General features: G+C 48.3%; 52 protein-coding genes (1 of these 52 running past the window's edge). 28 read left to right on the top strand and 24 right to left on the bottom strand.

The features are described from left to right. The 4 genes from BLR50_RS02550 to BLR50_RS02535 all read left to right on the top strand — a co-directional run. On the top strand, nucleotides 1-329 hold the 3' end of the coding sequence (locus BLR50_RS02550) for a LacI family DNA-binding transcriptional regulator (protein ID WP_092638213.1). 673 nt of this gene lie to the left of the window's left edge; 329 of the gene's 1002 nt are visible here — the last part of the coding sequence; its start codon lies beyond the left edge, outside the window; the stop codon is at nucleotides 327-329. A gap of 68 nt (nucleotides 330-397) precedes the next feature. Continuing rightward, nucleotides 398-1831: an ABC transporter substrate-binding protein gene (locus BLR50_RS02545; RefSeq protein WP_092638211.1), complete on the top strand. Its 1434-nt coding sequence runs from the start codon at nucleotides 398-400 to the stop codon at nucleotides 1829-1831. A gap of 160 nt (nucleotides 1832-1991) precedes the next feature. Further along, entirely contained in the window at nucleotides 1992-2837 is an 846-nt protein-coding gene (locus BLR50_RS02540) for a carbohydrate ABC transporter permease (protein WP_092638209.1), read from the top strand. Continuing rightward, a complete protein-coding gene (locus tag BLR50_RS02535) occupies nucleotides 2837-3673 on the top strand; it encodes a carbohydrate ABC transporter permease (RefSeq protein ID WP_092638207.1) in 837 nt (278 codons plus the stop codon). Before BLR50_RS02540 ends, BLR50_RS02535 begins: the two co-directional genes overlap by 1 nt. A gap of 99 nt (nucleotides 3674-3772) precedes the next feature. Here BLR50_RS02535 and BLR50_RS02530 read toward each other — a convergent pair whose 3' ends face one another. The 6 genes from BLR50_RS02530 to BLR50_RS02500 all read right to left on the bottom strand — a co-directional run bounded on the left by BLR50_RS02530 (nucleotide 3773) and on the right by BLR50_RS02500 (nucleotide 10671). Next, complete coding sequence (locus tag BLR50_RS02530; protein WP_143008023.1) at nucleotides 3773-4036, bottom strand: putative signal transducing protein; 264 nt, start codon at nucleotides 4034-4036, stop codon at nucleotides 3773-3775. 116 nt (nucleotides 4037-4152) lie between these two features. After that, entirely contained in the window at nucleotides 4153-5085 is a 933-nt protein-coding gene (gene cysK / locus BLR50_RS02525) for a cysteine synthase A (protein WP_092638203.1), read from the bottom strand. Between the two features lie 197 nt (nucleotides 5086-5282). Further along, the gene (locus BLR50_RS02520; RefSeq protein WP_092638201.1) at nucleotides 5283-6566 is read right to left on the bottom strand and encodes an O-acetylhomoserine aminocarboxypropyltransferase/cysteine synthase family protein; all 1284 of its coding nucleotides are present in this window, start codon (nucleotides 6564-6566) and stop codon (nucleotides 5283-5285) included. Between the two features lie 336 nt (nucleotides 6567-6902). Next, nucleotides 6903-8063: a hypothetical protein gene (locus tag BLR50_RS02510; RefSeq protein ID WP_092638197.1), complete on the bottom strand. Its 1161-nt coding sequence runs from the start codon at nucleotides 8061-8063 to the stop codon at nucleotides 6903-6905. 403 nt (nucleotides 8064-8466) lie between these two features. Then, nucleotides 8467-9402 carry a hypothetical protein gene (locus tag BLR50_RS02505; RefSeq protein ID WP_092638195.1) on the bottom strand — a complete coding sequence of 312 codons (936 nt, stop codon included), beginning with the start codon at nucleotides 9400-9402 and terminating at the stop codon, nucleotides 8467-8469. A 75-nt stretch (nucleotides 9403-9477) separates the two neighbouring features. Further along, the gene (locus BLR50_RS02500; RefSeq protein WP_162840294.1) at nucleotides 9478-10671 is read right to left on the bottom strand and encodes a tRNA(Met) cytidine acetate ligase; all 1194 of its coding nucleotides are present in this window, start codon (nucleotides 10669-10671) and stop codon (nucleotides 9478-9480) included. A gap of 327 nt (nucleotides 10672-10998) precedes the next feature. On the opposite strand from BLR50_RS02500, the gene BLR50_RS02495 reads away from it, so the two are divergent. Continuing rightward, a complete protein-coding gene (locus BLR50_RS02495; protein WP_092638191.1) occupies nucleotides 10999-12207 on the top strand; it encodes an acetate/propionate family kinase in 1209 nt (402 codons plus the stop codon). Nucleotides 12208-12306: 99 nt separating this feature from the next. Here the strand turns inward: BLR50_RS02495 and BLR50_RS02490 are convergent, their stop codons facing one another. Continuing rightward, a complete protein-coding gene (locus tag BLR50_RS02490) occupies nucleotides 12307-13530 on the bottom strand; it encodes a glycosyltransferase family 2 protein (RefSeq protein ID WP_092638189.1) in 1224 nt (407 codons plus the stop codon). 257 nt (nucleotides 13531-13787) lie between these two features. On the opposite strand from BLR50_RS02490, the gene BLR50_RS02485 reads away from it, so the two are divergent. The 7 genes from BLR50_RS02485 (at nucleotide 13788) to BLR50_RS02455 (ending at nucleotide 22076) form a co-directional block, all read left to right on the top strand. After that, the gene (locus BLR50_RS02485; protein ID WP_092638187.1) at nucleotides 13788-14492 is read left to right on the top strand and encodes a response regulator transcription factor; all 705 of its coding nucleotides are present in this window, start codon (nucleotides 13788-13790) and stop codon (nucleotides 14490-14492) included. 122 nt (nucleotides 14493-14614) lie between these two features. Further along, nucleotides 14615-15619 carry a sensor histidine kinase gene (locus tag BLR50_RS02480; protein ID WP_092638185.1) on the top strand — a complete coding sequence of 335 codons (1005 nt, stop codon included), beginning with the start codon at nucleotides 14615-14617 and terminating at the stop codon, nucleotides 15617-15619. A gap of 281 nt (nucleotides 15620-15900) precedes the next feature. Continuing rightward, entirely contained in the window at nucleotides 15901-16668 is a 768-nt protein-coding gene (locus BLR50_RS02475; RefSeq protein ID WP_092638183.1) for an ABC transporter ATP-binding protein, read from the top strand. Further along, nucleotides 16661-18637: an ABC transporter permease gene (locus BLR50_RS02470; RefSeq protein WP_092638181.1), complete on the top strand. Its 1977-nt coding sequence runs from the start codon at nucleotides 16661-16663 to the stop codon at nucleotides 18635-18637. The genes BLR50_RS02475 and BLR50_RS02470 overlap by 8 nt, the downstream gene beginning before the upstream one ends. A gap of 266 nt (nucleotides 18638-18903) precedes the next feature. Continuing rightward, complete coding sequence (locus tag BLR50_RS02465) at nucleotides 18904-19164, top strand: GlsB/YeaQ/YmgE family stress response membrane protein (RefSeq protein ID WP_092638179.1); 261 nt, start codon at nucleotides 18904-18906, stop codon at nucleotides 19162-19164. Between the two features lie 190 nt (nucleotides 19165-19354). Beyond that, nucleotides 19355-19798, top strand: coding sequence for a MarR family winged helix-turn-helix transcriptional regulator (locus tag BLR50_RS02460; RefSeq protein WP_162840293.1), 444 nt, complete (start codon nucleotides 19355-19357; stop codon nucleotides 19796-19798). Further along, the gene (locus BLR50_RS02455; RefSeq protein WP_092638175.1) at nucleotides 19782-22076 is read left to right on the top strand and encodes an MFS transporter; all 2295 of its coding nucleotides are present in this window, start codon (nucleotides 19782-19784) and stop codon (nucleotides 22074-22076) included. Before BLR50_RS02460 ends, BLR50_RS02455 begins: the two co-directional genes overlap by 17 nt. A gap of 64 nt (nucleotides 22077-22140) precedes the next feature. On the opposite strand, the gene BLR50_RS02450 is transcribed toward BLR50_RS02455, so the two are convergent. Beyond that, entirely contained in the window at nucleotides 22141-22359 is a 219-nt protein-coding gene (locus tag BLR50_RS02450; protein WP_092638173.1) for a hypothetical protein, read from the bottom strand. Nucleotides 22360-22583: 224 nt separating this feature from the next. Between BLR50_RS02450 and BLR50_RS02445 the strand changes: the two genes are divergently transcribed. Next, entirely contained in the window at nucleotides 22584-24059 is a 1476-nt protein-coding gene (locus BLR50_RS02445; RefSeq protein ID WP_092638171.1) for an MBL fold metallo-hydrolase, read from the top strand. Nucleotides 24060-24081: 22 nt separating this feature from the next. On the opposite strand, the gene BLR50_RS02440 is transcribed toward BLR50_RS02445, so the two are convergent. Beyond that, nucleotides 24082-24639 (bottom strand): DUF2238 domain-containing protein, encoded by a 558-nt coding sequence (locus BLR50_RS02440; protein WP_092638169.1) that lies wholly within the window; start codon nucleotides 24637-24639, stop codon nucleotides 24082-24084. A gap of 285 nt (nucleotides 24640-24924) precedes the next feature. Here BLR50_RS02440 and nudC point away from each other — a divergent pair, with 285 nt between their 5' ends. Continuing rightward, nucleotides 24925-25785 carry an NAD(+) diphosphatase gene (nudC, locus tag BLR50_RS02435; RefSeq protein ID WP_092638167.1) on the top strand — a complete coding sequence of 287 codons (861 nt, stop codon included), beginning with the start codon at nucleotides 24925-24927 and terminating at the stop codon, nucleotides 25783-25785. 64 nt (nucleotides 25786-25849) lie between these two features. On the opposite strand, the gene BLR50_RS02430 is transcribed toward nudC, so the two are convergent. The 5 genes from BLR50_RS02430 to BLR50_RS02410 form a co-directional block, all read right to left on the bottom strand. Next, nucleotides 25850-26287 (bottom strand): hypothetical protein, encoded by a 438-nt coding sequence (locus BLR50_RS02430; RefSeq protein ID WP_092638165.1) that lies wholly within the window; start codon nucleotides 26285-26287, stop codon nucleotides 25850-25852. Nucleotides 26288-26316: 29 nt separating this feature from the next. Continuing rightward, a complete protein-coding gene (locus tag BLR50_RS02425; RefSeq protein ID WP_092638163.1) occupies nucleotides 26317-28203 on the bottom strand; it encodes a sensor histidine kinase in 1887 nt (628 codons plus the stop codon). A gap of 31 nt (nucleotides 28204-28234) precedes the next feature. Further along, entirely contained in the window at nucleotides 28235-28930 is a 696-nt protein-coding gene (locus BLR50_RS02420) for a response regulator transcription factor (RefSeq protein WP_092638161.1), read from the bottom strand. 224 nt (nucleotides 28931-29154) lie between these two features. Continuing rightward, nucleotides 29155-29793, bottom strand: a complete 639-nt coding sequence (locus BLR50_RS02415; protein WP_092638159.1) for a hypothetical protein — start codon at nucleotides 29791-29793, stop codon at nucleotides 29155-29157. 107 nt (nucleotides 29794-29900) lie between these two features. Next, nucleotides 29901-31604, bottom strand: a complete 1704-nt coding sequence (locus BLR50_RS02410) for a B12-binding domain-containing radical SAM protein (RefSeq protein WP_092638157.1) — start codon at nucleotides 31602-31604, stop codon at nucleotides 29901-29903. Nucleotides 31605-31859: 255 nt separating this feature from the next. Between BLR50_RS02410 and BLR50_RS02405 the strand changes: the two genes are divergently transcribed. From BLR50_RS02405 to BLR50_RS02395, 3 genes are read left to right on the top strand one after another with little or no spacing between them, the layout of a single operon-like run. Beyond that, nucleotides 31860-33128, top strand: coding sequence for a hypothetical protein (locus BLR50_RS02405; protein WP_092638155.1), 1269 nt, complete (start codon nucleotides 31860-31862; stop codon nucleotides 33126-33128). A gap of 19 nt (nucleotides 33129-33147) precedes the next feature. Continuing rightward, the gene (locus tag BLR50_RS02400; RefSeq protein WP_092638153.1) at nucleotides 33148-33924 is read left to right on the top strand and encodes an SDR family oxidoreductase; all 777 of its coding nucleotides are present in this window, start codon (nucleotides 33148-33150) and stop codon (nucleotides 33922-33924) included. A 33-nt stretch (nucleotides 33925-33957) separates the two neighbouring features. Further along, on the top strand, nucleotides 33958-34875 hold the full coding sequence (locus tag BLR50_RS02395) for an aldo/keto reductase (RefSeq protein ID WP_092638151.1): 918 nt from the start codon (nucleotides 33958-33960) through the stop codon (nucleotides 34873-34875). Nucleotides 34876-34941: 66 nt separating this feature from the next. On the opposite strand, the gene BLR50_RS02390 is transcribed toward BLR50_RS02395, so the two are convergent. Further along, the gene (locus tag BLR50_RS02390; protein ID WP_092638149.1) at nucleotides 34942-35958 is read right to left on the bottom strand and encodes a LacI family DNA-binding transcriptional regulator; all 1017 of its coding nucleotides are present in this window, start codon (nucleotides 35956-35958) and stop codon (nucleotides 34942-34944) included. Nucleotides 35959-36206: 248 nt separating this feature from the next. Here BLR50_RS02390 and BLR50_RS02385 point away from each other — a divergent pair, with 248 nt between their 5' ends. The 4 genes from BLR50_RS02385 (at nucleotide 36207) to BLR50_RS02370 (ending at nucleotide 41061) form a co-directional block, all read left to right on the top strand. Then, nucleotides 36207-37481, top strand: coding sequence for an extracellular solute-binding protein (locus BLR50_RS02385; RefSeq protein ID WP_092638147.1), 1275 nt, complete (start codon nucleotides 36207-36209; stop codon nucleotides 37479-37481). A 95-nt stretch (nucleotides 37482-37576) separates the two neighbouring features. Further along, complete coding sequence (locus tag BLR50_RS02380; RefSeq protein ID WP_092638145.1) at nucleotides 37577-38461, top strand: carbohydrate ABC transporter permease; 885 nt, start codon at nucleotides 37577-37579, stop codon at nucleotides 38459-38461. Beyond that, on the top strand, nucleotides 38458-39303 hold the full coding sequence (locus BLR50_RS02375; RefSeq protein ID WP_092638143.1) for a sugar ABC transporter permease: 846 nt from the start codon (nucleotides 38458-38460) through the stop codon (nucleotides 39301-39303). The genes BLR50_RS02380 and BLR50_RS02375 overlap by 4 nt, the downstream gene beginning before the upstream one ends. Before the next feature lie 33 nt (nucleotides 39304-39336). Further along, entirely contained in the window at nucleotides 39337-41061 is a 1725-nt protein-coding gene (locus BLR50_RS02370; RefSeq protein ID WP_092638141.1) for a glycoside hydrolase family 13 protein, read from the top strand. 81 nt (nucleotides 41062-41142) lie between these two features. Here BLR50_RS02370 and BLR50_RS02365 read toward each other — a convergent pair whose 3' ends face one another. Both BLR50_RS02365 and BLR50_RS02360 read right to left on the bottom strand, forming a co-directional pair. Continuing rightward, nucleotides 41143-41589 (bottom strand): RrF2 family transcriptional regulator, encoded by a 447-nt coding sequence (locus tag BLR50_RS02365; RefSeq protein WP_092638139.1) that lies wholly within the window; start codon nucleotides 41587-41589, stop codon nucleotides 41143-41145. Nucleotides 41590-41762: 173 nt separating this feature from the next. After that, entirely contained in the window at nucleotides 41763-43046 is a 1284-nt protein-coding gene (locus BLR50_RS02360) for an HD-GYP domain-containing protein (RefSeq protein WP_092638137.1), read from the bottom strand. A gap of 147 nt (nucleotides 43047-43193) precedes the next feature. Between BLR50_RS02360 and BLR50_RS02355 the strand changes: the two genes are divergently transcribed. After that, entirely contained in the window at nucleotides 43194-43385 is a 192-nt protein-coding gene (locus BLR50_RS02355) for a ferredoxin (RefSeq protein ID WP_092638135.1), read from the top strand. A gap of 109 nt (nucleotides 43386-43494) precedes the next feature. Here the strand turns inward: BLR50_RS02355 and BLR50_RS02350 are convergent, their stop codons facing one another. Continuing rightward, nucleotides 43495-44319 (bottom strand): biotin--[acetyl-CoA-carboxylase] ligase, encoded by an 825-nt coding sequence (locus BLR50_RS02350; RefSeq protein WP_162840292.1) that lies wholly within the window; start codon nucleotides 44317-44319, stop codon nucleotides 43495-43497. Between the two features lie 55 nt (nucleotides 44320-44374). Beyond that, on the bottom strand, nucleotides 44375-44851 hold the full coding sequence (locus BLR50_RS02345) for a metallophosphoesterase (protein WP_092638129.1): 477 nt from the start codon (nucleotides 44849-44851) through the stop codon (nucleotides 44375-44377). Nucleotides 44852-45018: 167 nt separating this feature from the next. Between BLR50_RS02345 and BLR50_RS02340 the strand changes: the two genes are divergently transcribed. Genes BLR50_RS02340 through BLR50_RS02330 form a run of 3 tightly spaced genes read left to right on the top strand, consistent with a single transcriptional unit; the run spans nucleotide 45019 to nucleotide 46535 of the window. Next, the gene (locus BLR50_RS02340; RefSeq protein ID WP_092638126.1) at nucleotides 45019-45321 is read left to right on the top strand and encodes a hypothetical protein; all 303 of its coding nucleotides are present in this window, start codon (nucleotides 45019-45021) and stop codon (nucleotides 45319-45321) included. 33 nt (nucleotides 45322-45354) lie between these two features. Next, nucleotides 45355-45828, top strand: a complete 474-nt coding sequence (locus BLR50_RS02335) for a hypothetical protein (protein WP_092638123.1) — start codon at nucleotides 45355-45357, stop codon at nucleotides 45826-45828. A 5-nt stretch (nucleotides 45829-45833) separates the two neighbouring features. After that, entirely contained in the window at nucleotides 45834-46535 is a 702-nt protein-coding gene (locus BLR50_RS02330) for a hypothetical protein (RefSeq protein WP_143008022.1), read from the top strand. 320 nt (nucleotides 46536-46855) lie between these two features. Here BLR50_RS02330 and BLR50_RS02325 read toward each other — a convergent pair whose 3' ends face one another. Both BLR50_RS02325 and BLR50_RS02320 read right to left on the bottom strand, forming a co-directional pair. Then, a complete protein-coding gene (locus BLR50_RS02325) occupies nucleotides 46856-48637 on the bottom strand; it encodes a protein kinase (protein ID WP_092638118.1) in 1782 nt (593 codons plus the stop codon). Nucleotides 48638-48762: 125 nt separating this feature from the next. Further along, nucleotides 48763-49584, bottom strand: a complete 822-nt coding sequence (locus BLR50_RS02320) for a hypothetical protein (protein ID WP_092638116.1) — start codon at nucleotides 49582-49584, stop codon at nucleotides 48763-48765. 516 nt (nucleotides 49585-50100) lie between these two features. Here BLR50_RS02320 and glmS point away from each other — a divergent pair. Next, a complete protein-coding gene (gene glmS / locus BLR50_RS02315) occupies nucleotides 50101-51927 on the top strand; it encodes a glutamine--fructose-6-phosphate transaminase (isomerizing) (RefSeq protein WP_092638114.1) in 1827 nt (608 codons plus the stop codon). 59 nt (nucleotides 51928-51986) lie between these two features. On the opposite strand, the gene BLR50_RS02310 is transcribed toward glmS, so the two are convergent. The 3 genes from BLR50_RS02310 to BLR50_RS02300 form a co-directional block, all read right to left on the bottom strand. After that, on the bottom strand, nucleotides 51987-52661 hold the full coding sequence (locus BLR50_RS02310; RefSeq protein ID WP_092638112.1) for a hypothetical protein: 675 nt from the start codon (nucleotides 52659-52661) through the stop codon (nucleotides 51987-51989). A 4-nt stretch (nucleotides 52662-52665) separates the two neighbouring features. Next, a complete protein-coding gene (locus tag BLR50_RS02305) occupies nucleotides 52666-53091 on the bottom strand; it encodes a hypothetical protein (protein WP_143008021.1) in 426 nt (141 codons plus the stop codon). A 254-nt stretch (nucleotides 53092-53345) separates the two neighbouring features. Further along, a complete protein-coding gene (locus BLR50_RS02300; RefSeq protein WP_205408654.1) occupies nucleotides 53346-54782 on the bottom strand; it encodes a helix-turn-helix transcriptional regulator in 1437 nt (478 codons plus the stop codon). Between the two features lie 534 nt (nucleotides 54783-55316). Between BLR50_RS02300 and BLR50_RS02295 the strand changes: the two genes are divergently transcribed. Continuing rightward, nucleotides 55317-56876 carry an Ig-like domain-containing protein gene (locus tag BLR50_RS02295; protein WP_341465403.1) on the top strand — a complete coding sequence of 520 codons (1560 nt, stop codon included), beginning with the start codon at nucleotides 55317-55319 and terminating at the stop codon, nucleotides 56874-56876. 303 nt (nucleotides 56877-57179) lie between these two features. Continuing rightward, nucleotides 57180-57452, top strand: a complete 273-nt coding sequence (locus tag BLR50_RS02290; RefSeq protein ID WP_092638106.1) for a hypothetical protein — start codon at nucleotides 57180-57182, stop codon at nucleotides 57450-57452. The last annotated feature ends 219 nt before the right edge of the window (nucleotides 57453-57671 follow it).

Raw genomic sequence — 57671 nt, 5'->3', positions numbered from 1 at the left:
CGGGTTACGAGGCAGCCAAGAAGCTGCTGCAGAAGAACCCACAGCTCACTGCAATCTTTGCGATGTCGGATATGCTGGCCTTCGGAACCATACGGGCCATCAGCGATCTGGGGCTTTCAGTACCGAATGATATTTCGGTAATCGGGTTTGACGGCATTGAGCTTGCAAACTACTACTGCCCCAAGCTTACTACTATCCGGCAGCCGTGTGAGAACATCGCAGTTTCCAGCGCAAAGATGCTGGTGGGTGCGATTCACGGCACCGAGCAGGCACAGCACCTGCTGCTGGATGCCGAAATCATCGAGGGCGATTCGGTGCGCAGCCTGTAGCATCATTACTATGTGGGGTTAGGCCCCAAAGCCTTTTAAATATAACATTATCATTTGGGAGGATTATCATGAACAAAGTGAGTAAAGTATTAGCATTTTCACTCGCTGCACTAATGTCTCTTTCTACTCTTGCCGCATGCTCAAGCGCTCCGGCAGCTCCGGCATCCTCGGCAGCCGCATCCAGTGAGGCAGCTTCGGCTGAGGTTTCGTCTCAGGCTGCTTCCGCAGAGGGCGCAAAAGAGATCTACTACTTAAACTTCAAACCCGAAATTGCATCTGTATATGATGAGATTGCCAAGGATTATGAAGCAGAAACAGGCGTGAAACTCAACGTAGTTACCGCAGCAAGCGGCACCTACGAGCAGACACTGACCTCCGAAATAGCTAAGGATGAGGCCCCCACCATCTTCCAGATTAACGGCCCGGTTGGCTACCAGAACTGGAAGGACTACTGCCTGGATTTAAAAGATACCGAGCTCTATAAGCACCTCACCGATAAGAGCCTTGCGGTTACCAGCGGCGACGGCGTATACGGTATCCCTTACGCCATCGAGGGCTACGGAATTATCTACAACAACGCAATCATGAGCAAGTATTTTGCGCTTCCCAATAAGAAAGCGAAGGTTTCTTCCGCTGCCGAAATCAACAACTTTGCTACCCTGAAAGAGGTTGTTGAGGATATGACCGCCAATGCCAAAGCTCTCGGCATCAAGGGCGTGTTCGCTTCCACCTCCCTTACCACCGGTGAAGACTGGAGATGGCAGACCCATCTGGCCAACATCCCCTTCTTCTATGAGTTCAAAGAGAACACCGCATTCCCCAGCACCGTTCTTGCAGGCCTCGACGCAAAAGAGATTGCCTTTAAGTACAGCGACAACTACAAGAACATCTTCGACCTGTACACCAACAACTCCTGCACAAAGAAGGGCCTGCTTGGCAGTAAGTCGGTTGACGACTCGATGGCTGAATTCGCACTCGGCAACGTTGCAATGGTTCAGAACGGCAACTGGGCATGGGGCCAGATCAGCAAGGTTGACGGCAACACAGTAAAAGAAGCAGACGTTAAGTTTATGCCTATCTATACCGGTGTTTCCGGCGAAGAAAAGCAGGGCCTGTGCGTAGGCACCGAGAACTTCTTTGCCATCAACAGCAAGGTTTCTGCAGATAAGCAGAAGGCTTCTATCGACTTCATCAACTGGCTGTTCACAAGCGATAAGGGTAAGTCCTACGTTTCCACCAAGCTCGGCTTCATTGCTCCGTTTGACACCTTTACCGATGCAGAAAAGCCCTCTGATCCTCTTGCTAAAGAAGTACTGGCATGGTCCAGCAAGAAGGACATCAACAACGTTGCATGGACCTTCGCGGCATTCCCCAGCCAGAAGTTTAAGGATGACTTCGGCGCAGCACTTCTTGAGTATGTTCAGGGCGGAAAAACCTGGGACGATGTGAAGAAGGTTGTAATCGACGGTTGGAAGACCGAAAGAGCAGCAGCTGCTAAATAATTAGCCGCACATTTTACACCGCACCGCGCCTTTGCGGCGCGGCGCGGTGTACCTTTAATAAATCAAGTCTGCAACCAAGCCATATATGATAATTTACGCTGAACTAAAATAAACTATGGGCAAGAACCTTCCTGCAGCGTGAAATGAGAGGAGAAAACTCATGCAAAAAGCATTAAAAAAATATTTTGCTTTTTTTGCCCTGCCCACACTGCTTGCTTTTTTAATATCTTTTGTTATCCCTTTCCTGATGGGCATTTACCTGTCATTCACGAAGTTTAAAACGGTAACCGACGCAAAATGGATTGGCTTTGATAACTACATTCAAGCCTTTACCGCGAACAAGGAGTTTATAAACTCGCTGTGGTTTACCTTCCGCTTTACCGTTGTTTCCGTTATCTTTATAAACCTGTTTGCGTTTCTGTTGGCGCTGCTGCTTACTAAAAGCCTGCGCGGTACCAACGTTTTCAGAACAATCTTTTTTATTCCGAATCTAATCGGAGGCATTGTGCTGGGCTATATCTGGCAGCTCATCATTAACGGGGTGCTGTATTTCTTTGATGTAACCATCACTACCGACCCGAACTACGGCTTTTGGGGGCTGGTTGTCCTCATGAACTGGCAGCTGATCGGTTACATGATGGTTATCTACATCGCGGGCATTCAGAACATCTCGGGTGACCTGATGGATGCCGCGGCGGTGGACGGCGCTTCAAAGGGCCAGATTCTTCGCCATATCACCATTCCCCTTGTAATGCCTTCCGTTACGATATGCACGTTTTTAACGCTTACGAATTCCTTTAAGCTGTTTGACCAGAACCTTGCACTCACCGCCGGTGCTCCCTCCAGACAAACCGAGATGCTGGCTTTAAATATCTATAACACCTTTTATGGCCGGGTAGGCTACGAAGGGGTTGGGCAGGCGAAGGCCGTGGTATTCTTTATTATGGTGGCAGCTATAGCTTTCATTCAGCTGTACCTTACCCGTAAAAGGGAGGTGGAGAACTAATGCAGGCCAAGAGCAAGATTCGCAATACGTTTTTAATTGCACTTCTGGTGCTTCTTTCGGTACTATTCTTAGCCCCCGCCTTCATCGTACTGATGAACTCGTTTAAAAACCGGTTCTCTATTGCGGATGAGCCGTTTGTTTTCCCGACGACCGACACCTTTGCGGGTATTAACAACTACATAAACGGAATAACCAAAACCGGGTTTTTAAGTGCCGCAGGGTACTCTGTATTTATTACCATCACATCGGTAGCGGTGATTGTGCTGTTTACCGCCATGACGGCTTGGTATATCACCCGCGTGAAAAGCAAGTTTACAAGCGGGTTGTATTATGCCTTTGTTTTCTCGATGATTGTACCGTTCCAGATGGTGATGTTCACCATGTCTAAGATGGCTAATCTCTTGGGATTGGATAATATCTTTGGGCTTATCTTTATCTACCTTGGCTTTGGCGCGGGGCTTTCGGTATTCATGTTCGCGGGCTTTGTAAAGAGCATCCCGCTTGAGATTGAAGAGGCCTCGATGATCGACAGCTGTAACCCCATTCAAACCTTTTTCCTTGTAGTATTCCCCATGCTTAAGCCCATCGCGATTACAGTCGCAATCTTAAACACCATGTGGATCTGGAATGACTACCTGCTGCCTTACCTTGTAATCGGTACGAAATACCGTACCATCCCTATAGCCGTACAATACCTGAGGGGCGGCTACGGCTCTAAGGATATGGGCGCCATGATGGCGGTGCTGGTGCTGGCGATGATACCGGTTATCATCTTCTACCTCAGCTGCCAGAAGCATATCATCAAGGGCGTTACCGCAGGTGCTGTAAAAGGATGATGCTCTGTAAGCCCCCATTTGCTAAGAATTAACCTCCTCTTGTCATAAACCGCAGGCATTCCAAGCTACACGGAATGCCTGCGGTTTTGCTTGATTCACCTATTTGTGCACTAGTCGTTTGGCTTTTTCATAATCCTTCGATTTTACAAGCAGCTCGTACTGCTTTTCATAGCCTTGGTTTAAGCCGGCACTGCCGAAGGTGCCGCGTTTGGTACCAATGGTGCCCCACTGGGCGGAGTGGCTGAGTACCTTGCAACGGTACTCAATCCCTTCCTGCGCAAGTAGGTTTTTGATTCTTTCAAGCTCTTCCATGGAATACCCGATATAAACACTTTCGCTGTTTAGCAAGAACATAGTACTCACTCCTTCCAGACACCAGTTATATTATAACAGTAATTAAACAATATGCAAAATGCAAGGAGCAGCCGCTGAAAACGGCTGCTCCTGCTTGGTAGAGCAAACATTTTTTATGGATGGAATTAGTCACTAAAGAGTGGGGTAGAGAGGTAACGCTCGCCCGTATCGGGCAGGATCACGACAATCATCTTGCCCGCATTCTCGGGGCGTTTTGCAAGGGCGGTGGCGGCCCAAAGTGCTGCGCCGGAGGAGATACCCACCAGCAGGCCCTCCGCCTTGGAAAGCTCCCGGCCGGTTTGGAACGCATCCTCGTTCTTTACCTTGATGATTTCATCGTAGATCTTGGTGTTGAGTACATCCGGCACAAAGCCGGCGCCGATGCCCTGAATCTTATGTGCTCCCGCTTTACCCTCAGAGAGCACGGGGGAATCAAACGGCTCTACGGCAACAACCTTGATATTTGGGTTTTTGCTCTTTAAAAACTCGCCGGTACCGGTAATGGTGCCGCCGGTGCCGATACCCGCTACAAGAATATCCACCTTGCCGTCGGTATCCTCCCAGATTTCGGGACCGGTAGTGGCTTTGTGAACAGCGGGGTTGGCAGGGTTATCGAACTGCCCGGGGATAAACCCGTTGGGTATCTCCTGCGAAAGCTCCTTTGCTTTCTCGATGGCGCCCTTCATGCCCTTGGCACCGTCGGTAAGTACCAGCTCGGCGCCGTAGGCCTTCAGCAGGTTGCGGCGCTCCACGCTCATCGTCTCAGGCATGGTGAGGATGATACGGTAGCCTCTTGCTGCCGCTACCGAGGCAAGACCGATACCGGTGTTGCCGCTGGTTGGCTCAATAATCACCGAGTCTGGCTTCAGTACACCGCGCTTTTCGGCATCGTCAATCATCGCTTTGGCAATACGGTCTTTTATGCTGCCAGCCGGGTTAAAGTATTCCAGCTTCGCCGCAACAGTAGCCTTTAACGAATGCTTCTTCTCATAGTTGGAAAGCTCAAGCAGCGGGGTTTTGCCGATTAAATCGGTTAAGCTTTTATAGATTTTTGGCATTAGAAATTACCTCCATTCATATAAACAATTCATATATGTTTAATATGTTATTATAATACGCTTCAATTACTATTTTGTCAATAGGTATTTAGCAATATTCCAAATGATTAATGCGGTAATCAATAAAAGTAATGGGATGGCAGAAATAATCCGCCATCCCGTTACTTTTGGGGTGCTGTATATTACATGGAAAGGTGTTAAGCAAATACCTTATTGAGTGCCTGCGTAATGTCTTCAATCAGGTCATCAGCATCTTCAACACCAATGGAAAGACGAACATCTGTCGGGTAGGTTCCGGTTAAGGCCTGTTCCTCCAATGAAAGCTGTTGGTGCGTGGTGGAGGAGGGGTGGATAGCAAGCGACTTGGCATCGGCAACGTTCGCAAGCTGAGAGAAGATTTCGAGGTTGTCAATAAAGCTCTTTGCATCGGATGCATCGCCGTCAATCGTAAAGGTAAAGATGGAGCCTGTGCCCTTGGGCAGGTACTTCTGGGCGAGGGAGTAATACTTGCTGGAGGGCAGGCCGGGGTAGTTTACCTTCTTCACCTTCGGGTGCTTCTCTAAGAACTCCACAATGCGCTGCGTGTTGGCAACATGCTTTTGTACGCGCAGGGAGAGTGACTCCAGCCCCTGAAGGAAAAGGAAGGCATTGATGGGCGTAAGGGTGGCGCCGGTATCGCGCAATAGCTGGGCACGAATCTTTACCGCGTAGCCCACATTACCCAGCTCGGCATATTTAATGCCGTGGTAGCTCTTATCAGGGGTAGTAAATTCGGGGAATTTACCGTTTGCCCAGTTGAAGTTACCCCCATCAACGATAATGCCGCCTATCGAGGTACCGTGTCCGCCAATAAACTTGGTAGCGGAATGTATCACCACGTTTGCACCGTGCTCCAGCGGGCGGAACAGGTAGGGGGTAGCAAAGGTGTTGTCAACAATCAGTGGAATGCCGTTTTCGGCGGCAATCTTACCCACAGCGTCAAAATCAATGACATTGATACCGGGGTTGCCGAGGGTTTCTATGTACAAAGCCTTTGTCTTTTCGGTTATTGCCTTGCGAAAGTTTTCGGGATCGTCAGGGTTTACAAAGGTGGTTTTGATGCCGAACTTGGGTAGGGTATCGGCGAACAGATGGTAGGTGCCACCGTAAAGGGTGCTGGCCGAAACAATCTCATCCCCCACGCCCGCGATATTCTGAATGGCGTAGGTCACCGCTGCAGCGCCGGAGGCAGTGGCTAAGCCGGCAGCGCCGCCTTCAAGCGCTGCTACCCGCTGCTCGAACACATCCACTGTGGGGTTGGTTAAGCGGGAGTAGATGTTGCCCGGCACGGTAAGGGCAAAACGCCCCTCCGCCTCGGCGGAATCTTTAAATACATACGAGGTGGTCTGGTAGATGGGTACCGCACGTGCTCCTGTTGCAGGGTCGGGGGTTTGGCCTGCATGCACCTGCAGGGTGTCGAAACGTAATTTTTTTTCACTCATGACAATCAACCTTTCAGTTCTTAAGTATAATATATTTCATAGGATTTCCTATAAAAGTCCTTAAAATATAAAAAACCGGCTAGCGCTACGCTAACCGGCTTAGAGACAATAATTAATGAACCGGGAACTCTCTATATCGGTTGGCAACAGTATTTGGTTATAGGCATAGCGAAGCGCATGTAACGGCGCATGAAGCCGTACATGTACATGACAGACATTTTATTATAGTTAATCTGTTTGCTGTCCTGAATCGCCATCTGCTGTTGCTCCTTTAAATTACTATTATTTCTATATGCATTATAGTATATTGTCTTGAATGAATTGTCAAGGGCTTTTTCAATTAACAATAAAATTCTCATACTCTTCTGCCATTAACGGGGTTGCACCATCAAGCAATACCATACTGTTCCCTTCGCTATCGATTCCAACAAGATTGCATTCAATGGGGAGCAGATGATTGAGTTTTGCAGTAGTACCATCCCAAAAAAATAATCCGTAAATACTCATCCAATCCGTGCCCTGTCCTATTGCCAAGAAGTACCCTTTATTATCTTTCCATTCTATTTCAAATGGTTCGAATTCGTTAAGGCCTGCCTTAACTGTAACGGGGAGCTCATGCTTAGCGGTTATAGTACCATTCTGGAAGCCGAGTAAAGTGGTGTTGGGGTATTGAGGCAATTGATATTCATACACTGGCAGCAGCTTATCGGTTAATCCGCAGCCATTATGGCTCTGATAGTTCAGTTCCTTAACCTCCCAACCGTTCGGGTTTATAAGCAGTAAGGTATTAGTCTTGTAGTTTTTTATTGAACTCACCACCAGCCATCCGTCGGGCAGCACAACCGGGCTATTTGGTATCAGCCACAATACGTTACCGGAATACGGAGCGGAATACTCCTTAGGAAGATAGCGGTTATCTATGGGAATACCGTTTTTATTAAAAACAGCTATCCCCATTCGGCTTTGCGAGAATATTTGTTGGTACTCCCCCTCCTTTAACCCATCCAGTGAAAGGTCTTTGGCATAGGTGACATAGTAGGTTTCGCTATGTGGATTATAGCCGATACCGGTAATACTGTTCTCATCATAGCTTTCGCCGGAATCATGCACTAGTCTTTTGCCGGAATCAAAGGCAAGGGCAATGTCGAGTGGACGGTACTGCATATCGTACAGCTTTATAGGCTTATTCTGTTCCGGCCCGTTGATTCGGGTGCCTTCTGCGTAACCAATGAGGTTATCGCTTAATATAATATGGTTCTGATATCCCGATTGCCGATCAGGAGATCGATATTGTTTACCTGTTTGCAGGTCAATTACGATATAATCACAGTTAAAGCTTTCACCTCCGCTCTCAATATCGGTTTGGCACAGCATATACCTTCCATTCGGTGATAACCGAGCATTTGAAAGGCATTGCCCGGGGTAGCTGACTGCTTTTACCACCTTCCCCTCTGGGCTGATGGTAAGCAGTTTGCTGCCCTTGAGTGATTCCTTCATATATTGAACAACCTGCTCAGGTAGTATATTTTCCACTTTCAAAAAAAGGTCTGATGAATTTTCCGCCGAAGATTCCAACGACAAACTTGAACTGCTTTCTAGGCTTGAACTTCTTGCAGAACTTGAATTGTCTGCTAAAGGCAATTCAGGTTCGCTTTCAGCCTGTGATGATGAGCTTACCTGTACAGCGGCGTCACTATAGGAACAGCTGGAACAAAGAACCGTAAATATCATGATGACAGCTATAATATAACTATACCAAGCTCTTCGTCTCATACCCAGAGCCCTCAAATCTTTATATAAATTCAAAATAATTACAATTAAGAGCATACTTCTACAAACCCATTATGTCAACATAAAACAAAAGCCGCGAAACCCGAAGGCTCCGCGGCTGAACTTTAATTTAACCGATATATTTCTTTACAAACGCCTCGATGGCGGCCCCATCCTGCTGGTTCGGCAGTTCGTTTACAGCCTTCAGCGACCAGTATTCGGTGTGGGTGAGGGTTTCGGCAGGGGCAACCTCTTTCAGCTCGCCCAGTGTCTCCATCTCCAAAAACTCGTTGTTTGTGTAGGTTTCATACGAGCAGCCGTTGTCGGGGTAGCTGCCGCCAATCACATGGTCATAACGCTTTACAAACAGTGTTTCATGGTTGATATAAGCCGCCCAGCCCGCTTCGTTATCAAAGCCAATCTTAAATGCACGAGAAATTTCGGGGTTCTGCCGCAGGGTAAAATAGTGGTCGTGGAACGCAACCCGCTTGCAGCCAAGGTTTGCGTAAGACCAAACCGAGATAATGCGGTTTGCCAGCAGGCCGGTATCCTTGGTGTTCATGGGTACAATCTCAAGCCCGCCCTTACCCATCATGGTGAGAGACCACGGCGCAAAGGTCATCTTGCCGTTGGAAACGTTGGTAATATGGTGTACCAGGGTTACCTTCGGCTCAGAAGCATCCATAGTTATCTCAAATCGATACTGCACGTTGTTGTGCACCTGGGGGGTGCAGGTAAGCTTTACGGTATTGCCGTCGATACTGTACTCTACCGGGTCGTTATCGGGGTAACAGGTATCGGGCGAAACCTCCGGGCTTCTCCACAGGCGGTGGCCGCCTCGCAGCATGCACTTAGCGCCCTTAAAAAAGGTTTTATCAAACAGAGGGCCTTCCCCGATTACCGCATCCTTCGGGGCATTGTACATCAGGTTTTTACCGCCCGCAAGCGAGCAGTGCATGATTCTGGGACCGTAATCCAGGGTTATCAGCAGCTCAGCCGCTCCGTTTGCCATCTTTAAGCAATTGCCATACTCACTGTGTGCAATCTTTGTTATCTCAACCGACATATTAATTCTCCCATTCCGCCGTCATTTTGCTGCTTCGGCTGTTGTAATAATATCCCCGCGTAACGCAGAGGGTACCTACTTTATTATGACAGGCTTTATGGTAAAGTCAAGCCCGCAAGGAAGGTTTTGGGGTGAGCAGAGCGCAAAAATATCAACAGCCGCAGCTTCGGCCATGGCCAGCTTTTTACATGGTTCGTTTACCCTTGCAAGGTCAGAAAGACTGGTGGAAACCGGCAAGGAGCAGGTCTGCTTTGCCTTGGCCAGAATCTCAGCCCCGCGGGCATTAAAGCCCAAAACGCGGATATAGGGGGGTGGCTGCAGTTGCATAGAGGCCTCTATCCCCAAAAATGTGCACAGCACCATGCGCCGTACCCGCGAAAGGGTATAACGCTTGGTTTTTATCAAACCGTATAACTCGTCAAGGCTTACGGCGGTGCGCGCCGCTTTATAGATACGCCCCTCCAGCCCCTCGGTTACATCGGGGAAGGCGGTAAACGCTTCGCTTGCAATGCTGCGCAGCTTTGCCAGTATAGCACGCTCCATGTATTCAAGGGTACAGGGCGCTTTCTTGTTTAAAATCTCGGCACGATAGATTTCCTCGGCCTGCGCGGGAGCAAAGCACCGCCAGTCTTCCTTCCCTGAAAGCATATGCCGCCTTATCAGCGAGGCCGAGGCATACGCTCCGCTTGCTTGAGGGCTTCCATGCGAAACGCCCTTCCGGGGAACGGTCACCGGCTGTATCCGGCTGTTCAGACGCTCAAGCCATTTGATGTATTCCACACCAAGGGTGTTGTTTGGGTGCGAGAGTACAAGCGCATCCTCGCCCAGCAATTCGGTAAGCGCCAGTTGCCGTGCCTTGGGAAAAACCAGCCCTTTATCCAGCTGCTTCTGTAATAGAGGTGCAAACTGCGAATTCTCCAGCGCCTCAACCACTCGTTTTAGCGCGGAAATATCCCCGCTTTCGCTGCCGAACGAGAGTATGTCCACACAGCCGAGGGCGTTTAAAACCGAAACCCCGCCGAAGGCAAACCGCTCGGCAGACGAAACGGCATAGGGCAGCGGCAGCTCCACTATAAGGTCTGCACCGCCAAGCAGTGCGGCCTTTACACGCGCATGTTTTTCAATAACGGCACACTCCCCGCGCTGGGTGAAGTCTCCGCTCATGCACACCGCCACATGGGTGGCGCCGAGCGCACGGGTTTTGGCTATCTGATACGCGTGGCCGTTGTGAAAGGGGTTATATTCGGCGATGATTCCGGCTATGGTCATTGTAAGACGCATATCCTCTCTTAATATGTTTTATGGCCATCATAAGGAAATTCATACATTTCATTACGACGATATGGATTTTTAAAGCATAAATTGTGAAAAAATCTGCGAAAGTTTAATTCTTACTTGAAATTTCACCTTTGATGTAATAATATATAGTTTGGTGGTTTCATGTCAAGCCTGCGGGCTTTTTTTCATGTTTACCGGTATTATGGAAGGATTATTTAATCTGACTTTCATGATAATTGATCATCCAAAGGAATGACATAATTCCTTATTAGAAGCACTAATACTACTCTGCAGGAAGATATGGGAGGAGCACATTCAATGAAGGTTCTGGTTATTAATGCAGGAAGCTCGTCTTTGAAGTATCAGTTGATTGATATGGAGACGGAAAAGGTTATTGCCAAAGGAAATTGCGAGAAGATCGGCATCGGCGGGTTTATCACACACAAGACATTCGACGGCCGTGTAATCGAGATGGCTGCTGATTTCCCCACCCACGCAGAAGCGTTTATGAAGCTGAAAGAGGTATTAACCTCCGGCGAGGGCAAGGTTATTGAAGACATGAATGAGGTTTCGGCGGTTGGCCACCGTATCGTACAGGGTGCTGACCGTTTTACCGAATCGGTGCTGGTAACCGATCAGGTTGTAGACACCATTGAAGAGATTGCGCCTCTTGCACCGCTGCACAACTATGCGCACGCGCTCGCCATCCGTGCCTGCCAGAAGGTTTTAAGCAAGGATGTTCCCCAGGTGGTGGTATTCGATACCGCATTCCATTCCACCATGCCCGAAAAGGCATTTATGTTTGCCATTCCCTATGAGTACTACGAGAACGACCACATCCGCCGCTATGGCTTCCACGGTACATCCCACCGCTATGTAAGCCAGCGCTTGGCAAAGCTTTTAAATAAGAAGCCTGAGGAGCTTAAGATTGTAACCTGCCACATCGGCAACGGCTCGTCCGTTACCGCGGTAGACGGTGGTCGCTCGGTAGATACCAGCATGGGCTTCACGCCTCTTGACGGTGTGCTGATGGGCACCCGTTCCGGCGGAATTGATCCGTCGGTGGTAGCCTTTATCTCCGAGAAGGAAGGCATTGCCGGCAAAGAGCTCAGCGAGTTCTTAAACAAGAAGTGCGGCTACCTCGGTATCTCCGGTATTACCAGTGATGACCGCGACCTGCGCAAGGCCGCAAACGAAGGCAACCGCCGCGCAAAGCTTGCCGGTACCATGCTTCGTTACCAGATTAAGAAGTTTATCGGCGCTTATACCGCCGCCATGGGTGGTTTGGATGCCGTGGTATTCACCGGCGGTATCGGGGAGAACTCTGTTGACCTGCGCCGCGAGGTTTGCGAGAACATGGAATTCTTCGGCATTAAGATTGACGAGAACAAGAACATCGAGTTCAACGGCAAGGAGCACGATATCAGTGCCGAGGGCGCAAAGGTTCGCACCTGGATTGTGCCCACCAACGAGGAGCTCACCATCGCCCGCGATACCGTAGAGATTGTGAACCGCCTGAAGAAGTAATAATCATATCAGTAAAGCTGTCGTATCCAAAAGGTACGGCAGCTTTTTTATGCTTTAAAGATTGTGCTGCGACTGCAGAAAATTATCTGCAGCGCTTGATTACTTCGGAGTAGTGAAACATAGATAATAGAAGTTGTTCAGCTGGTTTTCCAGCCGTGCGTCAAGGTTATAGAATAACCCCATGATTTCATAAAGAATCTGTGGGCTTGCCGCGGTACACACCAGCTGCCCGCCCGCTTTTAGCATTGCGTACAAAGCCGAGAACAGCTCAGAACGGTTTTGCAGCTGGCGGGAGTCAGCCTCCACAATAATATAATCGTATGCCCTGCCGCCGAAGAGCTCCGGGGCCTCCTCCAGGGGGGCGAAGGCGCAATCGTCGCATACAGTTTTTAAATCGGTCATGGTGTGCGCATCCTGAGTAAGGTAGTACAAGCCGATATTCCTGCTGCCCTTGCTTTTGCAGGTGTTCTTCAGCTGCAGCGGCGTAGTGCCGTAAGAGCTGCCTAAGCCAAGGATACTGATACTATCCCCGCCGCTGTACCGCACAAGGTCGATGATGTTATAATCAATCAGCCCTGCTACATAGGGCTCGGCGGCAAACTTGCGCATGAACAGCAGCTTGTTGCGTATGGCAAGGCCCTTATCCTTGTCATATTCCGCGGTAAAGGTGTGCGCGCCGTAGTGGTGCACAAAGCAGTCCTTGGCGAAGATCACCTTATAGCCCATGCGGCGGATGGAAAAGCAGATGGCGTCGTCGTCGTAACAGCCGGGGTTAAAGTCCTCGTCAAAGCCGCCCAGCGCCTTCTGCAGCTCGGTGCGGTAGATGCCCGCATAGGTGCTTAGCTTTAACCGCTCCTCCCACAGCGCGGGGTTGCTGACGTTATAAACCGCGGCCTTCTCCTTAAGCTCCTCCATTGTCCGGTAGGGGAGAACCATCTGCTGGTAGTTGCATGAGGCGTCGCACACCGGCACCGCCATGCCGATTTTGGGGTCACTCTCCATACAGATGAGCAGATTATCCAGCCAGTGCGGCATCGCTACAATATCATTACTTACGTTCATGGTATACTTTCCGCGCGCGATGCGAAAGCCGTGATTGATGGCCCTGCACACCCCGATATTCTCCGGAAAGCTGATTTTGATGGTATCCGGCAGGCTGTTAAAATACTCCTCGGTGCCGTCGCTCGAGCCGTTGTTGATGGTAATCAGTTCAAAGCTCAGATGTGAGGTATAGCGGTAGATGCTTTCGATGCACTCGCGCGTGTAATCCAGATGGTTGTAAGCAAGCACTACTATGCTCACCAATGGGGTGTCTTCGGTCATGTTCTCACACTCCTTTATGAAGTTTGCAGCCTATTCAATACTATGTTCATAAACTCGGGAATGTGTTTCCGGGGCCGATTTACAAGTAAATATTTCTATGTTATATTCTTAACATATTACATATTGTCATAGGCTGGTTTGTATACAATCTTAACCCTTTAGGGTTGGTTGGTTTGAAGTGATTGAGCCGGATATCGCGTTTTATTGATATAGGTACGAGCTTTTCAAATATTGATGCGCAAAAGGGCGGTGCAAGAATGTACAAGATCATGATTGTAGAAGACGATGCTACCATCACCGAGGTGTTGGAGCGGCACTTAAAGCGATGGGGCTATCAGGTGTGCACAGTTTTTGACTTTAACAGTGTTCTGGAGCAGTTTGAGCAGTGCCAGCCCGACCTTGTGCTGATGGATGTTTCGCTGCCCTTCTATAACGGGTACTACTGGTGCACCGAAATCAGAAAATGCAGCCAAACGCCTATCCTCTTTATCTCCTCCTCGGGCGACGATATGAACCTTGTGATGTCTATCAATCTGGGTGCGGATGATTTTGTGGCTAAGCCATTTAACCTTGAGGTGGTGCTGGCAAAAATTCAGGCCATCCTGCGCCGCACCTACAGCTTTGGGGCGGAGATGAACGTGCTGCGGTATAACGGCGTAACCTTAAACCTGAGTAATTCTATGGTTTCCTATGGGGAAGAACGGCTGGAGCTTACCAAGAACGAGCTGAAGATTATGCAGCTGCTCATCGAGGGCAGGGGCAATACGGTAAACCGCGACGTCATTATGACCAAGCTGTGGGAATCGGAAAGCTTTGTGGATGAAAACACCCTTTCGGTGAACATTGCGCGTCTGCGCAAAAGGCTGGAGGGTATCGGCCTTCACGATTTCATCGTCACCCAAAAGGGTATTGGGTATCAGGCAAAGGCGCCTGACGAATTAACGATTGAAGCGGGGCGGTAGCAAAGGTCTTTTACGCTTGAAAAAAGGCACTTGCCGGCCAGAAGGTATGGCCGGCATCCGCTATGCGGCATGTGCCCTTATCTACTATTTGTGTCGCCGCAAAACGGCGAGATGGAGGTAAAATGGCAGGCAAAATCAGGCTGTTTGTCGGTTATCTAAAGGCACACTGGAAGGTGCTGCTGCTCACCTTAGTTTTAATGGGCGCACTCTATCTGGTATATAGTCTCTACGGGTTGCCATGGGGGCCCGCGGTATATACCTCTATTATTGTATTCTCGGCTGCAGTGCTGTTCTGCACCCTGAGTTACCGGTCATACCGCAAACGCGTCAAACTGCTGCTTTCGTTAAAACAGCACGCAAACCGTTATCTTGGCGAGCTGCCGGAGCCCACCGGCCTGATTGAACGCTGCTATCAGGAGTCTCTCAGGCTACAGGAGGCACGCTGCCTGCAAAACGAGGAGAAAGCGCGCAAGGACGCGCAGGACACCAAACGGTATTACACCCTCTGGTCGCACCAGATTAAAACACCCATCGCTGCCATGCGGCTGCTGCTTGGTGAGCCGGTGCTTGATACTCGCGCCTTGGAGCAGGAGCTTTTCAGGGTAGAGCAGTATGTAGAGATGGTGCTGCATTATCAGCGGCTTGGCACGAATACAGGCGACCTGCTGCTGCAGCGGTATCCGCTTGACAGTATTGTAAAGCAGGCGCTTAAAAAGGTTTCGTCGCTGTTTATCTATAAAAAGCTCAGCGTCAGGGTAGTGCCCACACAAATGGTGGTGCTAACCGATGAGAAGTGGCTGGTTTTCGTTATCGAGCAGCTGCTCACCAACGCGGTGAAGTACACACCGGAGGGTACGGTATCCATCTACCCCTCACCCGATACCCCCGACACACTGGTAATCGAGGATACGGGCATTGGCATTCGGCCGGAGGACCTGCCGCTTATCTTTGAATGGGGCTATACCGGCTATAACGGCAGGCTGGATAAGCGCTCCACCGGTGTAGGGCTTACCCTGTGCAAGCAGGCGCTTACAATGCTGGGCCACACCATCAGCGTGCAGTCGGTGCTGGGCAAGGGCACGGTGGTTACGCTGGGGCTTTCTCGTGAGGCCTTCGATGTGGAATAAGTATTACCTTACCAAAACGTAAGATTAAACAAAAGAAATGTAAGCCGGATAAATAGCGGGGCATTTCTTTTTTTATTACAATATTGATTGTAAGGAAGATGCCTCGTGTTTTGGGGCTTATCCCGCTTAATTTCATAGAAGGTCAAAGTTTGAAAACAAATTTTCAAACCACGGGAAAATTGCTGTCGGAGCAAAACTCCTCCTGCGGCAAAGCCGCACCGCAATTTTTCATGGCGTTTTGTGTCTTTCCGGCGCAAACGCCGGAAAGGAATGTCATAAGAATGTCACTTCTTCAGGTACGCAACTTAAAAAAGATATACACCACCCGCTTTGGCGGGAATCAGGTGCAAGCCCTTTGCGATGTGAATTTTACAGTCGAGCGGGGTGAGTATGTGGCCATCATGGGCGAGTCCGGCTCAGGCAAAACCACGCTGCTCAACATCTTGGCAGCGCTGGACAAACCCACCAGCGGCGAGGTTCTTTTAGACGGTAAAAGCACCGCTCAAATCCCCGACAGCCAGATGTCAACCTACCGCCGCAATAACCTTGGCTTTGTATTTCAGGATTTTAACCTGCTTGATACCTTTTCACTCAAGGATAATATCCTGCTGCCGCTGGTACTCTCCAACAAGCGTTACGAGGACATGATCAAGCTGCTGGTGCCTATTGCCGAGCGGCTGCATATTGCCGAACTGCTGGAGAAATACCCGTATGAGGTTTCAGGTGGGCAGAAGCAGCGTGCAGCGGTTGCACGCGCACTGATCACAAACCCCAAGCTGGTGCTGGCCGACGAGCCCACCGGCGCACTGGACTCCAAGGCCACCGACAGTCTGCTGCATGTGTTTGAAAGCATCAACAGGGAAGGGCAGACCATTCTTATGGTTACCCACAGCACACGCGCGGCCAGCCATGCGGGGCGTGTACTGTTTATTCGCGATGGTATAGTGATTCATCAGCTTTACAAGGGTACTTTAAGCAACGAGGAGATGTATCAGCGTATCTCCGATACCCTTACCGTGCTTTCGACAGGGGGCATCTCCCGTGAATAGATTCTTCTACTCCCGACTTGCCGTAACCAATATCAAAAAGAACAAAAGCCTCTATCTGCCCTATCTGCTTGCGGGAACCCTGATCATCTCGCTGTTTTATATACTCAGCTCCGTATCGATTATGGTTGGTGAAAGCAAAATGGAGGGTGGAAGCACGATGGGTGCTCTTTTGGTTATGAGCACCGGCATCTGCGGCTTCTTTTCCCTCATTATCCTTTTTTACATCAATAGCTTCATCATTAAAAGCCGGAAAAAAGAGTTCGGCCTGTACAGCATCCTGGGTATGGAGAAACGTCACATTTCTATTGTCATGTTCTGGGAAGTGCTGATTACAGGGGCTGTTTGCATCCTGCTGGGTATTGTCGGCGGCGCGGTTTTCAGCCAGCTGCTGTTTTTACTGCTGCTTAAGATTATCGGGGTGCCCGCCGCGCTCACCTTCCAGATACCGCTTTCCTCGGTACTAACCACGCTGATTCTATACGGAGCGGGCTTTGCGGTGGTGCTGGTTTTTGACGTTATCGGCGTGGCACGAACCAACCCCATCGATCTGCTGCATAGCTCTAAAAAGGGCGAACGTGAGCCGAAATCTCACTGGCTGCTTACCCTGTTCGGGGCGCTTGCCTTGGGCGGCGGCTATGTCCTCTCGTGGACAGTCCAGGCACCCTCGCAGGCACTGGTAGTATTTCTTCCCGCGGTGCTGCTGGTTATCATCGGCACCTACTGCCTGTTTACCGCCGGCAGCATCGTGTTCCTTAAGCTGCTGCGCAAAAACCGGTCGTACTATTATCAGCCGCGCAATTTCATTTCGGTATCCGGCATGATCTACCGCATGAAGCAAAACGCCGCAGGGCTTGCCAGCATCTGTATCCTTGCTACCAGCGTATTGGTTACACTTTCGTCCACCGTAAGCCTGTATATCGGCGAGGAGGATATCCTTCACAGCCAATATCCGCGACAGGTGCAGGTCACCTGCGTTGCGGATGAGCAGAGCAGCTCGGTAGTGCAGTCTGCGGTTGCCGATCATGCCAAAGAATATGGCTTTACGGTTGAGAATGCACTTGGCTATACAAACCTTTACTTTCCTGCCACCAAAGACGGAGACAAATTTAACGCGGTTCAATCCTACGACGCCGACACCTATAACATAAATTTCGTTCCTTTGCAGGATTATAACCGGAATACAGGTTCCAATTATACGCTGAAGGATGGGGAAGCGCTGCTCTATATGGAGGCTGAACCCATACAGAGCGCCAGCTTTACCCTGCTTAACAGGCACTATCAAATAAAAGACAGAATCCCGGTTCCCGAATTCATGGATACAAACTACTCTACAAGCTATGTTCTGATTGTGCTGCCGGAGTATTCCGATTTAGCAAGTGTCTGTGATGATTACAATAAATATCTGGGTGGCAAAGCTGAACGCACGTTGTGGTATAGTTACAGTTACGATCTTGCGGGTGACAAAGCGCAGCTGCAGGAATATTACGGCACCTTGCGTGATTCCCTTAACAAAACCGTACCCCGGTTGGCTCAAACGGAAAATATCGATAATGCAAGGAAAGACTTTTACAGAATGTATGGCACCTTTTTGTTTGTAGGTATCTTCTTTGTAACGCTGTTTTTAATTGCAACGGTGTTAATTATCTATTATAAGCAGATTACCGAGGGCTACGATGACCACGATCGGTTCCAGATTATGCAGAAGGTTGGCATGAGCGATAAAGAAGTCCGCGGCACTATTCAAAAGCAGGTGCTGATGGTGTTTTTCCTGCCGCTCGGTATGGCGGTTATTCATATTGCGGTTGCCTTTAAGGTGCTGTGCAAGCTGTTGCTGGCCTTCCAGTTGACCAACACGATGCTGTTCTTGGTTTGTACAATAGGTGCCGTACTGCTTTTTGCAATTTTATATTTTGTAGTTTACCAGCTTACCGCACGCACCTATTACCGTATTGTTCAAGCGAAAAATTGATGATTTCTTAAAATATTCATATCATCCAAACAAAAATATCTGCCCAAAATCGGCGGATATTTTTGTTTTTTAAAAAATGACAGATTTGATGGTGCATATTTTATGGGTTACTGAAAATTGAAATACTCATACTAATATTGACGTAATAATTGAAAAGTCCGTATTCAGTTTAGCGTGCATATTCAACAATGCGCAGGCAATTACTGCACGGCTCATATAAGCTTAAAATAAAGTTGTTATGAGCTTTAAGCAAAGGAGGCTTAAAGATGGGCATAGTAGGATGGATTATCATCGGTGCGCTGGCGGGCTGGATCGCTAGCAAGATTACCGGCAACGACAAGCAGATGGGCGCTGGCATGAACATCATTGTGGGCATCGTGGGCGGTTTTATCGGCGGGCTGATTATGAACCTTATGGGTGGCTATGGTATCACCGGCTTTAACCTTTGGAGCCTGCTGGTAGCAATATTAGGCTCCGTTATACTGCTTTGGATTGTAAACGCATTTCAACGCCGAAAATCTCATTAGTTTTATAGAAATGCATCTGCGTAAGCAGGTGCATTTTTTCGCTGATTAGGCAACATATACATATTTATCTCAATTTAACAATGCATTCTGTAATTGCGACCAATTGACTCAGGCCGCTTTTACAGTTACAATTGTTGTCGTTGCAACAATTGTAACGACAACAATTAAAATGGGAAGTGAATTTATGATCATGAACGCGCTTTCTATTATAGTGCGATACAGCCGCAACTTTTCTGAAAGAAAGATGAAGCCGTTCGATATCGGCTTTCCCGAGCAGGTTGTACTAATGTACCTTTCTCAGCATGACGGCATCAATCAGGATGCCATTGCGCATCATTTTATGATTGATAAGGGTGCAATCGCTAAAACCATAGGCAAGCTGGAAGAGAAGGGGCATATCGAAAAATCTCCAAACAAAGAAAATAAGCGAGAAAACCTAATCTCTTTAACGTCCAAAGGCAAAAGTATGCTGGGGCTTATGAACAATGTGCTGGAGGAGTGGAACGACGGCATGATGGATGGGCTGAGCAGGGAGGAGATTGAACAGTTTAATAGAATCGCTGAAAAAATCGAGGCTAACGTACTTAAAATTTTTAATCAGAATTGGAGCGACACTGATGCAAAAGCAGAATAAAACGATGCATTTCGGCTTAATCATGGTGGTATATCTGCTAGGGATTTTTATGGGCGCGATTGATACCGGAATCGTTACCCCTGCCAGAACGGTAATTCAAAACCACCTGTTGGTAGATGACAAAACCGGTATATGGATGATTACCATCTATACGCTGGCCTATGCCGCCAGCATTCCGATTATGGGTAAGCTCGCCGATAAATTCGGCAGGAAGTATGTATACCTCATCAGTATCTTTCTTTTTGGTTTCGGATCGTTGTTCTGCGGGCTTTCGCAGGATTTTGGCAGCTTTACCTGTCTGCTTGCCGCCAGAGCGGTTCAGGCTATCGGGGGCGGGGGTATCCTGCCTGTTGCAACCGCTGAGTTCGGCACAACCTTTCCTCAGGAAAAGCGCGGCATGGCGCTGGGGCTGGTAGGCGGGGTTTATGGGATTGCGAATATCTTCGGTTCCTCTGCGGGCAGTGCTATCCTAGACCTTTTCGGCAAAGACAACTGGCAGTATATCTTTTATATCAATCTTCCAATCACGGTGTTTATCCTTATCGCCGGGTTCATCTGCCTGCCGAACACACGCGAACCGAATGTCAAGAAGATTGACTTTTTGGGCATCACTGTATTAACACTCATGGTGCTATCACTGCTTTATGGCCTCAAGAATATCGACTTCTTCGATTTTGCCGCAACGATTCAAAGCACCTCGGTTTACCCGTTTTTGATTGTGTTTGTTGTTTTACTGCCGCTGTTTATACTGGCCGAAAAGCGTGCACAAGACCCTGTAATCAACCTCTCCTACTTTAAAAATTCAAGAATTGTAATTACGCTTATTCTTTCATTTATCACGGGTTTGGTAATGATGGGCATGATCTTTGTGCCCCAGTTCTCTGAAAACGCCCTGAAGATTGCCTCGGGCAGCGGTGGGTATTTTGTTATTATCCTGGGGGTTTTTGCGGGGCTGGGCGCACCGGTTTCAGGTAAACTGATTGATAAGCTGGGGGTAAAGCTGGTGCTGGGCTTCGGCTTTGCGGTTTCAATTGCGGGCTCCGCATTTCTTATCCTTGTGGCGGCAAACTACCCCAACACGGTTACTGTTATCGTAAGCCTTGTTCTCATCGGTCTCGGTATCGGGTTCACCATGGGTACCCCGCTCAATTATATGATGCTCGATAATACCCGAAAGGAAGAGTCGAACTCTGCGCTTGCAACGGTTTCACTCATCCGTTCGGTGGGTACGGCAATTGCTCCGGCAATCATGGTAGGCTTTATTGCGCACGCAGGCGCTGCCATTCAAACCAACGTAATGAATCTGCTGCCCACCGAGGTAAATGTTCCGGCACTGCCCTATGCGCAGGAGCTTACCGATAAACTGACAATGCTCAAATCCGACCCAAACATGAAGGAAAAGCTTGCCGGGGTTGAGATGCCGGACATTACCTCTATGCAGAAGGTAAAGATTAATATGAGCGCCAGCAGCGATTATCAAATGCCGGAGGATCTGGTGGAACGGATGAAATCCTCCGACGTTACCACCATTGTACCGATCAGCAAGGTGCTTGCGGAGCGTATGTTCGCCGAGATGTCGCCGAGTATTATTACCAATATCCAAAACGGGGTGCAAAGCGGTATTACCGGTATCAGCTCGGGCATTAGCGAAATGGATACAAAAATCACCGAGCTGCAGAAGGGGTATGACGGGCTTGGCAAGGGGATTCAGGGTATGGAATCGGCTGTAGCATCCCAGAGCGAGGCACTAAATCAGCTCGAGGTGCTTAAAAAGAGTATGTCTGCCATGCCTGCGGCAGCAATGAAAGGCGGCTCGGTTGGTATAGCACAGATGATTCCGCCAAACATCAAAAGCAAACTGCCGCAGCAGGTATTAACCGAGTTAAGCGGTATCAAATCCATGCAGGATTTAGAGCAGAAGATCACCCAGCTTAAGGCCGCAAAGCAGGCGATAAGTGATAAGCTAAACGAAAGCAGGAAGAGCCAGGGCGAGATGCTTAAGGGCTTAAACGCCATGAAGCAGGCCAAGGCCGAGATGAGCGATATCACCGGAAAGATGGCTGCACTTAAAGACGCGGTGCCCGCTGCTTTTGAATCTGCAAAGAGCAACTACCTGGCCGAGATTGATAATCGCAAGACTGTACTCGAAGCGGAATTTCAGAAAACCTTAAACGGCGGGTTTAAACAGGTTTACCTCACTGTAACGGTTGCATCACTGCTTGCGCTTATCATCCTTACCTTTTACCGCAAAAAGAAAATTGCGGGCGATGAAAGCTAAACTGCTCAATAGAACACTAACACCCGGTGCAAAAGCGCCGGGTGTTAGTGTATTAGAGGTTATGTTAATGGGTTAGTTGCGAAAGCAGCTCCGTCGGGGTTTTGCCGGACTTTTTTACAAACTGGTAAAGCTCATCCATCTCGGCTTTTTCCTTAGAAGCCAGCAGCGACTTTTGTTCCGCATTCAGCTTGGTAATCTTGGATTGACAGGTTTGAATCTTCATCTGAATCTCGGCAATCTGCTCATCAATGCTTTTCGCGGTTCTTCTTATTCCACGCGGCATAAAAGCTATCGTTCCTTTCTTGGAGTATTCGGGGATATGGGGTACCGGGCAAGTCGAGTAAAGGCCTGTTTATCCTGCTTTGGTATTAATTATTGGCCTTGGGCCAAATATTATACAACAGTTGCTCAGGCAGTTGATAGGATTGTATCCGGTATACCTTTTGTATATTTTACTCTGCTGATGTATAATAAGAGTAGAATTATAGTGAAAGGCTGAAGGTGCTCATGCCCAAGAAATCGTTTGTTACCAGCCTGCCGGATAAGGCCGGAGCCTTCCTGCAGGCATCCCGGATTGTAGCCAAACATCAAGGGAACATCATCCGTGTAAGCTATAACAAGGCCGTAGACCTGCATATGCTGTTTCTGGAGGTTGAGGCTGCGGAAGAGAGCTTATGTAAAATAGAGCAGAGTCTTGCAGATATCGGATACATCCACAGTGGGCTGGTGGAAACCCGGGTGATACAAATTGCGGTAAAAATACCCGATCAGCCCGGTGCCGTACTGCCCGTGCTGGAGGTGTTAAACCGCAGCAATATCAACATCTCTTACCTTAATTCCTGTGCTGAGGGCGAGCCCTGCCAGTATTTCAGGCTTGGCCTGCTGATAGAAGATCCGCGCATCATTAAAACCCTGCTTGATGAAATCAGCGGGATATACCCTGTTGATATTGTGGAGTGTGACAGTTCGGAAGAAAACCTCGATAATACGGTGTTTTATATCCGTCTTGCAAACGAGATGAAAACACTGCTCAACCTCAATAACGCGCAGACGATATCGTTTATTACCGAGTCTAACCGTATTCTGCAGGCATTACAAACCGGCGGCGAGAATGCGGGCAAGGTGTTTGCGTATATCCGAAGGTTTGCACATTTTGTGAGCAGTTACCGCGGGGAAAGCTATAAAACAGACATACAAACTCTTTCGGCGGGTGACGACTTAACAGTTTACAGTATACAGCCTCCCTGCGGCAGCAACACCTATGTTCTAAAAACCCCTACGGAACTGGTGCTGATTGATACCGGCTATGCTGCGTATGCTCAAGAATCTTTAAAGGAACTCCAACAGTTGTTCCCCGATTGGAATACACTAAGCAAAAGGCTGCTGATTACCCATGCGGATGTGGACCATTGCGGCCTGCTGGCAAGTTTAGAAGATGTGCGCATCATTGTTAACCGCAAAAGCTGCGAGAGCTTTCAGCGGCAGATTGAGGGACTGCCCGATGACCGCGAGAAAACCGAGCTGCATCTCGGCTACAGCCGTATCAGCCAGATTATCTCGGGCTATACACCGCCGGATATCACAAAGCTGGAGGTGCTTGACACAGGCACCCCCGAGGAGCACGAAAATCTGCTGCGGATAGGTACTGTTAAGATAGGCAATTATGAGTTTACGGTATACGAGGGCAGCGGCGGGCATCTGCGCGGGGAGATGGTATATGCCTGTGCAATGGCAGGCTTGGTTTTTACCGGAGACCTGCTGGTGAACATCGGCGGCTTTTCAAAGGAGCGCGCCGAGTTTAACTCTCTCGCTCCGTTTTTAATGAAAAGCGTGAATGTGGATTCAGCTAAAGCAACTGCTATGCGAAAGCAGGTTATCGCGCTGATAGAGGAGATCTCCCGCATTAGCAATAAGCCCTGTGTCGTCTGCGGCGGCCACGGCCCGCTTTCGGTGATGCGGGATGGTATGCTTATAAACCTGTAACCCTGCAAAGAATAATGAGCAGTTACAGCGCTATGAATAGGGAAGTGATTCCCGCCAGTATCGCACCGATGGTATTGGCAATTAAGTCGGTGTCGGTATCCCTTAGCCCGTGCTGGCTGGGGAGCGGGCTTTTGCTGGTAATATCACCTACAAACTCATATATCTCAAACAGGGCACCGAGAGCCGTGCCTAAAGCCGTTATATAAATTGCAATGTATAAGCCGGGAAGTGCTGCTGGTTTTAAAACGTTATTAATGATAGAATAGATAAACATTGCAAATGAGAAGACCCCAAGCAGATGCAGCCAAAAATCGAAAACCTTTGATTTATGGTAGATATCAAGTGCCTCGCCGACTAACGTATGCAAAACTACCGTTGCGATTACAAAAATCAGGATAAATTCTCTGGTGTGAAATACACCTGTATATTCAAAAAATAGAAAAATCGCAAAAGCGGCATAAACCAAGACGGATTCGGCAGTATATTTTAACCTTCTCTTACGGGCAAGCAAAACGATGCTCAGCAATTCAAGCAGGGTATAGACCATTACCAGCAATAAAACAAAATTATGGTGAGCCATATCCGTTTACCCCCTCCTGCAGGTTAAAAGCAATATTCTAAACCCTTAATGCTTTTCTTTATTTAAAAAGAAGCCTCGGGTAAAACCACAGGCATCATTGTAACGTGTTTTATTGTTTCCCCAAACGGTTTAAACAATACAAGCTGCAACCTGAACCAGAATTGTATCAGACGAAATTTTTAATAAGAATTGTGTATCCTAAAGTTTATTATGCTATAATAACCGATAACAATTATCTGCAAACTTTACGGGTATAATTCACAGTCACGAGAGGCAGACGAAGGTATGATTCACGAAAGTATCTATACACGCTATCAACCCGGTGTTACCCCGGAAACACAGACAGATGAGAGTGCCATATATTTTTTGTTTGTGGGGGATAAGCTGCTGGTTTACGGTGAGAACAGCCATGCTAAAATTCCAACCGCCCTGCAGCTTCAGCAGTGGGGCATATCGTTGCCGCAGCCGCTGTATCTCGGTACGCTCGACGGCAGCGCCTGCTTTGCGGCGGAACTGGATAATAACGATAACCTGCCGCCCGAAGCAGCGCTGGAAACTCTACGCGCGTTATTTGGCTGTATGGAGGACGGGGTATTTCTGCTGGCCGGGCGTGCGCTGCAGATTCTAAACTGGCATAACGCCAACCGCTTCTGCGGGCGGTGCGGCAGCAAAACCGGGGATAAAACTGATGAAAGGGCAAAGTTGTGCCCTAACTGCGGCGCAGTGGTTTACCCCAAGCTTTCCCCTGCGATTATCGTTGCGGTAGAGCGGGGGAACTCCCTGCTGCTTGCGCACGCGGCGTATTTTTCAAACAATATATACAGCGTTATCTCCGGCTATGTAGAGCCGGGCGAAACGCTGGAGGATTGTGTAAGGCGTGAGCTGCGCGAGGAGGTTCAGATCGAAGCTAAGAACATCCGCTATTTCGGCAGCCAGCCGTGGCCCTATACCGATTCGCTCATGATTGCCTTTACCGCGGAGTATGCGGGCGGAGAGATTCAGGTGGATGGGCAGGAGATCGAAACGGCGGGGTGGTATACTGTAGAGGAGCTCCGAAGCCTGAATATTCCCAACCCCATCAGTGTCTCCCGCAGCCTGATAGAATGGTTTATCAAAAAGCATGAAAATGACGACCAGCGCAAATAGAATTAACCCCCGCCATCGGCGGGGGTTATCATTTGAATACAGAAACAGTCTCATTTTATTACCATTACCAATGCACCTCATGACATGAAGGCTTTTCAGGGTCGCGAATTAATGTCTGCTTAGCGATCAAATCCAATTTTAAATCCTTTGCATTAGTAGCATCCAGCCCTAATACTAAAGCTTTATTCTCTTGAAGATTTCCAATGTCAATATTAACCTTCCCGTTGTAACCAACCGAATATTCTTGAGAATACAGCTCTTCACCTGTATCTTTAACGCTTACATAAAGCCTTACCTTGCCGTCTGACATCGTGATGCTGCCGCTGATTTTCAACTGATTTTCGTCGAAATTCAGGCAGATATCCTTGGTTTTAGTTCCATCAAACCCCGAATAGCTCATCTGAATGGAAGTAGTATTGGTGTGGATTGATGCGCACCCGGTTAAAAGTATTGCAAAGCAGCAGCCAATAATTATAAGCAGGTTCCGCCTTTTCTTCCGCATGGTTTCAAATCCCCCCCTGTAAAAATATTCTAAAGACAATTAAAGCTGATGATTACCTTAAATAAATCTCCATCCACCGAAAGGTCAAAGCTGCCGTTTTGCAGCTCGGTTAAGCTTTTGGCTATGGAAAGCCCAAGCCCGCTTCCCTCAGTGGTTCTGGCACTGTCGCCGCGCACAAAGCGTTCCAACAGCTCGTCGGTGCTGATATTGAGCGGGTATCTTGAGATGTTCTTAAGGGTAACCGTTACACGCTTTTCATCATCGCCGATGTCCAGATATATGCGGGTGTTGGGCATAGAGTATTTGCAGATATTGTTTAACAGGTTATCGAAAACCCGCCACAACAGCCTGCCGTCGGCAAAGATGAAAACACTGCCCTGCGGCGCCTTGATGACCGCTTCCAGCCCGGTTTGTGCAAAGCGTTCGGCATATTCTCCGGCAGATTGGTTTATAAGCTCCACGATATCGGTCTTTCCTGCGTTTACCGGGATATTTCCGGTAGAGGCCTTGGAGGCTTCCACTAAATCCTCAATCAACTTCTTCAGCCGTGCGGATTGTCGATCAAGCACCTCCAGATACTCCTTGGCATTTTCACTTGCGGCAGGTTCCTTCTTTAGAAGGTCTACATAGTTTACAATCGAGGTAAGCGGGGTTTTGATATCGTGCGATACATTGGTAATCAACTCGGTCTTAAAACGCTCGCTCTTTAAACGCTCCTCCACTGCCGCGGTCATACCGCTGCTGATGTTATTCAAGGTTACGGCGTGGGTTTTAAAGTCCCAGTACAGCCTTGAGGTATCAATTTTATGGCTGTAATCGCCGCTTGCAATCACCTCGCCGCCCTTTTTAAGCCGTTGCAGAATCAGGGCAATATAGCATACCCCAGCCAGCATGACAATATTGTATAGAAACAGGATTAAGACCGGTATAGGATGCCCGTAAGTTTTATAACACGCTACAAGCCATAAAGCATTAATAAACAGATATACTATAAACCCAACCGCTGTTTTCCAAATAAGAGGGAGGTTTCCAAACAACGTGAGCAAGGCCCTACCCCCTGTACGAAGCCCACGGCAAACAGGAACCAGCACCCTATACAATACGGTGTTTTGCCACCACCGGCCGCCTGCCTTCAAACGCGTGGAAAGGGTGAGCAGCAGCGCCAGAGCCAGCAGTAAGGCCGCGATACCCAGTGCCCCCTGAAAAAAGTACTGCTGGTAGGCAGAAAGGGTAAACCATACATTGATGTTAATGTTCAGTAAACCATATGCCAGCACTGCAACACCAAAGACGTAAAGGTCAAGGGGGATTTTGTCCAGTACGTTCAGCACGATCTCATCTTGCCCCTTGCGGTGGCCCGAAGCATTAAGCAGAAAAATGATCATCACAATAGCCGCAATGCCCGCAAAAGCCGCAAACGCTATCAGTGCGTAACGCATACGATAAAACCAGTTAAACGTCTTGTAGGGCTGAAAATAGTTGTCCTGCGCCGTAATGGGGCTGCGCACAAAGGCATTCACAACATAATCGCCGAAACGGAAGGTATTCTGCATACCAAAGCTTTCACTGGTAAAGTTGGTATACAGTTCCTTGTTGTTTTCGTCCAGAACCGTAAAGCTGAAGTTGCTTTTTGAGGGTGAAAACTGAGCCTCAAACTCTTTGATAATCGCCAGCTCCTGTGCGCTGGGGTTTGGCTTGATCTTACGCATATAATAACCGTAGAAGGCGCTGTTGGCGTAATCCTCGGTAATGGAATAGCAGGCGGGTGTATCGTAAAAGCTGTAGCCGGTAATGTCGTAGTAGCCTGCCTGCGCCATATCCACAATGCAGTAGGCCAGCGCGGCGGCGGTAATCAGCATAACTATAAACAGAATAAATGCGGTTGTTTTCGCAATCAGGCTGTTTTTCATTTTCATATGGATGTCATCCCTTTCAAATTGTCTGTTTTCATTTTGGGTTGCGCTCCAGCTTGTATCCCTGCCCCCACACCACCTTCAGGTATCGGGGCTCGGCGGGGTTTATCTCCAGTTTTTCGCGCAGGTGCCTGATATGTACCGCGACCGCGCCCTCCGCCTTATAGGCGCTGTCGTTCCACACCCGCTGGTAGATCTGCGCGGAGGAAAACACCTGCCCGGGGGTTCCCATCAGGAATTTTAATATTTCATACTCGGTGGGGGTAAGCGTTACGGGCTCGTCATCCAGCGTAACCAGTTTTTCCCTGTCGTTTAGCCGGATGCCGCCCACACACAGCACATCCTCGCTTTTCACCATGCCGCCCAGATGGGTATACCGCCTCAGCTGCGCCTTCACGCGGGCAAGCAGCTCCACAGGGTTAAACGGCTTGGTGATGTAATCGTCCGCGCCGATATTCAGCCCCAACACCTTGTCGGTATCCTCGCTTTTAGCTGTAAGCAGGATTACGGGGATATTGCTGCTCTCACGCAGGCGGGCCGTAGCTGCAATGCCATCGAGCTCCGGCATCATAATGTCCATCAGAATTAAGTGGATTTCAGTGTTTTCCAAGATACGCAGCGCTTCTCTGCCGTTTCCGGCTGCCACGGGATTATAGCCTTCCGCCGAAAGGTAGATTTTGAGTGCCGAAACAATATCACGCTCGTCGTCACAAACCAGGATGTTATACACTTTAAAATCAAGTCCTTTCAGTCCTGTTATTGCCTTCGGGGTTAGAAGCGCTGCGCTATGTAAAGTTCTCTGCAGAGAAACCTTATGAGTTCTATTGTAAGAAAAATCTTATTAAAAACCAAGGGGGTAAATCTTTAAGATTTCTTTAAGCTAATTCCAATCTCTCATAAGTATAAGAACAGAGGCACCTTTCGGCGCCTCTGTGTTTGTTGCAAAGATGAATTTTACTTGGAGCTTCCTCCGCTGAAAGCCTCGGGATAGTGCTTGGAGAAAAACACCTTGCCGGTTTTCTCGTCCTTTACGTTAATTAGTACGTCCATATCCTCCTGCTTTGTACCGGTAAAGGCCTGATAGGTGAGCGCACCCACGGCAACACCTAGGATAGCAAAGCCGTCAAGGCTGTTTTCAAACGCCTCGCGGTCGGCGGTAACGGTAAGCTCGGTGAAATTCTCGTTTGCCTTAATCGACTTCACCGAACCGAAGTTCTTGGTTACCTCGTCAAAGGCTGCCTGTACATCCGCCTTGTATTTCTTCAGCTGCTCGGCATACTTCTCCTTATCCAGCATGATGGTATAGGAGCCGTCAGGGTTTTTGGTGATGTCCTTCCTGTCTAAACCGTCCAGCTGAAAATCCTCATTCCCGTTAAACAGGTAGGCGGGCAGGGTAACCTTTACCTTGCCGTCCTGCACCACTACCTCGGGCACAGAAACCACAGATGCGGCGCTGCTGGAGGGAACCGACGAGCTTACAGCCGAGCTGGCTTTCTGTGAGGATACCGCTGAGGCCTTCCGCTCAAAAAGGTTGCAGGCCGTAAGATTTAATAGTATGGCAATGCACAGCATAAATAGCAGCAGTTTTCTCAATGTAAAACAATCCTTTCATCTATAATCCTTAGAATTACGGTTGTAAGAAGGACAGAAACTCAACTGTCTTATCTTGCCACATACCGGTGCTGGGTATGCAGTCATCGTTACGCCATATCCATTTTGGGATAGTAATAGTGCAAGGGGTATTCACCTGTTACGGGTTTTCTGGTTTCCGGCCTGTAATCGGCATACACTACACAATGCTTGGAATAGAGCCACGCTATGCCGCGCTTCACTCCGCTTGGTGCGCGGGTTTCCTCACAGGCGTTCATCTGAGTAAATATGCGTTTCAAGGTCTCATCCTTGCGGTATAAAACAGGCGGCAGCCGACCGGAGGCATTGGTGGCAAGGCGGTCACATACCATGTTGTCCCGCAGGACGGTTTTATCTATATTCGGCAGGCCGCTGAAGTATTCATAAACAAGAGCGGTATAGTCATCAAGCGTGATACGCTCTTCCATATGCTTGCCGGAAGATTCCGCAACCCTTTCAAACAGTTCAAAAGGAGTACATGTAAGGCACTCCAGCAGATAGTTAAGCGTTCGTTTAAACCGTCCGCTGTTATAAAGGCGTTCTACTGCATCCTCAATTTGATGCAGCTGCGCAAGCTCGCGTGAGGTAAGCCACGGGGTTTCGGTTACCTCGTAGGGCGGCTTATCAGAGTAGCTGCAAGGGTATTCCTGTGGGTTTTCTCGCATGGGGGCGCCGTGCAGCAGCTTTAAAAAGCCTAGCTGAAGCATGTTCGGGCGCAGTGCAAAGGCAGTATTAAAGCTCTGCGCAAAGCTCGCGTAATCCTCAAACGGGAGACCGGCAATCAGGTCAAGGTGGATGTGCATATTCCCGTTCCCAATCACCCGCGCAAGGTTGTGCGTTAGCCGCGTAATATCGGTTTTGCGGTGAATGGCGGCAAGCGTTAGCGGGTTAAAGCTCTGCAGGCCGATTTCAAGCTGTATTGCTCCTGCAGGTGCCTGGGCGAGCAGGGTGATGGTCTCATCATCCAGCAGGTCACCCGCCACCTCAAAGTGAAAGCATACCCCAGGTGGAATGGCCCTGCCATAGTTTTGCAGAATGAACCGGAACAGCTCTAATGCACGCGGGCGGTTGGCATTAAAGGTGCGGTCTACGAGCTTAACGGTTTGTGTGCCGCTTACGGCAAGGCAGAGCAATTCCTTCTTTGCACGCTCCAACGGGTAGCTGCGCACGCCCCCGCAACGCCCCGAAAGGCAGAACGCGCAGGAAAAAGGGCAGCCGCGGCTGGTTTCAAGGTAGGCAATACGCCCGTTCAGGGCAGAAAAGTATTCCTCGGTGTAAGGGCTGGGCGGTTCATCCTCGGGGGTATAGGGCTGTGAGGTGTAAACACCGCTTTCCGTTCTCCCGCACACGCCGGGGATACATTTTACTTGCGTTGACTGGTACAGCGCATTCAACAGCAGCGCGAAAGGCCGTTCCCCCTCGCCCGAAACAATATAATCCACCAGCGAATTGTTTGTAAGTACCTCCGCGGCGTTATAGCTTACCTCCGGTCCTCCCAGAACGATGACCGCCTGCGGAAGCTCCGCCTTTAAGATTCTTACAAGCTCGAGCACGGGTGTAATATTCCAGATATAGCAGCTCAGCCCCACCACGGCGGGCTGCTTTTTAGCAATCCGTGCCGAAATATCAGTCAGGGCTTCGTTAATCGTACCCTCTACCACACATGCTTGGATGTCGGCAGGGCAATACGCTTTCACCCCCGCCAGCAAACACCATGGCGCCAACGAGGAATGAACGTATTTTGAGTTTAAAGCGCACAGCACTGCGGCAAACACTACCCGGCCACCTCCCCAAAAACAATCTGAGCAACCTTTCTTACGATGGCGTTTCAGTTCTAATCAGACAAGTATTATTATAGCATAATTTTAGATTGTGAGGGTGACATTAGCGTTACAAGCATAGGAAGATAATACGGAAATAATTGACATATACTAAGCTGAAAAGCTATAATAACGTTAAAGAAACACAGTCAAACAGGCACCATCAAATAGCGCCGCATCTCCTCACTTTAAAGTAAGGGTTGGTTAGTTATGAAAAAAACACCGGTTGTTCTAACCGTCTTGGCGTGGATTGTCTTTGGCTTTCTTGTGTTTTTAAGCGTATATTGGGTAATGAATTACTTTATTGCAGGGCTGCTTATCCTGCTTGCAGCGGTACTCATCCTGCCGCCGCTCGGGGCATTGTTGAAGCGTTACCGTATTCAGGGCTGGATGCGCGGCGTTGCCTGCCTGGTTCTGGCATCTGTGGGATTGTATATTGCGGGAACACACCTGCAGACGGCGCAAACAGCCGATACCCAATCCGTCGATATGGGAGCCTCCGCACCTGCCTCGGTGGATAATGCCGCTTCCGCAGTAAGCTCCGAGCCGCTTGACGTGCAAAGCGAGATACCCAGCGAACCGCCAATGGCAGGCTACCCCTGTGCGGGCAAGATTGAGTTTAACTCCTTTGATGTAAAAGAAGCGCTTATCAGCTTTACGGTTTCAGAGGATTATACCCAAATCGGCGATATTACCGTAACGCTCAAAGGGCTGAGTACCGTCTATTCCACCACTACGGGTAAATCGAAAATTGAGATGGAAGAAACATCTGTAACCTACAACGGCAGCAATCCGGCGGATATGGAGGATTTTGCAATCCCGCTGGGCAGCGACGGCATGTTATTCGGCACCATAGACGGGCAGGGCAGCTTTACCGGCTCGATTGATTATACCTACACCAATGCAAACCCATCCTTTACACTGCCGCTTGGCAGGGGAGATTGGGTGGCTTCGCTGCCTGAAACGGCGCCGCACTACCAGTTTAAAGAGGAAAGCAGTGCTGTAGTAAGTACCGTTTCTGCTGCCGAGAAACCGGAGAAAGCAGGCGAGGTGGGCGTAACGTCATCTGCCGCTAAGGAAAGCAGCGTTTCGGAAACGAAAGCGTTAGACTATCCGGCGACGGGAGTACTTACCGACAATACCAGCGGTTCAGGGTTTGGTATTCTTAAAATCAATACCGCTTCCGGCAACCCCACCTATATTAAGATTTACTCTGCCAGCGGCGGCCTTGTGAAAACCTTGTTTATCCGCAGCGGCGATTCAATACAAACCGATCTGGATCAGGGCAGCTACATTGTAAAATACGCTACCGGTGCAAAATGGTACGGCGAGAAGGAGATGTTCGGCAACAGCGGCGTCTACCAAAAGGCCGATACCGTGCTGGAGTATGCCGAAAGCGGCACCGGGTATGAGCTCACCTTAAAGAGTGTGGTGAACGGGAACCTCGGTTCTGTAGGGCAGAGCAAGAATACTTTCTGATGTTGAATGGAGCAGGAATATGAACTTTAACGGCAAGGTGTGCGTAATTACAGGGGGCGCGAACGGCATAGGCCGCTGTATCGCCGAGGAGTTTTTGCTGGCGGGTGCGAATGTAGCAATCATAGACATAGATGCCTACTCCGGCAAAAAGCTTGTCGCCCGCTATGGCACGGAACGTATTTTGTTTATGCATGGCGATATCGCTCAAAAGGAAGTAATCGAGGTCTTCTCCGGTGAGGTACTTCGCCGTTTCGGGCGAGTGGATTACCTGATTAACAACGCCTGCTTAAGCAAAAAAGGTCTCCTATCCGGCTGTGGATTTGAGGATTTTGATTATGTGCTTCGCTTGGGTGTGGCTGCCCCTTATTACCTCACAAAGCTGTTGAATGGTTCCTTTGCCACGGGAGCCTCGGTGGTGAATATCGCATCCACCCGCGCCTTCATGTCCCAGAGCGATACCGAGAGCTATACGGCGGCAAAGGGCGGTATCAGCGCACTTACCCACGCGATGGCGGTCAGTTTAGCGGGCAGGGTGAGGGTAAATGCAATCAGCCCCGGATGGATTGAAACGGGTGCCTATCAAAGCGATGCCGCTTTATCACCCGAGCATTCCGAACCCGATCAGTTACAGCACCCCGTGCACCGCGTCGGTGTACCGCAGGATATCGCCAAAACAGTGCTGTTTCTGTGCAGTGATGATGCCGCCTTTATCACCGGCGAAAACATTACGGTGGATGGCGGCATGACCAAGCGCATGATTTACCACAACGACGAGGGCTGGTCTTATCAGCCGTAATAATGCAGCATGCAACACAAAAGGAGTAATAAAATGAAGAATTTGATGCTAGGCAGCACTATTTCGGCACCGGAGATAGGTCTTGGCTGTATGCGGCTTCCGAAGATGGAACCTGCCGAGGCAGAGCGCCTGATACGCACCTCTATGGAGCTTGGGGTAAACTTCTTTGACCATGCCGATGTTTACGGCCGCGGCGAGGCAGAGGCGATATTTGCCAAGGTAGTGGGGATGAACAGTGGCATCCGGGAGCAGATGATATTACAAACCAAGTGTGCCATCCGTCCGGGTTGCTGTTATGATTTTTCAAAGGAACACATTCTGAAATCAGTAGAGGGTAGCCTCAGACGACTAAACACCGATTATGTCGATATCCTGCTGTTACATCGCCCAGACGCACTGATGGAGCCTGAGGAGGTTGCCGAGGCCTTTCGCGTTTTAAAAGAGAGCGGCAAGGTACGGTATTTCGGCGTTAGCAACCACAACCCTTACCAGATTGAGTTGCTGAACCAATACTGCGAGAGCCGCTTGTTGATTAACCAGCTGCAGCTGAGTATTGCCAGCTGCGGGATGATAGACGCGGGGCTGAACGTGAACATGCACAACGAGGCTGGTATAAACCGCGACGGTGCGGTACTGGATTACTGCCGTTTGCACGATATTACTATTCAGGCATGGTCGCCCTTCCAGTACGGCTTCTTTGAAGGCATATTCCTGGGCAGCGAGAAGTACCCCGAGCTCAACCGGGTGCTTGACGAGCTGGCGGAAAAATATAACGTGACGAACAACGCCATCGCCATTGCGTGGATACTGCGGCATCCGGCAAAAATTCAGCCTATTGTGGGTACTACCAACCGCGAGCGGCTTCGGGAAATTTGCAAAGCCTCGGATATTACACTTACCCGCGAAGAGTGGTACGCACTCTATCTGGCTGCAGGGAAGAAACTGCCATGAAAAATTAGAAAGATAAACACCTTGTTTGTCGCAATGCAGCGGGAATCAAGGCGTTTTTGTTATCAGTCATTCTTTTGCGGTAGAGGCTCTTACCATTAACTGCGGCAAGGTGGTGTAGGATTGTATCTGCAGCATGGGGTTCTTGATCTTGCGCACCAGCAGCGAACCCGCCTGCAGGCCCATATCGTATACGTCGATGTTAACTACCGAAAGCATTGGCTCTACGATACGAGAAAAGGGGTAGTCGTCAAATCCGATTACCGCAATATCATCGGGAATAGACAGCCTGGCGGCCTTGATGGCTTTAACAACACCAAGCGCAATGCTGTTGTTTTCGCACACCACCCCGTCGGGAAGGCTTCCGGCTGAAAGCAGCTCTTTCATCACGTCGAAACTACCATCCTTGGTAGAATCTGTATAACGGATGAAATCGGGGTTTACCGGCAGCCCTTTCTGTACCAGAGTGGTTCTGAACCCCTGCAGCCGGTGGGCTGAAATCTGGTCTGCCAAATGACCGGCTATAAAGGCCAGAGAGCGGCGGCCGCAGTCATAAAGATGTTTGGTTGCAATCTCGCCTGACAGGTAGTTGTTGATGTCTATCCAGCACAGCTGGCTATCGAAATCTGGCTTACCAATAACGATGTGTGGAAAACCCGTCTGGTTCATGAGTTCTGCCAGGCGCGTACTGATGGCTGAGCCGTGTATCATAATACCGTCGGCACTCTTCTGGGCGATAATGCGTTCCATTACGGCAATCTCGTCATCCTCTGCTCCCACACCGCATAGGGTTAAGGCATAATCTTTTTTGCCCAGAGCCTTCTGTACGCCGCAGAGTATCTCGAACATGTGCGGGTTGGTAAAGGCAATGTCCCGCTCTAACCGTGAGATGAACACTACATTGTGGGTGGCCTGCTGCGCGAAGCTGCGTGCGCGTTGATTGGGGTAGTAGTTATGCAGCTTCATAATATACTGTACGCGCTGTATGGTTGCCTCAGAGATTGATGAAGAGCCGTTTATTACCTTTGAAACGGTAGAAACGGAAACTCCCGCTTCTCTGGCGATATCCTTAATAGTGACAGACATATTCAGGATTATGCCCCTTTCTATGTGGTTTTTGTAAAAATGAAATGGAATATCAGTATATAGTAAGGAAAACGATATATTAAAATAGTACACCGTTTTCCTAAAATAATCAATACTATTTATAAAAAATCGTTGTATCAATGCGTAAGATTGTATATAATGATAAACGAAATAGGGAAATAAGCCGTTTTAATTATTAAACGCAAAGTAAAACGGTTTCCTAAACAACGAAATTATTGGAGGCTATTATGAAACGAGTTGTTGCTGTGATACTTTCTGCACTTATGCTGTTAACCCTGTTTGGGGGGTGCGCACAGTCTGCTGCACCAGCTACCTCATCAGCGGATAATGCCGCGTCCAGCGAGGTGGCATCCTCCGCAGCCGCATCTTACGAAAAAGCAAAAGAACCCGTTACTGTTACCATCTGGCATGAATGCGATGCCACCATCGCTCAGACAATTCAGGACGAACTCAATAAGCTCGCGCCCGATATTGTGGTAAAGGTGGAGCGTAAAGAAAAGATGAGCGAGGCGCTCAAGCTTGTGGGTAACGACCCTGCCAGTGCACCAGATATGTACTTCTTCGCACACGATAAAATCGGCCTGTTTGCAGAGATGGGTATCCTTGCTCCTATTACCGACTTTATTACTAAGGAAGACCTCTCTTCGATGATCCCTATGACTATTCCTGCCGGTACATACAAAGAAAATATCTATCAACTGCCCCTCTACTTTGAAACCCTGCTGTTTATGTACAATAAGGCACTGATGAAGGAAGTTCCAAAAACCACCGACGATCTGCTTGCTTATATGAAGGCGAATACCAAGAACGGCAGTTACGGTTATGTAGAGCAGCACAGCACTGCTTATTACACTGCAGGCTGGATGCAGGGTTTCGGTGGCTTTATAATTAATGATAAGGCAGAACCGGGGCTCAACAAGCAAGAAATGATCGATGCTGTTACCTACCATCAGCAATTTGTAAAATACATGCCTGCAGATGGTGAATACAATACGGTTACTACCCTGTTTAAAGAAGGCAAAGCACACTCCATCATCAGCGGCCCGTGGCTGGTTCCCGATGTAAAGAAGGCCGGTATCGATCTTGGTATCGCCCCAATGCCTACCATCAATTCAACCAATAAGCCGATTACCCCTTTCTCTGGTGTACAGGGCGTAAGTGTACTGAAATCGGCGGCTCAAACCAAAAAGGATGCGATTACTGCCATCTTAAAGCAGCTATTAAAGCCAGATATCGGCATCGCTCTTGCGAAAGCAGCAAACTGTGCACCAGCTAATACCAAGTGCTATGACGATGCGTCTATCAGTGCTAATGAGATGATCGTCGCCATGAAGAAAACCGCCGATAACGTAGTGCCCATGCCCAATGTACCCGCCATGGACGTGATGTGGAGCATTACCGAGAATATGCTTTCGGCCGTAAACAAGAACAACGCAGACCCGAAGACTGAATGCGAAAAGGCCCAGAAAGAAGCACTTAGCCAGATTGAAGCAATGAAATAATCCTTTCCGCAAATAAGCAGGCGGTGCACGGATGTGTATTGCCTGCTTATAAAAGTAATGATGCTTAGTAAATTGTAAAAGGGAGGAGCGGTTGCATGAAGAAAAAGCTGCTGCCATATCTGTACTCTTTTCCCGCTCTGCTTGTAATCGGCCTAATTGTGCTGTTTCCTATTCTATATACGGGGTATATCTCACTAACCAATATGAACATCTATCACTGGTTTAACTATTCATTCATTGGTCTGGACAACTATGTAAAAGCCCTGTTTGTAATGGATTCCGGATTTATACCCGCAGTTTTGCGAACCCTGTTGTGGACAGTAATCAACATGATGCTTCAAGTGGTACTTGCTTTTTTTATTGCACTGGCACTAAACGCCGAGGGGTTAAGGCTAAAGAACCTTTACAAAACCTTGCTAATGTTCCCTTGGGCTATGCCAGGTTATGTATCCATTCTGTTGTGGCGCATGGGTATGTTCAACACCGAGTTTGGTATGCTCAATCAATGGTTAAGGACAATGGGCTTTGAGAATATCAACTGGCTTAGCGGTAATGTAATGGCCTTTACCTGCTGTACAGTGGTAAACCTGTGGCTTGCCCTTCCGTTTATGATTATGATGATTGATGGCGCGTTGCAAAGCATTGATAAGGCGTATTACGAAAGTGCAACGCTTGAAGGTGCAGGCTTCTTCACTCGAACCGGTAAAATAACGGTGCCACTTTTACGTCCGATTGTAGCACCAGCAATTATTATGTCAACCTTTACGACATTCAAGCAGTTTGATATCATCTACCTGCTCACCCAGCAGCAGGGCGCGAAAACAGGTGCAGATATTCATACTATAATCACCTATGTCTATGAAAAAGCATTTATTACTAACAACTTTGGTTATAGCTCGGCGGTTTCTATTGTAATCTTTGCGATGATTATCGTTCTTTCCATCTTCACACGCAAGGATTTAAAGGAGGAAGGCCGATGACCGGTATAAAAATAAGTCGCGGTGCAAAGCTGGCCGCTCTTAATCTAATACTGATTATTATCTGCCTGCTTGCTTTGCTGCCAATTCTGTATGCCATTTCGGTTTCATTGAACGCGCACAACGAAGTGATAAGCTCTAGTTTTTCGTTTTTCCCCAAAGAGCTTACACTTGAAAACTATAGAATGATTCTGTTTGATAAGCCGTTTCTTGTTTGGCTTTTTAATACCGGTCTACTTTCGTTGGCTACGGTAGTTGCGGCCATAGCCGTTTCGGTTCCAGCCGCCTATGCCTTTTCACGCCGCCGGTTTGTAGGGCGTAAGGCAATTCTCTATATTCTTTTGCTGCTTAATGCCTTTCCGGGTATTCTTTCAATGTTTGCGGTATATAACTTGCTTAAACCAATGGGGCTCGTAAACTCTTATCAGGGACTGATTCTCATCTACGTTGGCACCATGGGTATCTTCGGCCTGTGGAACATGAAAGGCTATTTTGACACCATTCCGGAGGAGATTGAGGAGGCAGGGAAGATTGACGGCGCCAATGACTTTCAGATCGTCACCAAAATAGTACTGCCACTTGCCAAGCCTTCTATTATCGTCACTGCGGTAATGGTTCTCATCTTTGTGTGGAACGAGTATATATTCGCCGTAACTTTTATGACAGGTGCAGAAAAATACACGCTTGCTGCGGGGCTTTATTCGTTGCAGGCCACCGAATATACCCGAAACTGGCCCGTATTCTCAGCAGCCTCGCTGTTGGCTTCGTTGCCAATTCTGGTGGTATTTTTTGCCATTCAGAAGCATATGGTTTCTGGGCTTACCGCTGGCGGCGTAAAGGGCTGACTTATATAAATACATATTAAAGAGGTATCATCTATGTTGCGCGAAGCAATCCTTCATATACCCATGTCACAGTATGCACATGGCATTGACGAACGTCATTTGGTATTCCGCATACGTTCCGCTAAAGGGGACTTAACCGCTTGTACACTATATTATGCCGATAGGGCCTGCCGGGTTAATCCCGTGCTTTTTACATCTCAGCCTATGCGCCTTGCGGCTAGCGACACGTTGTATGATTATTTTGAAGTGGTGCTCGAAGCCCCCTACACACGCGTTTGCTATTACTTTGAGCTTTCAGACGGCCAAGAAACCATTCTGTACTATGCCGACCAGTTTACGCAAAAGCATGCGGATGAGCGTTCGGAGTATTATCAGTTTCCTTTTAATCATCGAAACGATATTGCCGAAGTTCCGGCATGGCTGAAGGAGGCGGTAGTATACAATATCTTCCCCGACAGCTTTGCAACGTCAAAGGAGTACATCGCAGAAAAGGCAAAAGCGGCGTATTTTAACGCAACTGTAACAACGGGGCAAAATGGCGGAACCCTGAGGGGTATTGCCGATAACATCACATACCTGCTCAATCTCGGTATCAACTGTATCTACGTAAACCCCATCTTTGCGGCTGAGGAGTATCACAAGTACGACCTGCTGGACTACTACCATATTGACCCGTGCTTCGGCACAAACGAAGATTTTAAGGTGCTAGTGGATAGCTGCCACAAAAGCGGTATCCGCGTAATCATTGATGGTGTATTCAACCACTGCGGCTGGCACTTCTTTGCCTTTGAGGATGTTGTGCAAAACGGCGAGAATTCGCGTTACAAGGACTGGTTTTACCGTCTCACATACCCAGTGGTAAGGCCGGATAACGGCGAGGAGATTCCAAACTACGATTGCTTTGCGTATGAGCGAAAGATGCCGAAGCTTAATACCGCCAACCCAGAGGTGGAGCAGTACTTCTGCGATGTGGGCAGATACTGGGTAAAGGAGTTTGATATCGATGGCTGGCGTCTGGATGTAGCCAATGAGGTGAACTTCGATTTCTGGCGCGCCTTCCGCAGAGCGGTAAAAGCGGTAAAACCCGATTGCGTACTGATTGGTGAAGTTTGGGAATCTGCCCAACCGTGGCTGCGGGGAGATATGTTCGATTCTTCTATGAACTACGATCTGCGGAAAAACTGCCGGGATTTCTTTGCCCTTGAGCAGATTGACGCCGATGGGTTTGACGCGCGTGTAACCGCAATGCGTATGCGTTATACCCAAAATATCCTTTACGGGCAGCTCAATTTGCTGGACAGCCATGATGTTTCACGCTTTTTTACCCTCTGCGGCGAAGACAAAGCACGCTTTAAGCTGGCGGTAATATTTCAGATGACCTTTGTCGGCATACCTTCGGTATTTTACGGTGATGAGAAAGGCCTTGCGGGTAGGCTGGAGCATGAATATCGCCGCCCGATGTACTGGGGTACGGATGAAAGCGGCCTGTTTCAGTTCTATCAAAGGCTGATTGCCATCCGCAAGCAGCATCAGGCACTGATAGAAGGTGGATTTAAAACTATTTCAGCAGAAAAAGGCTCTGGCTTGTATGCCTATGAACGAGCAAACGCGGATGAAACGATAGTAATATTACTAAATGCTTCATCTGAGCATGTTGAAATCGGCAACTTTATCTCACAGGGGCAGGAACTGCTTGCTAGGGAAGGGCTTGAGTGTAATTCTCTTTCGCCATATGGGTATACCATCTTTAAACGATAGCTTTTACCGATATTAATACTGTCAACAAATCGCCTCCGGTTTAGCAATAACAGCTAAGCCGGAGGCGGTATATATTTAAGGCTAGATATAGAACATCACTCCGCCGTCGCTTCGCAGTCGCTGCGCGTGTGCGCTAAGGTCGACTAATGTAACCTTTTTCAGCGTGTCTGCCACCGCAGTATCAAGTGCCATAAAAACATCAGATTGCAGAGCCTCTTCGATATTCGGTGCATTTTTAAGCACCGATTCTTCGGCTGATTCAAATAAAGAGTGCTCCACCGCCTGCAGGATGTCCAGTGCCGTTATAGCGGCGGGGGGCTGAGCCAGCCGGTACCCACCCTGCGAGCCCTTGATGGCGGTTACAAGACCTGCCCTTTTTAGCAGTGCGAAAACCTGCTCAAGATAAATCTTTGAGATGCCCAGCTTTTCAGAAATGCTGATAACAGTCACTGCCTCATTGCTGTCGGCGTATTCTGCTATTATCATCATCGCGGCAAGACCATACCGCCCTCTGGAGGATACTCTCATATTGGCTGCCTACCTTCTGTAATCCGATAAAACATACATGTATACTATAATTATAACGCTGCTTTCCATAGCCGTCAACGTTATTCTCTAGCCAATAATTCGAATAATACCCAGTTCATTAGAATAACATACCCTGCTGTCAAAGAAACCTCTGAAAGCAGGGCTGAAGGATGTTAACTGTTATCGGAGCGGGAGTCGGGCTTTTCATTCAAAAAACGCTGATATCGCTCCAAGGCATCCCTTTCGGCTTCCTGACAGGTGTCGGTCAGCAGGCCGAGATTTTCAAGTACTACGCGTGTTACCTTCGGGCAGATAGCCTGATCATCCGCCATCCTCTGCAGCACATGTGCTACCTGCGCCATGCTCATCGCCGCGCGGTATGGCCGGTGCTCGGTTACTGCCGAAAAGATATCCGCTACCGCCATAATTCGGGCACCGAGCGGCAGGCTCTCGTTGCTCAGATTAAAGGGATATCCGGAGCCGTCCAGCTTTTCGTGGTGGAACGATGCCCATTGGTTGATGGTCTCAAACCCCTTAATCTGCCCAAGAAGACGGTAGGTATAATAGGTGTGGCTGCGCATAATATCATACTCACGGGTGTCCAGGGCGGAGGGCTTCTCCAATACCTCGTTATCGATAGCGAGCTTGCCAAGGTCGTGCAGATACCCCGCGGTAAGCATCAGCAGGCACTCATTCGGCGAAAAGCCAATCAGCTCCGCAAGCTTTTGGGCAGTTTTAGCCACCCCTGCGGAATGGGTGGCGGTAAAGCGGCTTCGAAAGTCGATTATCTGCGAGAACAGCTCGGCAATACTCACAATGTCCTTAAGTGAAAGCCTCACCATGCCCCAGTACGAGATGTCGGGTATACAATCGAGCGGGGCCTTGTCGGTAAGCTCCAGCCAGATCGACTCTTTGTCGGAAAGCCCTGTCAGCGCGTCAACCACCGTCGGACAGAAAATATCTCCGGACTGCTGCTTTATCCGTTCCATTATGCCGGGAACCTGTGAGAGCACCGTTTTACCCCGGCTGATTAACACGCTGGTTCGGTCGGCCAGGTGCAGGATATGGCTTGCAAAAGGAACCGGGCTGCCCATAAAATCTGCCCCCGCTCCGTTATCCCACGGCAGATGATGGTAGCATACGGTGTCTGCCACTTTGGCAAAAGGAGGACATTCTCTCAGCAGCTTTGCACCACGAAATGCGTGGCTGTGTGCGGTTACACGTTCGTCTTCAATCAGCGATAGGCGCTCATCCACCGTAAAAGCGCCTATATCGTGAACAAGCCCTGCAATAAGGATGTCACGCTGCTGTTCGGCGGGCAGGTTCAGCTTTTCCGCCAGCCTGCAGGCAAGGTAGGCCACCTGATGATGGTGATTTGAAAGCTCGGGCCGCGCTAGGTCTATGGCACCCGAAAGACAGGTTAATATGTCAAACAGGTTTATGTTGATGTTTTCCATGCTGCTGTTCTCCGTTTATATAAGTATTATACATGATTATTTTATCACAGCGGAAACAACCTAACAATAGTAGCGGGTAAAGTATAACCTATTCTATTGCGGTTAAAATAGTATAAAAGCATAATATTACAGAAAAGAGGAATGCACATGAAAGCAACGTTAGACAGAAGCGGCTGTATCTCCTGCGGGCTGTGCCCCGAAACCTGCCCGGAGGTGTTTCGCATGGCGGAGGACGGCATTGCCGAGGTGTATCAGGAGGATGTGCCGAAGGAGGCCGAGGAGCGCGCCGTAGAGGCGCAGGAAGGCTGCCCCGTTTCGGTTATTACCGTAGAGGAATAAAAAATACTGTATAAACAGCAGCCCCCGCAGCCAAACGGATAAACCGAAGGCTACGGGGGTGTTCGTTTATATAAGATGACAGAACCTTAGTGGGCAAACGTATTAAGGTTTAAACATACCCATAAAGCCCGCGTACCGAGGCCTCGCCGGAACGGATGGCACATAACTTTCCGTCGATGTTTACAAGCAGAGTTCCGTCTGCGGCAATATCTACCGCGGCACCGGTTTGTTCGGTGCCGTTTTGCAGCACCCGAACGTCGGCTCCCACCGTAACGCAGGCAGCGCGGTATTCGTCAAGCAGCGCGTCAAAACCGCCCTGCAGCAGGCGCTCATAATAGCCCTCCAGCGCGTTCAGTATTGCCGCGGCAGTTTCCGGCAGATCAAGACGTTTGCCGCTCTCCTGATAAACCGAGGTGGCGTGTTCAAGGCCTAGGCGGGTAAACTCCTCTTTGGTCTCCAGCAGGTTTACCCCCATACCGCATACGACATAGAGTTCATCGCCCGCGATCACACTCTCACACAAAATCCCGCACACCTTGCTGCGGGTTATTACAATATCATTTGGCCATTTAATTCCCGAGGAAACCCCAGAAAGCTGCTCCAACGCTTTTTTCACGGCTAAACCGCACACATGCGGCAGCACCGGAGTATGATAAACCGTGGGCGGTTTCAATAAAACTGAAAGCGCAAGTGATTTTGTCTCTCCGTATTGAGCGGTATCTTCCCATCTTCGTCCGGTACGCCCTCTGCCCGCAAGCTGGCGCAAAGCTGAAACTGCTGTGCCATGCGGCAGGCTGTGGCCGTGCTCTTTGAGGTAATCGTTGGTGGAAGAAAGCGACTCAAACCACAAAAAGGTTCTTCCAAGGCTTTTTGCTTGCAGGCTCTGCAATGTCGTTTCCTTTAAAAGCTTAAGCTCGTTCATCCCTGTGACCATTCCTTTCAAATCCAAGGAGCAATGCGGCATAACCGGAAATTATCCCACCACGGCTTTACAGTTCCACAATCAGCGGTACAATACCGCCTGCCGTGATGTCGATAATCCCGTAGCTTGGCCTTCCCGCCCGAGGCTGGGCGGCACTGCCGGGGTTTAACAGGTAGATGCCATCCTCGTACCCCGCGTAGGCAACATGGGTGTGGCCGTATACCGCTACCTCAGCACCGCTTTCCCTTGCCGCAGAAAGTATCCCCGCGGTACTCCCCTTTACACCGTACATATGCCCGTGTGTTAAAAAAATCTTCACATTGCCTGCCATCACAATACGTCTGGTCGGCTCCAGTGAAGCAAAGTCGCAGTTTCCGCAAACGGCAAGAAAGGTCTTGCGAATAAATTCGTCCCGTATATCCTCAAGCTCACGCTCTCCGTCTCCGGCAAACAGAAACAGGTCGGCATCCCGCTCGTGCTTCTCTACAATCTCGCGCAGCACGCGGTAGCTTCGATGTGTATCTGAAATCACTACGATTCTCATTTGTTAATCTTCCTTTCTGGGAATTGTACGGTTTCGGCAAAGCCAAAATTTCGGTTTTCAACCGAAAAGTACAAAACCTTCCCCGGCAAAAAGGTGTTTGAATTCATTCTATTTCCCTTTACTGTATCATAAAGATTAGTTAGAGTTCAAGTGTGAGGTGACGCAATTTGGCTCAGAATAAGGGCGAAATTTCCGAAGATAAGCTCAACCTGCTGATCAATATCGTATCAAAGAAGATGGGGATGTCCCCAAACATGCTGCGCAGCAAGCTGGAAGACGGCTCGTTTGACAATGTGGTGAAGAACCTAAGTGAAAACGATGCAAAGAAGCTTGAGAATCTGGTTAGCAACCCAAAGCTTGTGGATAATATCCTCACAAGCCCGGAAGCGCGCAACAACCTAAACCAGATTATTCAAAACACCAAGCAGACCGCAGGCCCAAACAATCAAAACGCTCAGGGGAAGCGCTGAGGGTAGCAAAAGAGCGCGAAGGGAGGTGGCGCCGTGGATGACGATCTCGCCCAGAAGATTAACGACCTTCTCAACAGCGAGGAAGGGCTCAACCGCATTAAGCAGATGGCCGAGATGTTTGGGCTGGGCGGTGATTCCGACGACGGCCCGGATCTTTCCGCGCTTGGTTCCCTGTTTTCACAGAGCAGGGACGGAGGCGGGGGTTCAAACACCCCCCCGCGAAACGATTACAGCCGCAGCCAGCAGAGCTATGGTGGCACCGACCCGCTGGGTGGCTTAGGCGATTTGTTCAATAACATTGACATCTCCAAGGTAATGCGGCTGATGAGCGCCTATTCCGGCAGCGGCAACGATGATAACACCCGGTTGCTGCTGGCGCTAAAACCCATGCTTTCAGACAGACGTCAGGGCCGTGTGGATGAGGCAATCCAGATGATGAAGCTTATCGCCATTCTGCCGCTGGTACAGGAGAGCGGCATTTTAGGCGACCTTTTCGGTAAGAAGTAAGCGGATTGGGCTTTAAGGGGGGATGGATTGTGTGGAGCAAGGCGGGGTACAACGAGTACGATTTTATGCGCATGAAGCAAGACGCCATCAACCAGGCCAAAGAGATGCAGCGCCGTGCCGCGCCCTCAACCGCTAATGTCAGCCCCTCAACGGATGGATGGCAGAATGTGCAGCAGGCACAGCCGCCCGCATCCCCTCCACCCAATACACCCGCACAGGAGCCGCAGCGCTGCCCGAACTGCGGAAGCCCAATAATCGACGGTAAGCATGTAAGCTCCCCCAATAATCAGCCCAAAGCAGGCAGGGGTAGGGGCAGACCGGCAGCAACACCCAGACAGAACCCTAACCGTATGCAGAATAAGCCGCAGAACGTCGGAAATACCACCCCTCAACGGCCGCCATCCGGCCGCCGAAATACCAACACCCGCCAAGCAAATCCTGCGGCACAGGCCAGGCAAGGCCCCCTCAATGAAGCTGCCAATGCCGAGACGATAGGTGCATCTTCAACTCATGAAGAATATACCGAAGCCTCCCAAAGCGAACAGAAGCCAGCAGCGCCATCCTTTGGCAAGATCAATATCCCGATACTGGGCGACATTGATATCGACCGCGATGTTCTGCTGATTGGCGGGCTACTGCTTGTACTGATTACCGATGATGGCGACCGTATGCTGATGCTGGCGCTGGTGTACATTATGATGGGTTAGCAAAACCACTGCCTGCCATGGTGGTGGTTTTTGCTTTTGTAGCTTAAGCGCAAAAGGCCACCGGCTTTTTCGGGTTCTCAACTTTCATTAACTTTACTTGATGGGGCGGCAGACCATTCTGTTTTATGCCAATTCTAAGCTTACACAAAATAAGGAATACACCCTTATATTAAGTTTCGCAATCTTCCGCAGACAAAATCGTTTTTTACCAAAAGCATAAGCAACCCTTAAAATGTAATATGCTCCCTTCATGATGAACAGTGTATGTTGTTTCACTGTTTCTCATAAAGGGAGCATATCATTAGGGTAGGTTTCAACATTTACCTAATTAAGAACTTAAAAACGAATCCGGCTGTGATAGCCAGTATAGCTACCCCTAATACCACCGCGGCGAAGATAATAAACCGCTTGTTACGGCGTTTGGGGCTGGTATCAATAAACTCTTCGCTGTTGAAATCAAAATAGTTGAAATCCTCGTTGGGAATGCGCGTACGGCGCTTCTTCTTGGGGGCAGGCTCCATGGTAATGGGGGGTGGGGTTTTGCTGTCGGCTTCAGTAATGCCGGCAGGCTGCTCGTAATGCCGAAGAGGGCGTACGTTTTGTTGAACAGCGGGTTCGTCAGCTGTATCCTCGGCGGTTGGAATCAGCAGTGGGTTACGTTTATGCACCCTGTCGCCGCGTTTTGGCGTAATAGGAAGCTCATTGGGTTTGTCCTCTTCAAAAACAGATGATTTGGCATCGTCTTTAGCTTTATCAAAAAGCATCGGCTCGGTGGGGGCCGCCTTTTCAGCAGGGGCAGTAAAATCAATAATCGTTTCGGTCTTTTCTACTGCAGAAGGCGTATGAATCTTCTTTATGATCGGTTGGCTCTCGGGAAGCTCTGCTTCAACGGTTGGCCGAACCTCAGGCTCTTTTTTCGGTATCGGCTGTTCAGCGGCAGGAATTCTGCGAACATGGCTCCGTGCGCGCATCACAGGCTCATCAGCCGCTTGTACAGGAGCGGCAACCACCGCTGATTGCACGGGATTTGCCACTGCGGCGGGCTCTGTATTGGCAGATATAACGTCTGAAGCCATAGGCCTAGCCTTAGCGGGTGCGGCAATCACAGCCGGAGCTGCCGGATGGAACGCAGCCTCAGCGGGGGAAAGTTTAGAAGCGGAGGGAGCCGTACTTGCCGCAGCCATAGCGGGTGCCGGTATCTTGGTGTACAGCACCTCTTTGGGAAGTGTGGCAAGCAGACGGTCAAGCGCATTTTTAAACTGCATAAAGCTTACATAGCGTTCTTCAATGTTATACGCGGTGGCCTTCGCAAGCACACGGGTAATCTCGGGGATATTCAAAGCGGGAAGCGGCAGCGATTTAGCCGAATCCCAGGTAGCTTTAATCTTCTTGAGCGGGGTGTTTGGCGCATCGTCGTAGGGTAGATGGTTATGGTTGAAGATCTTATACAGCATCATGCCAAGGCTGAAGATGTCGGTTTTAAACGAGTAATCACCGCCGGTATAGGCCTCCGGTGCTAAAAAGCGGTAGCCATAGCTTTTAAATTGCTTATCGGGCAGCAGTGAGGTGCTTAGGATGTCGTTGATATAAAAATCACCCAGCGCAAACCCTGTTTTCTGGTTATAAAAGATGTTGGATTCCTTAATGTTTCCGTGTACTACAAATTTTTTAAGCATGGTTTCAAGCCCCTCGCAGAGCTGTGAACCCATACGCAGGATAGCCCCCACAGGCACGTCTCCGCCCGCGAGAACGGTATATAACGGAGTGTCGTACTGCATCAGGATGCCAAGGGTATAGATACCCCTTGCACTGTCAAGGCTTAGGGTATAATCGTAGTATTTTAAAATACCGGTAGTCTGCGGCATTGCGGTAAGGGTTTTAAGCAGCTTATGCAGTTCTGTTCCGGTATTGCGCATGGCTTCGGTAAACTGAGGGCTTTTGGTAAAAACGGGTGCATATTCGCTAATGGTCGCCTCGTTCGGCAGCTCAATAATCTTAATAACAGCACGCTTTCCATCCTGATCAGCCAGCATGGTTTTAGAAAAGGCGCCGCTGCCAAGTTCAGAAATTATATCAAAGCCCCTGAATTGGTTGTTTTCCAAAGCTTTTCTCTCCTTTTCTCAGATTGTTGCAGATGATACCGATGTATGAACACCGCGCAGCAACACTGCGTCTTACAAGTAAAACCAAAATCGGGTTAGCGCTTGTGGCAAGGTTTTATAACACACTACTCTGCCTTAGAAGATACAAGCACAATATCGGTGGGGGAGCAGAGTACTGTATTTGCCTTTTCAGAAAAATAATCGGCCTGTTCGTTATCAAGTCCTACATCCTTGAGCAGGCCGCTCAGATAAAACAGGATCTCAAGTCGTGTCTTTGTTGCGGGGCACTGCATACAATAGTTCATATAGGTAACAGCGCCAGCCTGTATAGCCGCAGCTGCATCGGCATTGCCAACTAGCAGCTTGTCTTCGCAGATTAAGGCGAAAATCTTATATTCTGGCACATCACTGTATTGAAGGCTGTTTTTTCGGTAATCTTCGTAATAAAACCGCACCAATCGGTCTATGGTCTTGTTATCCCCCGCCTTAATTGCGGAAAGATAACCCTGAGCCTTCTTAGCGGCGTTTAGCTGTGAAACTGCAGATATGTAATAAGCCCCTGTATTTTCAGAGGGGTAACTGCGCTTTAACTTATCAAGCTGCTGCTTAGCCGCCTCGGTATCCTGCTCACCAAGCACTATCTGCCCCAAAACGGTTCTGGATTCTTTTAAAAACAGCGTGGCGTTATCGGCAGAAGCAGTATTTACCGGTGTTCCGTCGGGGCCTGCCGCTTCCGGCGCCATGCCAAAGATCAGCACCAGTACCGCGCCGGCAAGCGACAACACAAAAACACCCAGCGCTGTTGCGGCAGGCGGGGTGGAAAGTGAGAACTTGCCCTGTTTGCGTGATTTTACAGCCATGTAGCGCAAAAGGTAGATTGCAGAGGCTATCATGCAAATCAGCAGGCATAAGCAAACCAGAAAGCTGACGCTCTGCAGTAGGTTCATATTACTTAATCGCCCTTCCGAAAAGCATAATCTGTCGTACCTATGGGGTCTAAGCCTTTTCGACACGATTATTACCTAAAATTATAACACAGCAAACAAGCTATATCAACAAAATAATATAGGAAAAGATGGAGCGGTTAGGCCATATTTGTAAGCGGCTACTGTAAAAAATTTCTCAAGCCCTTAACTTTAACAAATTCTTATTTATTTTATTTTCTTGATACACTATAATAATTAAATAGCCCTGAACATATGAGAAGTAAGGAGGGTAGACATTTTAAGCATACAGGGCCGAAAAACAGGAGGTGGGAAGCAGTCAATATATACAGGGTACCTTAAAGCGCCAAGCACCATGCGGATTTGCCGTATGGTTAACGAGGAGAGAGGAGTATCGAATCTTCGGCGGATGCCTCTCCGTTTTCTGCCTGAAACGAAGCTAGCAGACAAACTGTCGGGAAACCGAAAAACAAAGCTGCGGCATAGGCAGACATTTTAATTGAATAGGAGAATAACATCATGTGTGGAATCGTCGGCTATGTTGGCGCCCGAAATGCCACAGAGGTGCTTATTGAAGGGCTTAGAATGCTGGAATACCGCGGGTATGATTCCGCCGGTATCTCGGTGTTTAATAACAATACGGTAAAAACGGTTAAATCACTGGGTAAGATTGACAGACTTGAGCAAAAGCTTGAAGAAATCGGTCCACTGCCCGCAACCTGCGGCATCGGCCATACACGCTGGGCAACACATGGCATGCCTTCAGACATCAACGCGCACCCCCATGCTACCGAGAAGGTATCGGTGGTGCATAACGGCATTATTGAAAACTACCTTGAAATACGCAAAGAGCTTATGGATAAGGGCATATCCTTTGTTTCGCAAACCGATACCGAGTCGCTGGCCCGCCTGATCGACAGCCTTTACGATGGCGACCCGGTTGCCGCCATTCGCGGAGCGTTGGCGCGGGTAAAAGGGGCATACGCGCTGGGTATGGTGTTTTACGACAAAAAAGACGTCATCTACGCCGTGCGCAAGGATAATCCGCTGATTGTGGCACAGAGTGAGGACGCAGGCGAATTCTTTATCGCCTCCGATATCCCCGCCGTTCTGGCCTACACCAAGCGCTACTATGTGCTGGAGGAGGGCGAGATTGCGGTGCTCGCCAAGGGCGGCGTTACCTTTATTGCCCCCGATGGCAGTCTGCTGCAAAAGCCCCTTTTAACGGCGGCTTTTACGTTGGAACAGGCGCAGAAGGGCGGTTATGAGCACTTCATGCTCAAGGAGATTTACGAGCAGCCCAAGGCGCTTCAAAATACCATCACACCTCGTGTTAAAAACGGCCTGCCAAACTTTTCCTCTGATAATGTGCCGGATGAGCTGTTAAAGAACGCGAAGGCAATTCATATCACCGCCTGCGGCACCGCGATGCATGCGGGGCTGGTGGGCAAGTCGGTTATGGAGCGGCTTGCGCGCGTTCCGGTAAATGTAGATATTGCCTCCGAGTTCCGCTACCGCGACCCGCTGGTGAACGAGGGTGACCTTGTAATTATCATCTCGCAGTCTGGCGAAACCGCCGATACACTGGCGGCCCTGCGCCTGGCCAAGAACAAGGGCGCAAAAACGCTCGCAATAGTAAACGTAGTGGGTTCTTCCATCGCGCGTGAGGCCGACTGCGTGGTTTATACCCATGCGGGTGTGGAAATTGCCGTGGCCAGCACCAAAGCCTACATGGTTCAGCTTTCGGTGCTGCACCTGCTTGCCGTCCGCCTCGGCCTGTTAAAGGGCATGATTGATGAAGCTGAGGGTAAGCGCTTAGTTTCCTTGCTCGGTGCAGTAGGTGAAACACTTGAGCAAATGCTATCCGATACCTCTCTGGTGCAGGCTGCGGCACAGCATATTGTGCAAGCACCCGATATCTTCTTTATCGGCCGTGGGCGTGATTACTACCTGTCGATGGAGGGCGCCCTTAAACTCAAAGAGATTTCCTACATCCATTGCGAGGCCTATGCCGCAGGTGAACTGAAACACGGCACCCTTTCGCTGATTACCGACGGTGTGCCGGTAATTGCCTTAGCCGTGGAGCCGAAGCTGTTTGAAAAGACCATAAGCAATATCAAAGAGGTAAAGGCACGCGGTGCATATGTGGTTGCGGTATTGAGCAAAGGAGTTATGCTCGACGATCAAACTGCCGATACCAGCATCCACCTGCCGGAGTGCGACGAGTTTACCCAACCGTTCTTAACGGCGGCGATACTGCAGCTGCTGGCCTACTATACGGCAAAGGGAAAGGGCTTGGATATTGATAAGCCCCGGAACCTCGCGAAGTCTGTTACGGTAGAATAATATTTATAATAGTAGAGCCCGGTCATATTTCAGTACTTAATATGACCGGGCATTTTATATCATTTTATAATAGTTGAAACAATATATATAGCTAGAATTATCAATAATGTAATTATAATTAATTTACCTAAAGGTAAGTGTTTGTTTATTTTATTATCATGTTTTATATCTTTAACCTCTTTAATTGAGCAAGCTGACGGATCAACATAGATAATAGGCTGGTTGTCTATTGTATGATATGAATCCGAATTGAGAGTATCAACATAGATAATAGGCTGATTGTCTATTGTATGATATGAATCCAAATTGAGAGTATCATCATTTATAGGGTTGACTATTATATCATCGCTAGTGATTGGATTTATTTCTATTACCTTATGTATACTACTGCCATTGTTCTCGTTGGTATCTTTTATTTGATAATTTGCTAATAGGGTTCTTGCTTTTTCTTTTGTCTGCTCATCAACACGGTGCGCATTTGTAATTATTTTTAAAGAATCATATTCAGCATGGTTTTTAAAAATTATAAATGCACTGGCTAATCTGATATCTGTTCCCGATTTCTTATATGTGCCTCCGTCTGGTCTTTTATGATAGTTTAAATCATTGATAATTTCTTCTCTTATTAAGTCAGGATTATTGTCAGATGAAAATCGCTGTAAAAGATTGAAGTATTCAACAAAAAACCACATTCCGCAACTATGCAATTCTCTTAAGATTTCGTTTTCTGTCATATTGTTACCTCACATTATTCAAGTAATTGAGGTAGTTAATATATAAATTAACTGCCTGCTTAAGTGTTGCTGTGCCATTGAATGTGTTACCATCTATTGGAATCTTGTGCGCTGCATGCCTATTGTTAACTTGATCCTCCATAGAGTATTCCAATTTACTCAAAAGTAGTTTGCACTTATCCTTATAATAATGCTCTTCTAAATCTCCTTCATATTTTTCAACACGCTTACAATTTGAGACTCGTGACTGAGCAGTGGAATATTTCATTCCTTTTATAGATGTGAGGTATTCATAGAAGGTTAAATCAGAATGTTCATTCATTTGAGCATTTGATTCATTGGTGATAAGTTTACGATTTAAGTCGGCTACCTGCTCTTTTAAAGCTTCGACATCCTCTATTAATTTCAATATTACCCTTTCATAATTCATAAAATAACCACCCTAATTATTATTATGCAAAATAATACCATACATTGTTGCAAAAGCAATATGTTGCAAGAAATATTTTTGCAAAACAATTGCTAAGTACGAATTAATTCTCAAAAACTTTTGACTTACTATAAGTTCCTTTTGATGGTTTTACGACTTTGAAACCAATATTCAATAATCTTATTTTTTTAAATAGCAGGCATAGAGCCCGTATATGGTTGTATCAACTAGTAATATGTATATTATCAATTTAATCAGTGTTCATCCTTAAACATCAAAAGCAGCTCGGTGCGGCTGTTGATATTCAGCTTGCGGTAAACTGAAGTGCAGTATGTATTGGCGGTGGGGTAGGCGATTGAAAGCATCACCGAAATCTGGCGCAGGGTGTAGCCCTGTAAAAGCAAACGGCAAACCTCTGTTTCGCGCTTGCTGAGCTGGTATTTCTTAAAGGCCTGTGCGCTGTCGTTATTAACCTCCATCCGGTTAATGTCTTTTGTCCATTCATCCCCTTCCTTGGTCTGCGAAAGAACGGGGGATAAAATCAGAAACAGTGTGATGATTCCAACCGAAACAAAGGAGGTGGCAATCGACATAGGGGAGGTGGAGGTGGAATTATTCAGAACGCGGCCCACCACAATACCCGAAATACCCCCGCAGATACCGATAAGAATAATCGAATGCCGCACATATAGTATGCTGTTGTATTTCTTTCCGATAACGCCCAGCAGGTAATACACATTTATCATGCCTATCGTGTTGCCTACGCCAAGCAGAAAGGCGAAAACAGTAACGAGCTCCGGCGTTTCCAGCGCAAACGCATTGCAGAAAAGCCCTACTGCAAGGCACGCAAAGGCAATATTCCAAAGAATGGCCATTATCTTTTTAACCAAGATAAAAATCGCAATAAAAAGCAGGCAGCCCGCTAAACCGCCGATACAATACCACAGCAGAAGCGGGTAGCAAGAGCTCTCCGCTGTTCGATTCAAAATGCCTTTGCCCGCACCTTTGCACAAAATAACAAACAGGCAGTTGAAAAACAAGGTCCAATAAGCGCGCGGTTTAATTTTCGGGGTGTCGGCTGTTTGTTCCAAATCAGCGGGAATACAGCCGCTTTTAAAGAACAGCGTCATGCTCAATGCAAGAAGAAGGGTTACAAACGAAACGATAATCCCCCCGCTGCCTTGCAGTACGCCGTTTTCCTGAAGCAGCGAGAGCAGGTTTACAAGCGCAAAGCTTCCTGCCACCGCAAAAAACTTCTCGGTATTATTTAAGACGAAAACAAACGGCATCAGAATACTGATATTTACAATACCAAAGAATATACCCAGCAGTGCGGAGGATGCCAGCTGAAGATAAGCGTTTTGTGTTACGCGGTAAACAATCATTCCCGCAACAATCAGCGCAGCACCAATGCGAGCCGTTTGAATATACCATTCCTTTTTAATGAACAGTACAAAAACAGCTGATGAAAGAAGGTTCAGCGAATGCAGCAGCTCCCTTACCCCTGTGCCGAACAGATTCTCTGAAAGCGGGGAAGCTGTCCACCATGTAGAAAACGCAACAATCCAAGCATAGTAGATAAGCCATATCAAAAAGTAGGGCAGATTCTGCCACCTTATCCCTTTAATATTGGCAACATTATCGCTGTTAAAAAAATTCGCAAGCAGACCATTCTTGGCTGGCTTGACCATTTGCGACACCTCGCGTCTGTATACACTTTTCATTATAAATAATGCCGTGTTTATGCTATTATAGCATTCACAGGTAAGTTTTACTACTGGTTCATACAAAAAGTAGAATTGTTCCTCGGATAGAATAAAACCCGCCTCATAGCAAGGCGGGTATCGCAAGTATTATATAAGCTGCAGTCGGCTCTTCGGGTGCCTTTATATAAGCCTGTGCACCGCAGCCCTCTGGTTCGGCGGTTTTTCAAAATTCCTTTTTTGGTTGTATTCTTCCAAGCCGGCCATAGCCGTTCACCTTTAGCGTTTAATAGTGATAAGTCTTTCTTGTATTGTCGGCTGATGAAGCCTATTTATCCGTGAAAAAGGTTTCGCCGCCTTAAGATGAAATGCGAGCAGAATCAGCTGTTTCAATTGTTTATTTGTAGCGGAAGCTGCTGAAATTGGCGGTGTTTACTTAATCCCCTTATGTAGTAACTAATGGCCATGATTTTTGCAAATTTTAAAATTTGAGCACAATATTTATAAAAAACAGTCGCCAATATCGCTACGACCGCCGATGGCTCGGGCGTATCCGAAACTATAACACTTTACGTTGCACCCGCAGCTACAGCCGTTACCTTCACCCCCGCAAACCTCACCCTTAAAGCGGATGGCAAAGCAGACATAATTGCTTATGCTGCAAACGCGAATCCGACTTCCTGCAAGATTAAGTGGGTATCCTCCAACCCCGCAATAACCTCTTTTGCAGCTAATGTAACAGAGATTAATAGTAAAAACACCTTAACAATTGCCAAGGATATCGGCAAGGCCACCTCCGTAACCATTACCGGCTATGCAACCGATGGTAGCGGCAAGGTTGGCACACTGGTTGTTAAGCTTGGCGAACAGGTTAATAAAATTACTATCAGCAATGCAAAGAGCACTAACCCGACAGTAGTAGGTGCTGAGGCGCCTTATATCGGCGCAAAGATCCTGCTCAAGGGTAAGACCATGCAGTTTACCTCCGCCGTTGAACCGAAGAATGCATCCAATAAGGCTATTACCTATTCTGTGACTGACGAAAGTGGTAAGACAGTCGAAGGTGTAAAGATTGATAAGAACGGCTTACTGACGGTAAGGACAGACGCTGCTATTAAAGACGGCTTTGTAAAGGTAACCGCTGCTTCCACCGATAATGACAAGCCTGTAACCAGCAATGAAATTTACGTTTTCATTGCTCCGGCAGCTACAAAGGTTAACGTTCCTTCCACCTTTACCGCTGAGGCAAACCACTTCTATACACTTTCAGCAGATGCAGAAGGTGCGGCAGAATTCTACGGCGCTATTGCTTGGAAGTCTTCCAACCCGGCTGTTGCATTCCTTAACAAGGCCACAACCAGTGCAAACGAACCTGTAATCCTTACTGTTGGTAAAATTGGCAATGTTAAGAGTGTAACCATTACCGCCACCGCAATGGATGGCAGCGGCAAATCTGCAACCATTGTTGTGAACTTTGGTGAATTTGTTAAAAAGGTTACCATTAATACACCCAAGGGTTATCCGGGTTACATCAACAACGGTAAAACCCTTCAGTTAAGCGCTACAACAGATTCAGACAATCCTAAAATCAAGCCTGCAACCCCCGGCGTTGTATGGGAAATTTCTGACAACGCTAAGGATCTGGGTGTATCGATTGACGAGAACGGCAAGATTACAGCGGATAAAACCGTAAAGAACGGCAAGTTCACTGTTACTGCTACAGCTAAAGACGGCAGCGGAGTAAAAGGTACAATAGAGCTTGAGGTAAGGTTGCTTGCTACCGGTGTTACGATTCAAAATAATGGTACTGATGTTACCGACCCCATAGTTGTTCCAAGCGGTGACACCAAAGGCGTTCAACTGACTGCAAAAGCAACCGGCCCGAGTGGACATGACTATTCTAATGTTGGTGTTACTTGGTCAATCAGCAAGGGCTCCCAGTATGCGAAAGTTGATAAGACTGGTTTAGTAAAATTACAAAACTCCCCAAAAGCTGGGTCGAAGTTTAGCGTAACTGCAACAGCTACTGATGGCTCTAGAGCGAGCAAGACTGTAGAGTTTACAGTTGGAAACAAAACGTAAGCTTAAAATCTACATTTTCTTCCCATAGGGTTTAAACCCAATAGCAGAAGGGCGGCATCTTGCGCAGATGCCGCCCTTCTGCATTTTGCAGCTTAAAGTGCCAACACCGGCGGTAAGACAAATCTGTCCGTCTCAAAGGCGCTGATAGAGTATAGAAAAAATAGAGCTCTGTTTTTCCCGGTCAGTGTTAAAATCCAAGACGGCAAAATTGTTGCCGGAAACTCAAATCAAAAATTCGGAATTCAGGCTGGTGATATATTATTAAGTATTAATGGCAACAGCTCTGATGAAATAATTACATGTATGAATAAAAATATCAGCCATGATGGAGATAACGTTGCCGCTGCACAGTATATTGCAGGAAATCATTTTGGATATGAGTACTATGAGTTTGTTGAAAAGCCCGAAAAATTCGAAATCTCTTTACTTAATGCAGACGGGGAGCAATACACGGTAACGGTAGATGGAGAATATCAGGATAAGCATAATACGGCGGCTTGGCAACTGCTCTGGTTGATAAGGAAATACCATATTTTACAGAGGAAACGAAACTTCCCGTGTTGTATAAAATCCTAGGAATGAATAAAAAAATCCTTCCAAAGAAAAACAGTTTTGTTGGTAACAAAACACAGACCGCTGACAAAGTCCAAGTCAGCGGTCTATTTTTATGCAAAAAAGGGAGAAAATATATGAAAAATATGGTATAATAGAAGGGAAGAAAACCGCATGAAATGAGGAAAAATCAATGCTTAATACAGGGACAAACCGACAAGAAAAAATGGAACTGGTAATCAT

Origin of the sequence: Acetanaerobacterium elongatum (genome assembly GCF_900103835.1) — a bacterium.
In the GTDB taxonomy this organism is placed as follows: Bacteria; Bacillota; Clostridia; order Oscillospirales; family Ruminococcaceae; genus Acetanaerobacterium; species Acetanaerobacterium elongatum.
This window is presented reverse-complemented; position numbering and strand designations above follow the sequence as displayed.

What these genes read in the sequence shown, in the direction of transcription:
- BLR50_RS02520 (WP_092638201.1), bottom strand. Translation starts at nt 6,566, where the DNA reads ATGAGTGAAAAAAAATTACGTTTCGACACCCTGCAGGTGCATGCAGGC.
- BLR50_RS02535 (WP_092638207.1), top strand. Translation starts at nt 2,837, where the DNA reads ATGCAGGCCAAGAGCAAGATTCGCAATACGTTTTTAATTGCACTTCTG.
- BLR50_RS02440 (WP_092638169.1), bottom strand. Translation starts at nt 24,639, where the DNA reads ATGGCTCACCATAATTTTGTTTTATTGCTGGTAATGGTCTATACCCTG.
- BLR50_RS02360 (WP_092638137.1), bottom strand. Translation starts at nt 43,046, where the DNA reads ATGGAAAACATCAACATAAACCTGTTTGACATATTAACCTGTCTTTCG.
- BLR50_RS02445 (WP_092638171.1), top strand. Translation starts at nt 22,584, where the DNA reads ATGCCCAAGAAATCGTTTGTTACCAGCCTGCCGGATAAGGCCGGAGCC.
- BLR50_RS02405 (WP_092638155.1), top strand. Translation starts at nt 31,860, where the DNA reads ATGAAAAAAACACCGGTTGTTCTAACCGTCTTGGCGTGGATTGTCTTT.
- BLR50_RS02540 (WP_092638209.1), top strand. Translation starts at nt 1,992, where the DNA reads ATGCAAAAAGCATTAAAAAAATATTTTGCTTTTTTTGCCCTGCCCACA.
- BLR50_RS02310 (WP_092638112.1), bottom strand. Translation starts at nt 52,661, where the DNA reads ATGACAGAAAACGAAATCTTAAGAGAATTGCATAGTTGCGGAATGTGG.
- BLR50_RS02385 (WP_092638147.1), top strand. Translation starts at nt 36,207, where the DNA reads ATGAAACGAGTTGTTGCTGTGATACTTTCTGCACTTATGCTGTTAACC.
- nudC (WP_092638167.1), top strand. Translation starts at nt 24,925, where the DNA reads ATGATTCACGAAAGTATCTATACACGCTATCAACCCGGTGTTACCCCG.
- BLR50_RS02475 (WP_092638183.1), top strand. Translation starts at nt 15,901, where the DNA reads ATGTCACTTCTTCAGGTACGCAACTTAAAAAAGATATACACCACCCGC.
- BLR50_RS02480 (WP_092638185.1), top strand. Translation starts at nt 14,615, where the DNA reads ATGGCAGGCAAAATCAGGCTGTTTGTCGGTTATCTAAAGGCACACTGG.
- BLR50_RS02300 (WP_205408654.1), bottom strand. Translation starts at nt 54,782, where the DNA reads ATGGTCAAGCCAGCCAAGAATGGTCTGCTTGCGAATTTTTTTAACAGC.
- BLR50_RS02290 (WP_092638106.1), top strand. Translation starts at nt 57,180, where the DNA reads ATGAATAAAAATATCAGCCATGATGGAGATAACGTTGCCGCTGCACAG.
- BLR50_RS02350 (WP_162840292.1), bottom strand. Translation starts at nt 44,319, where the DNA reads ATGGTCACAGGGATGAACGAGCTTAAGCTTTTAAAGGAAACGACATTG.
- BLR50_RS02430 (WP_092638165.1), bottom strand. Translation starts at nt 26,287, where the DNA reads ATGCGGAAGAAAAGGCGGAACCTGCTTATAATTATTGGCTGCTGCTTT.
- BLR50_RS02450 (WP_092638173.1), bottom strand. Translation starts at nt 22,359, where the DNA reads ATGCCGCGTGGAATAAGAAGAACCGCGAAAAGCATTGATGAGCAGATT.
- BLR50_RS02465 (WP_092638179.1), top strand. Translation starts at nt 18,904, where the DNA reads ATGGGCATAGTAGGATGGATTATCATCGGTGCGCTGGCGGGCTGGATC.
- BLR50_RS02500 (WP_162840294.1), bottom strand. Translation starts at nt 10,671, where the DNA reads ATGACCATAGCCGGAATCATCGCCGAATATAACCCCTTTCACAACGGC.
- cysK (WP_092638203.1), bottom strand. Translation starts at nt 5,085, where the DNA reads ATGCCAAAAATCTATAAAAGCTTAACCGATTTAATCGGCAAAACCCCG.
- BLR50_RS02545 (WP_092638211.1), top strand. Translation starts at nt 398, where the DNA reads ATGAACAAAGTGAGTAAAGTATTAGCATTTTCACTCGCTGCACTAATG.
- BLR50_RS02495 (WP_092638191.1), top strand. Translation starts at nt 10,999, where the DNA reads ATGAAGGTTCTGGTTATTAATGCAGGAAGCTCGTCTTTGAAGTATCAG.
- BLR50_RS02380 (WP_092638145.1), top strand. Translation starts at nt 37,577, where the DNA reads ATGAAGAAAAAGCTGCTGCCATATCTGTACTCTTTTCCCGCTCTGCTT.
- glmS (WP_092638114.1), top strand. Translation starts at nt 50,101, where the DNA reads ATGTGTGGAATCGTCGGCTATGTTGGCGCCCGAAATGCCACAGAGGTG.
- BLR50_RS02365 (WP_092638139.1), bottom strand. Translation starts at nt 41,589, where the DNA reads ATGAGAGTATCCTCCAGAGGGCGGTATGGTCTTGCCGCGATGATGATA.
- BLR50_RS02345 (WP_092638129.1), bottom strand. Translation starts at nt 44,851, where the DNA reads ATGAGAATCGTAGTGATTTCAGATACACATCGAAGCTACCGCGTGCTG.
- BLR50_RS02490 (WP_092638189.1), bottom strand. Translation starts at nt 13,530, where the DNA reads ATGACCGAAGACACCCCATTGGTGAGCATAGTAGTGCTTGCTTACAAC.
- BLR50_RS02505 (WP_092638195.1), bottom strand. Translation starts at nt 9,402, where the DNA reads ATGTCGGTTGAGATAACAAAGATTGCACACAGTGAGTATGGCAATTGC.
- BLR50_RS02400 (WP_092638153.1), top strand. Translation starts at nt 33,148, where the DNA reads ATGAACTTTAACGGCAAGGTGTGCGTAATTACAGGGGGCGCGAACGGC.
- BLR50_RS02390 (WP_092638149.1), bottom strand. Translation starts at nt 35,958, where the DNA reads ATGTCTGTCACTATTAAGGATATCGCCAGAGAAGCGGGAGTTTCCGTT.
- BLR50_RS02320 (WP_092638116.1), bottom strand. Translation starts at nt 49,584, where the DNA reads ATGAACCTACTGCAGAGCGTCAGCTTTCTGGTTTGCTTATGCCTGCTG.
- BLR50_RS02425 (WP_092638163.1), bottom strand. Translation starts at nt 28,203, where the DNA reads ATGAAAATGAAAAACAGCCTGATTGCGAAAACAACCGCATTTATTCTG.
- BLR50_RS02355 (WP_092638135.1), top strand. Translation starts at nt 43,194, where the DNA reads ATGAAAGCAACGTTAGACAGAAGCGGCTGTATCTCCTGCGGGCTGTGC.
- BLR50_RS02510 (WP_092638197.1), bottom strand. Translation starts at nt 8,063, where the DNA reads ATGAAGGAATCACTCAAGGGCAGCAAACTGCTTACCATCAGCCCAGAG.
- BLR50_RS02455 (WP_092638175.1), top strand. Translation starts at nt 19,782, where the DNA reads ATGCAAAAGCAGAATAAAACGATGCATTTCGGCTTAATCATGGTGGTA.
- BLR50_RS02305 (WP_143008021.1), bottom strand. Translation starts at nt 53,091, where the DNA reads ATGAATTATGAAAGGGTAATATTGAAATTAATAGAGGATGTCGAAGCT.
- BLR50_RS02460 (WP_162840293.1), top strand. Translation starts at nt 19,355, where the DNA reads ATGAACGCGCTTTCTATTATAGTGCGATACAGCCGCAACTTTTCTGAA.
- BLR50_RS02370 (WP_092638141.1), top strand. Translation starts at nt 39,337, where the DNA reads ATGTTGCGCGAAGCAATCCTTCATATACCCATGTCACAGTATGCACAT.
- BLR50_RS02395 (WP_092638151.1), top strand. Translation starts at nt 33,958, where the DNA reads ATGAAGAATTTGATGCTAGGCAGCACTATTTCGGCACCGGAGATAGGT.
- BLR50_RS02375 (WP_092638143.1), top strand. Translation starts at nt 38,458, where the DNA reads ATGACCGGTATAAAAATAAGTCGCGGTGCAAAGCTGGCCGCTCTTAAT.
- BLR50_RS02485 (WP_092638187.1), top strand. Translation starts at nt 13,788, where the DNA reads ATGTACAAGATCATGATTGTAGAAGACGATGCTACCATCACCGAGGTG.